The following is a 55954-nucleotide window of genomic DNA, read 5'->3' on the forward strand; positions in this document are numbered from 1 at the left end:
GATAGCGGACGTTTTCGTGCGCAGCGGAGAGATCGGCGACGAGCGCGGGTTCGCGCGCCCACAGCACCGAGTCGTGCCGCGCGGCAAGATGGCCGGCGAGGGCTGTGCCCCATGCACCGGCGCCGAGGACAGCGACCTTCATAGCCGGCACCGCGTACGTCGCGTTAATGCGTGACGCCGTTCTGCGCCGCGCCTTCCTGGCCGCCCATTTGCGTGAGACGTTGTTCGTACAGCGCCTGGAAGTTGATTTCGGCGAGGTGGATCGGCGGGAAACCGGCACGCGTGATCGCGTCGGCGATGTTCGAGCGCAGGTACGGGAACAGGATCGTCGGGCAGGCGATGCCGACCAGCGGATCGATCTGTTCAGCCGGAATGTTGCGGATGTCGAAAATGCCGGCTTGCTTGGCTTCGATCAGGAACGCGACCTTGTCCGACACCTTGGCCGTGACCGTGCCCGTGACGAGGATTTCGAACACGGTGTCGGCGAGGCGCTCAGCCTTCACGTCGACTTCCACTTCGACCGAAGGCATTTCCTGCTCGAGGAAGATGCCCGGCGAATTCGGCTGCTCGAGCGACATGTCCTTCAGGTAGATGCGCTGGATGTTGAAGAACGGCTGGTTATTCTCGTCGGACATGATTGAGTGATTCCCTGATAGGTAAGCATGGCGGCGGCCCATGACGTCACGGACCGCCAGATCGTTGCGGCGCCTCGCCCGCCTGAAAAAAAGCGGGAATGCGCCGGCTTGTATTTCATCCGCCCCATTCACGCGCCGCCCGGCGCGCGGATTCAGGCAGCTTCGAGCAGAGGCATCAAACCGCCCGCGCGATCGAGCGCGGACAGGTCGTCGTACCCGCCGACATGCGTCTCGCCGATGAACACTTGCGGCACCGTACGGCGACCGGTCCGGGTCATCATTTCGTCACGACGGGCCGGGTCTTTGTCGATCAGTACCTTTTCAACGTGCTCGACGCCGCGCGACTTTAAAAGACGTTCGGCCATCTGGCAATACGGGCACACCTGGGTGCTGTACATGATCACTTTGTTCACTTCGCTGCTCCTTGTTTCACAACCGGCATACCGGCCTTCTGCCAGGCGTCGACCCCGCCTTCGAGAACATGGACTTCGGCGAATCCGGCATCTTGCACGATACGCGCAGCCTTGTTCGACTGCTGGCCGGTCTGGCATACCAGCAGCACCGGGTTGTTCTTGTTCTTCACGAGTTGCGCGACTTTCGCCTGCAATTCTGCAAATTCAAGGTGCCGCGCCGCGGGCAAATGGCCCTTGGCAAAGTCGGCGGACGGACGCAGATCGATGACCGCCGCATTGCGCCGGTTGATCAGTTGGGTCGCCGCAGCGGCCGACAGGCCCCCGCGGCCACGCCGGCTGATCGTAGGCCACAGCAGCAACCCACCGGAAATGAGGACGATTGCGATCAGTACAAGGTTTGTGTAATCAGTGAAAAACTTCACGGAAAATCCGCCGAAAAAGAGAGAAATCGAAAAGGGCAATCCACCCATTATAAAATAACCGTCTGACGCGATGGCGACGCTCCTCCAGAGGACCCTCGCAACGCTTTACCGCTTCCTTACTACCGACCGGCAATCTCATGTACAAACTCGTTCTCATCCGCCACGGCGAATCGACGTGGAACAAGGAAAACCGCTTCACAGGCTGGGTCGACGTCGACCTGACCGAGCAGGGCAATCGTGAAGCGCAGCAGGCGGGCGTGCTGCTGAAGGAATCGGGCTACACGTTCGATATCGCCTACACGTCGGTGCTCAAGCGCGCGATCCGTACCTTGTGGCACGTGCAGGATCAGATGGATCTGATGTATCTGCCGGTGGTGCATTCGTGGCGCCTGAACGAACGCCATTACGGCGCGCTGTCGGGGCTGAACAAGGCGGAAACCGCCGCCAGGTTCGGCGACGAACAGGTTCTGGTCTGGCGCCGCAGCTACGACACGCCGCCGCCGGCGCTGGAGCCGACGGACGAGCGCGCGCCCTATGACGATCCGCGCTACGCCAAGGTGCCGCGCGAGCAATTGCCGCTCACCGAGTGCCTGAAAGACACCGTCGCGCGCGTTTTACCTTTGTGGAACGAGTCGATTGCGCCGGCCATCAAGTCGGGCCGCAAGGTCGTGATCGCCGCGCACGGCAACTCGATCCGCGCCATGGTGAAGTACCTCGACAATATATCGGACAACGACATCGTCGGCCTGAATATCCCGAACGGCGTGCCGCTCGTCTATGAGCTCGACGACAACCTGAAACCGGTCAAGCACTACTATCTGGGCGACCAGGACGCGATTGCGAAGGCGCAAGCCGCTGTCGCCAGGCAAGGCAAGGCGGGCTGATTCCGTCACCCGCCGCCGGTCACAGCCCGGCGGTGAAAAATGCAGCGGGGAGCGGCAAACGGGCGCGCTGACCGGCAAGACGTACCGGCCCTCGCCGCCCCCGCATCGCTTCATTCGGCTGCTCTCGTTCACATCCGCCTGTTACCGCACATTACTTCAGCACCGCGGCGCCGATCTCACGAACCAGGACCGGCCCGTGCTGTCGAATGACGATTGCCTGCGCCGCGCCCTGACTGGGCAGGTGTGCAGTTATACTTGTCCGTCCCCATCTCTATCGACGCTGCCACGCGCTTCCGACCGCAACAGACTCTATGCGAAAGAACCTGAAAAATATCGGCCTGATTGCCGCGGGCCTTGCTACCGGCGTATTTGCCACCCTGCAACTTTCCGCCTCGGCCCAGCAACCCGCCGGCGCCAGCTCAAGCACCGCTGCACCGCTGCCGCTGGACCAGCTCAGGCTCTTTGCCGAGGTCTTCGGGCAAATCAAGCATGAGTACGTCGAACCGGTCGACGACAAAAAGCTGCTTACCGCCGCGATCAAGGGCATGGTGTCGAGCCTCGACCCGCACTCGTCCTACCTCGACAAGACCGATTACGAAGAACTGCAGGAGCAGACCAAGGGTCGCTTCGCGGGTCTCGGCATCGAGATTTCGTCTGAAGACGGCCTGATCAAGGTGATCTCCCCGATCGAAGACACCCCGGCGTTCCGCGCCGGCATCCGTCCGGGCGACCTGATTACCCGCATCAACGACAAACCCGTGCGCGGCATGACGCTCGATCAAGCTGTCAAGCAGATGCGCGGCGAACCGGGCACCAAGGTCACGTTGACCATCTTCCGCAAGACCGACGACCGCACGTTCCCGCTCACGGTGACGCGCGCAATCATCAAGGTCCAGTCGGTCAAGATGAAGATCCTCGCGCCGGGTTACGCGTATGTCCGTATCACCAGCTTCCAGGAACGCACCACGCCTGATCTGGCCGCCAAGCTGCAAGACATCGCACGTCAGCAGCCGAATCTGAAGGGTCTCGTGCTCGACCTGCGCAATAACGGCGGCGGTCTGCTGCAAAGCGCGGTCGGCGTCGCGGGCGCGTTCCTGCCGCCGAACTCGGTAGTGGTGTCGACCAACGGTCAGATCCCGGATTCGAAGCAGGTCTACCGCGATACGTACGATAACTATCGCCTCCAATCCTTCGACAGCGATCCGCTGAAGGACGAAGCACCGATCTTCAAGACCGTGCCGATGATCGTGCTGACCAACGCCTACTCGGCTTCGGCTTCGGAAATCGTCGCGGGCGCGCTGCAGGATCAGCATCGTGCGCTGATCGTCGGCAAGACCACATTCGGCAAGGGCTCGGTGCAAACCGTCCGGCCAATGACGGCCGACACCGCACTGCGTCTGACCACGGCGTATTACTACACGCCGAGCGGCCGTTCGATCCAGAATAAGGGCATCCGTCCTGACATCGCGGTCGATCAATACGCGGAAGGCGATCCAGACGACGCACTCGTGACCCGCGAAGTCGACTACTCGAACCACCTTGCGAACACGCAGGATCCGAACGAGAAGAAGGAAGCGGAACAGCGCGAACAGGAGCGCATGGACCAATTGCGCCAGCTTGAAGAGCAGAACGACAAGAAAACGCCGGAACAGCGTCAGAAGGATCGTGAGCGCAAGCCGGTGGAATTCGGTTCGACCGACGACTACATGCTGCAACAGGCTTTGAACAAGCTGGAAGGTAAGCCGGTTCAGGAATCGAAGTCGCTGACCGAGCGGCGTCTGGCGCAGAACAAGCCGGCAACGTCGGCATCCGCGCCGGTCGCGGTGAAGCCGACGCAACCGGTACCGGGCGCGTCCGGGCCGGCTCCGGCCTCGGCACCCGCTCCGGCCAAGTAAGCAGCAAACCCGGCGTGTCTTCGCAGCAGTCTCGGGCTGCGAAGACACGTTGCAATACCCCGCATCCAGCACCCCGCAGCACACCCGCTACCCGCGCGATTAAAATAACCACAATGAACGCGCGCGTTGCAGGCCATCAGTCCTGCATCTCATTGCGCGACACTCCACGCGCCCCGCCATGAATGACGATCAACTCCTCCGCTATTCCCGCCACATCCTCGTCGACGAAATCGGCATCGAGGCGCAGCAGCGTTTTATCGACGCGCACGCGATCGTCGTCGGCGCGGGCGGCCTAGGTTCGCCTGCTGCGATGTATCTCGCTGCGGCAGGCGTGGGCCGCTTGACGCTAGTCGATGCCGATACGGTTGATCTGACCAATCTGCAGCGGCAGATTCTGCATGTGACTGCCTCGGTGGGTCGCAAGAAGGTGGAGTCCGGGCGCGACGCCATCGCCCGGATCAACCCCGAGGTAGTGGTCAACGCCGTGGCCGAACGCGTCGACGATGGGTGGCTCGATCGCGAGGTGCCGCACGCCACCGTCGTGCTTGATTGCACCGATAACTTCGCCACACGCCACGCGATCAACCGTGCCTGCGTGCAACATGGCGTGCCGCTAGTGTCGGGCGCGGCCTTGCGCTTCGACGGCCAGATCAGCACGTTCGATTTCCGCGACGAAGCGTCCCCCTGCTACGCCTGCGTGTTTCCGGAAGACCAGCCGTTCGAGGAAGTCGCGTGCTCCACGATGGGCGTGTTCGCGCCCACGGTCGGCATCATCGGTTCGATGCAGGCCGCCGAGGCGCTCAAAGTGATCGGGGAAATCGGCACGCCGCTGGTGGGCCGCCTGACCATGCTCGATTCGCTGCGGATGGAATGGAACACGATGCGCATTGCGCGTCAGCCGGATTGCCCGGTGTGCGGGCAACGGCATCGGGCCTGAACATACAGGACGCTGAATGAGAAACGCCGCACATGTGCGGCGTTTCTCATTCGAACCCCACTGCAGTTTCAATTTCAGGCCAACGCCACCCGCTTGAGCGCCGCCTGCACTTCTTCCGGCTCGAACGAAGCCAGCACATCGGCCACCGGCTTCTCGAGTGTCTTCAGATGCGAGCGCAGCACTTCCTGCTTGACCACCAGCAACTGGCTCGGATGCATCGAAAACTCAGTCAGCCCCATGCCGAGCAACAGACGCGTCAACGCCGGATCGCCAGCCATTTCACCGCACACCGACACCGGCACACCCGCGCGCTTCGCCTCGCGCAGCGTGAAAGCGATCAGATGCAGCACCGCCGGATGCAGCGGGTCGTACAGATGCGCGACCGCGTTATCCGCGCGATCGATAGCCAGCGTGTACTGAATCAGATCGTTGGTGCCGATCGACAGGAAATCGAGCCGCTTCAAAAACAATGGCAACGCGATCGCGGCGGCCGGAATCTCGATCATCGCGCCGACTTGTACGTTCAGATCGTAGGCGATACCGGCATCGTCCAGCTGGCGCTTGGCTTCGCGAATCAAATCCAGTGTCTGGTCGATTTCCTGCGCGTGCGCGAGCATCGGAATCAGAATCTTCACGGTGCCGAACGCCGATGCGCGCAGAATCGCCCGCAACTGCGTCAGGAACATCTGCGGCTCGGAGAGGCTCCAGCGAATCGCTCTGAGCCCCAAGGCGGGATTTGCGGCGGTTTCGTAACCGTCGCCCCCGCCCATCGAATCGAGCGGCTTGTCGGCGCCCACGTCGATCGTGCGGATCGTCACCGGCAAACCGTTCATCAACTCGACCGCACGACGGTAGGCCGCAAACTGCTCTTCCTCTTCCGGCAGGCGGTGCTTGTGATTCATGAACAGAAACTCGGTGCGAAACAGGCCCACGCCGGTTGCACCCGAATCGACCGCGCCGCGCGCGTCGTCCGGTAACTCGATGTTCGCCCACAGTTCAATGCGTGTGCCGCACAGCGTCTGCGTCGGCGAAAACTTCAGCCGCTGCAGCTTGCGCTGTTCCAGCGCCTTTTCGCTTTGACGGTATGAATACTCTTCCAGCACGATCGGCGCGGGATCGACGATCACAATGCCGTGATCGCCGTCGACAATGATCAGGTCGTCCTGCCGGATCAGCGCGCTCGCATGCTGCACGCCGACCGCGGCGGGAATACCAAGACTGCGCGCGACAATCGCCGTATGCGAAGTCCGGCCGCCGAGATCCGTGACGAAGCCCTGAAACGTTTGCGTTTTGAACTGCATCATGTCGGCCGGCGCGATATCGTGCGCAACCACGATCATTTCGTCGCAAGCGCCGTGCACGCCGCCCCCCAACGCCACCGAGGCGCCGGCAAGCGCCTTGAGCACGCGCTCCACCACCTGCTCGATGTCGGCTTTGCGCTCGCGCAAGTATTCGTCTTCGATGTCGTCGAAGTGGCGTGACAAGCGTTCGAGTTGTTCGGTCAGCGCCCACTCGACGTTGTAGCGGCGCGTGCGGATCAGGTCGATCGTTTCCTGCACGAGCATCGCGTCGTTCAGGATCATTGAATGAACATTGATGAACGCGCCCATTTCGCTGGGCGCGTCTGCCGCGAGATCGGCGCGCAACGCGTCGAGTTCATGATGCACACGTTGCTGGGCCGTGCGAAAACGCTCGATCTCGCTCTCGATCTGGGCGGGTTCGATCAGATAGTGGTCTACGTCAAGTGCAGCCGGGGCGATCAGATAAGCCCGCCCGATGGCGATACCGCGTGACACGGGAATTCCATGCAGCGTGAAGGACACGCGCACCTCCTCTAGTTGTGTGATGCCGCGGCAAACCGCTGCAATGCTCTCAGACTGTCATCGTCATTATAAATTCCGCGCCCTTTGCAGGTATGCCAAGGCTGTGTGCAGCGCAGCACGAATTACCGCAAGCGACCACGACACTGCACCTTCAATGAGCTTGCAGAGCCGTCCACGCACTGCCGGACCCGCCGGCTCCTGCCCTCTCCCCGCCGCTCATGCTCCAATTGTCACGCGCTAAAAAAATGCCGCGGACAGCCGCGGCATTGTGCTTCAAACAAAGTCAGCGCGCGACTTCATTGACCCTCGCCAAATTTATCGGCAATCAGTTTCAATAATGCGTCCATCGCTTCTTTTTCGTCCGCGCCTTCCGTTTCGATCAGCACCGTGCTGCCGATACCCGCGGCCAGCATCATCACCCCCATGATGCTCTTGGCATTGATACGGCGGCCGTTGCGGCTCATCCAGATTTCCGCCTGGTAGTTGCCCGCGAGTTGCGTCAACTTGGCCGACGCACGCGCGTGCAGCCCCAGCTTGTTCACGATAGTCGTTTCCTGTTGCAGCATGTGATGGTCCGAAGCGCGGGTAAGTGTTGTAGTGAAAGGTGAAACTGCAACCTGTGGCAAACCGGTTGCAACCGGTCAAAGCCGTTCGATCCGCTTACAGCCCGGTCGAGCCGGCTTTCTGAGTCAGGTCGGCCTCGGGCGGGAGGGCGGGCAAACAGTCGGCGGCAGCGGCAGCGGGCGGCAACGCCGGCAAACAGTCACCGGAATCCGCGGCGGGAGCGACCGGCGCCGGCGTGGCGGGCCCGATGGCGTGAACGCCCTTGGTGGCGCCCGCGAGCGCTTTGTCGACGAGCGTGTCGAGCGGCGTGGCACGGTAACAGACCGCGCGCACCAGCATTGGCAGATTGACGCCGCATAGCACGCGTACATTCGGCACCGAAGCGAGCCGCCCGGCGATATTCGCCGGCGTGGCGCCGAACATATCGGTGAGCACGAGTGCGCCGTTTTCTTCCTTGAGCCGCTCGATTTCCGAATGCGCGAAGGCGACCTGCTGCGCGGGATCGCAATCCGGCGATACGTCGATGACACCGATGCGAGCCGGCAAGCCACCGTAAATGTGCGAAATACAATCGCGCAACGCGGTGGCGAACGGAGCGTGCGCGATGATCAGAATGCCTGCCATATCAGCCTTACTGCAAAAGAACGGCCCCGAACCGTGAACCGGGACGAAGCCCGATTCGCAAGCGCCCCAGACCGGCCGTGGGTCATGAGGGCCGGAATGCACCATTTGACGAACGGCCCGCAGCGCCTGAAGCCGTTGCAGCACCGCCGGGAAATTGCCCGTTCACAGTCCGCAACCCTTGCCTGCGGCGTCCGGCAGACGCCATCGATTCGGCTTGGCGCGGGAGAGCGGGCATTGTATCAGGCCCATTTTCGCGCCAAAGCCGGTGTTTCGCTTGATGCGGATTTACTACACAGTTTGGGGGCCATGGCGGCCATTCAAGGGCGGCGCTTTTACGCTGCCGCGCGTTCGAGTGCGTCGATGAACATCGCTGCGACGTCGAAGCCCGTCTGATCCATGATCTCGCGGAAACACGTCGGGCTCGTCACATTGACTTCGGTGAGCCAATCGCCGATCGCGTCCAGGCCGACCAGCAGCAAGCCGCGCGCGGCGAGCACCGGCGCGAGCGTGTTGGCGATCTTGCGATCGTGGTCGGTAAGCGGGCGCGCCACGCCCAGACCGCCCGCCGCGAGATTGCCACGCACTTCATTGCCCTGGGGAATACGCGCGAGCGAAAACGGCACCGCCTGGCCGCCGATCAGCAGGATGCGCTTGTCGCCATCCTTGATGTCCGGGATGAATTTTTGCGCCATTACCGAACGCGCGCCGTCGTGGCTCAGCATCTCGATGATCGAGCCGAGATTCATGCCGTCGGCCTTCACGCGGAACACGCCCATGCCACCCATGCCGTCGAGCGGCTTCAGGATCACGTCGCCATGCTCTTCGTGGAAGGCGCGCAAGCGGGTAGCGTCGCGTGTGACCAGAGTCGGTGTAACGAACTGCGCGAATTCGCCGATCGCCAGCTTTTCCGAGTGATCGCGAATCGCCTGGGGCTTGTTGAAGATGCGCGCGCCGCCGCGTTCGGCCATTTCCAGCAGCCACGTCGACGTCACGTATTCCATATCGAACGGCGGGTCTTTACGCATCACGACCGCGTTGAAGCTTTTCAACGAACGCGGCGCGGCCGCCTCGGGTGCGTACCATGTGTCGCGATGCAGGTCCGTCACGTCGCCGACGATCGCAAAGCGCTGCACGTTCGCCTCGACGTCGCCGCCCGTCCACGCCAGATGCTTCGGCTCGCACGTGTAGAGCGTGTGACCGCGGCGCGCGGCTTCGGCCATCATCGCGTAGGTCGAGTCTTTGTAGATCTTGAACTGCGTAAGCGGATCGGCGATGAAAAGAATGTCCATGGGAATTCCGGTGCGCCCTTAGGGCTTGGCTTTGATCGTCAATATAGTCGCTGAAAATGACGATGGCGGCACGCATGCCGCCATCGTCCACCTCGCGTGGCTTAAACCTGAATCGCTTCCGGATCGGTCTTTTCCAGTTCGACCGATGCGGCCAGCAACCCGAGCCGCGCCACCACGCCGTACATATAGAAGCGATTCGGCACCGCCGCGCCGGGCTTGGCGTGCGCATCCGGCAGCGCCGTGTGCTCGAAGCCTAGCGGCACGAAGTGCATGCCGGGCGCGTTCAGATTCTGATCGCGCTCGCGGCTGCCGTGCACGCGATAGAAGCCGCCCACCACGTAACGGTCGATCATGTACACGACCGGCTCGGCGACTTCTTCGCCGATCCGCTCGAAGGTGTACACGCCTTCCTGCACGATCACGTCATGCACTTCGAGCCCATCTTTGGTGGCGGCCATCTTGGCGCGCTCGCGCTTGGTGAGCGCGGCCACCTCAGACGCATCGTGCACCGTCATCACGCCCATGCCATAAGTGCCCGCGTCCGACTTGATGACGACATACGGTTTCTCGGAGATACCGTACTCGCGATACTTCTTGGCGATCTTCTTCAGGACGCCGTCGATCGCATTCGTCAGCGCTTCCTCACCGGTGCGTTCCTGGAAATCGACGCCTTCGACGTGGGCGAAGTACGGATTGATCATCCATGGATCGATCTCGACCATCTTCGCGAACTTCTTCGCGACGTCGTCATAACAGGAGAAGTGCGTCGACTTGCGGCGAACGGCCCAGCCCGCATGCAACGGCGGCAGCAGATACTGCTCGTGCAGGTTTTCCAGCACGGGCGGAATACCGCCCGACAGGTCATTGTTCAGCAGAATCGAGCACGGATCGAAATTCTTCAGGCCGAGGCGCCGCTGCGAACGTTCGAGCGGTTCGAGCACCAGCTTCTGGCCGTCGGACAGTGCGATCGTGACCGGCCCGACGATGCTTTCGTCGAGCGTGCCGAAACGCACGTTCAGGCCTGCCTGGCGCATGATCGCGGCCAAACGGGCGACATTCTCGAGATAAAAGGCGTTGCGCGTATGGCGCTCGGGGATCACCAGCAGATTTTTCGCGTCCGGGCAGATCTTCTCGATCGACGCCATCGCAGCCTGCACGGCAAGCGGCAGTACTTCCAGCGGCAGATTGTTGAATGCGCCGGGGAACAGATTGGTGTCGACCGGCGCGAGCTTGAACCCCGCGTTACGCAGATCGACAGAACAGTAGAACGGCGGCGTGTGCTCCTGCCATTCGAGCCGGAACCAGCGTTCGATGGCGGGTGTAGCGTCGAGGATCTTCCGCTCGAGGTCGAGCAGCGGGCCGTTTAACGCCGTAACTAGGTGCGGAACCATTGATCACTCGCAGACTGGAGAAAAAAGATTGTAGAGCAAATGCTTTGTCCATTTGGGGACGGTTTCTCCATTCGCAAGCGCACGCGAATGCATTCTCGCTATCGCCATGATAGGCGGGGGAAACTGCTGATAACAAGATAGCCAGCAAGAAAAAAGCCCGCCATAAAGGCGGGCCGAAGTCGCTGCGCTTGCTTCTGATCCGTCAAGCCTTGGAACTCGACCTTGCGTAGAAAAATCCTTATTCGACGTGTTCGCCGTGCAGGCTCACGTCCAGGCCTTCGCGTTCCTCTTCTTCCGTCACGCGGATGCCCATCACCATGTCGATGGCCTTCAGCAAGATGTAGCTCACCACGCCGCTGTAGATCAGCGTCGTCAGCACGCCCTTGGCTTGCAGGATCACGCTGCCGTCCGCGCCGCCAATGTCCTTGACTGCGAACACACCGGTCAGGAGCGCACCCACGATACCGCCGACGCAGTGCACGCCGAACGCGTCGAGCGAGTCGTCGTAACCGAGCTTGTGCTTGAGCCACGTTGCCGACCAGAAGCAGACCACGCCGGCCACGATACCGATGACCAGCGCGCCGAGCGTACCGACGAAGCCCGAAGCCGGCGTAATCGCCACCAGACCTGCCACCGCGCCCGATACGATACCGAGCACCGACGGCTTACCCTTGGCGGCCCATTCAGCGAACATCCATGCGAGTGCTGCTGCTGCGGTTGCCACTTGCGTTGCGAACATCGCGAAACCGGCACGGCCGTCAGCCGCCACGGCCGAACCCGCGTTGAAGCCGAACCAGCCCACCCACAGCATGGCGCCGCCGATCAGCGTGAGCGTCAGGTTGTGCGGCGCCATGGCTTCCTTGCCGAAGCCGATACGCTTGCCGAGCACCAGCGCGCAGACCAGCGCCGCGATACCGGCGTTGATGTGCACCACCGTGCCGCCCGCGAAGTCGAGGATGCCCGCGCTAGCCAGCCAGCCGGTCGGTTCCCAGACCATGTGCGCGATCGGCGAGTAGACGATGATCGACCACAGCGTCATGAACACCAGCATCGCCGAGAACTTCATACGGTCGGCAAACGCGCCCGTGATCAGCGCCGGGGTAATTATCGCGAACGTCATCTGATAGACGCAGTAGACCGTTTCCGGGATCGTCGGCGCGAGGTGGCTGACGGTCAGCGTCGTCGCCTTGTCGCCCTTGATGTAGTTCATGCCCGCCATGAAGACGCGCGAGAAGCCGCCGATGAACGAGTTGCCCGGCGTGAAGGCGAGGCTGTAGCCCACCACGACCCAGACGATCGTCACGACGCAGGTGATCGCGAAGCTTTGCATCAGGATCGCGAGCACGTTCTTCTTGCGGACCATGCCGCCGTAGAACAGCGCGAGACCCGGAATCGTCATGAACAGCACGAGCGCGGTGGAGGTCAGCATCCAGGCGGTGTCGCCCGAATTGATCTTCGACGAATCGACCGAGAACGGCGCGGTCGGCGCTGCGGGCGCGGCGGCAGCGGATGCGGCCGATGCATCAGGGGCGGCTGCGGCGCTGGCAGCCGGTGCGGCGGACGCGTCGGCGGCCGGCGCCGAAGCCGCGGCGGCGGCAGGTGCGGCCGAAGCGTCCGGCGCCGGCGCACTCGCCGTCGTGTCGGAAGCAGCGGCCGAGGCGGCCGCGGGAGCGGAAGCGTCGTCCGCAAGGGCGGCGCCGATACCGCCCGCGAGCAGCGAACCGGCCATCAGCAAGGACATCAATAATTTGCGCATCTTCGTTTCCTCTTGTCGCTGTCTGTGTCGCTATCTTTTGGTATTACAGAGCGTCTGCGCCGGTCTCCCCGGTGCGAATCCGAATCACTTGTTCGATCGGGGTGACAAAAATCTTGCCGTCGCCGATCTTGCCGGTGCGCGCCGCGCGCTCGAGCGCCTCGATCGCCTGGTCGACGATGTCGTCCGAGACCGCTGCCTCGATCTTCACCTTGGGCAGGAAATCGACGACGTATTCGGCTCCTCGATACAGTTCCGTATGCCCCTTCTGACGGCCGAAACCTTTGACTTCGGTCACCGTAATGCCCGAGACGCCGATGGCCGACAAGGCTTCACGCGCCTCATCGAGCTTGAACGGCTTAATGATTGCGGTAATGAGTTTCATGACATCCCTCGCTTAGTTGCTTAACCCGTTGCGTAACCCGTTTGCGTACCTGCAATCCGTTCGCGTGGTCTCGTTTCGCCGCCGGCAAAAAGCACCCGACAGTGCGCGCGGGGCAGTAAAAGCAACTCGCATGCCATGTTGTGTCAGACTTCACCCACGGCCCACGGCCAAAGGGACGCAAGCGGCCCTGGCCGGATGGCCAACGTGGGTGGGGCATGGTGGCGCGGCGGATGGATCGTTGCTAGAGTGTTCGAAGGCATTTAACGTATGGGCGCGCACCAAAGGGGCTCACGCGGCAGCGGCAGGCAACAGGCCATGCACCAAGGCGGCCCATTCGCGGTGACGAAGCACAGACGTAACGAAACATGCACATTTTTTGTGCACCAAAGGGAACACCATGAAACAACCGAATGATGTCTTTAACGATTTTCAGGCGCGCATGAGCGAGCTGTTCAAGAACTCGCCGGCCAAGGATGTCGAACGCAACGTCAAAGCCATGCTGTCGCAGGGCTTTTCGAAGCTCGATCTGGTCACGCGTGAGGAATTCGATACGCAGACCCAGGTGCTGGTGCGCACTCGCGCACGGCTCGAAGAGTTGGAGCGCCGTGTCGCCGAACTCGAACAGAAGCTGCCGGTCACGACGCAAACGTCCTAAGATTTTGCTCGCAGCTCACTAGCTGCGCAGTGCTGCACATCACTGGCAAGCGAGCCGTGACGTCATCAGCGTTTTAGGGGACTCGCGCGCGCCCTAGGCGCGCCGTCCGACGGGAGAAAACATGTCGCTTGCCGTGGTGCGCAGTCGCGCGCCGGCCTCTGGCCGCGCGCCCGAAGTAACCGTCGAGGTCCACCTCGCGAACGGATTACCTTCTTTTTCGATTGTCGGCCTTCCAGACCTGGAAGTGCGCGAAAGCCGCGAGCGTGTCCGCGCGGCGCTGCAGAACTGCGGCTTCGATTTCCCCGTCCGGCGTATCACGGTCAATCTCGCCCCCGCCGATTTGCCGAAGGAATCTGGCCGCTTCGATCTGCCGATCGCTCTGGGCATTCTCGCGGCGAGCGGCCAGATTCCGGCGGAGTCCCTCCTGCATCGCGAATTCGCCGGTGAACTGTCGTTGACCGGCGCGCTGCGGCCGATGCGCGGCGCTTTCGCAATGGCTTGCGGCACGGCGCGCAGCGGTGTTTCTCATGGCAGCCTCGACGGCGCTTCCCGTTGTGCTTCCATTCGTGTTCCTTCGGGCGAAGAGGGGGCGTCCGAGATGCGCGTTCAATCAACCCCGCAACTCTACCTGCCTGCGGCCAGCGCGGCCGAAGCCGCGCTCGTGCCCGGTGTCGACGTCTACGGTGCGCCCGATCTGCCGTCGCTCTGTGCGCATCTAGCGGGAGCGCCCGATGCGCGGCTCTACCCTGTCGCCGCGCCGGATCTCAGCGAAAGCGCAACGGTCGCCGTCCCGGACATGACCGACGTGATCGGCCAACGCGGCGCGCGCCGCGCACTTGAGGTTGCCGCGGCCGGCGGCCATCACGTCCTGCTGATCGGGCCGCCAGGGGCGGGCAAATCGATGCTCGCCGCCCGCTTGCCGAGCCTGCTGCCGCCCATGACGGACGACGAAGCGCTCAGTTCAGCCGCATTACTGTCCGCCAGCCGGGCCGGATTTGCGCCCTCGCAATGGCGGCAACGGCCGTTTCGCGCGCCGCATCATTCGTCGAGCGCGGCAGCACTCGTCGGCGGCCGCAATCCGCCGCAGCCCGGCGAGATTACGCTGGCACATCTGGGCGTGCTGTTTCTGGATGAGCTGCCGGAATTCGACCGCCATGTGCTGGAAACCCTGCGGGAGCCGCTCGAAGCCGGCCGCATTACGATCTCGCGCGCCGCCTTGCAAGCGGATTTCCCGGCAGCCTGCCAGCTGATCGCAGCAATGAACCCCTGTCCATGCGGATGGCGCGGCGACCCCAACGGCCGTTGCCGCTGCACGCCCGAGATCGCAGCACGCTATCTGCGCAAACTGTCTGGACCCCTGCTCGACCGGATCGACATACAGCTCGAGATTCCGGCGCTCACGCCGGCAGAGCTGTCGGCACGCTCCACTGTCACCGGTGAAACAAGCGCGGCCATCGCGCAGCGGGTGAACGCCGCTCGTGAGCGGCAACTGGCCCGGCAGGGCAAAACCAACCGGGAACTGGGCGGACGCGAAGTCGACGAGGTCTGCCGACCCGACGCAGCCGGCGAAGCCCTGCTGCGCGAAGCCGGCGAGCGCTTCGGCTGGTCAGCGCGTGCGTACTACAGAGTCCTGAAGGTAGCGCGGACCATTGCCGACCTCGCCGGCGCAGCAATGCCGAGCGCCTCGCAGATCGGCGAGGCCATTCAATATCGCCGTGCTTTTGGGTCGCTATAAGGCGAAAAATCGGCTGTCAAGACTTGACTTATGCACAAGTGCGCGTTCCAGATAGATTTCGAAACATCTGAAAGGTACGCTGCGACGAAGATCTGAAGAGCATTGATTTAATTGGAATTTTTCGATTGTTCCAAGCGGGTTCAAACTGACAGAATGCCCACGGGATGGGCATCTGCGGCAAAAAATCTGGAGTTCTCAACAGAGTTATCCACAGCCGTTGTGAGTAACCGAAAAACTTCAACGTAAACCGGGAATTAGCGCGCGATCCTGCCAAGGAACTTTCACTCTGCATGACGATCCATCGTGCGCCGAATCGGCCAAAGCTACCGCTCTCAATACAGTTTGAACGACGAAAAAAACTGATCGATCTGCTCCTGCTGCAGCGGCTTGGACGCGATGATGGCCGCTTGATAAACATGCCTGCCTCGCGCCACCAGGCGCGCATAGACGGTGCGCGTTTCTTGTTGCGAACCGGCCTTGCCGCTCAGTTTCATTTCCAGGCCTGGCACCTGGCCGCCCGCGGCGAGCGGGATTTGCACGGCGTGCGCGTCCGGCGCGGCCCCCACGTTGCGAGCGAGGCCGGTGCGCAGGAATTCCATGGCCGCGTGCCGGGTCGCTTCGTTATCGTTCGGCAGCATCACGGTGCCGACCGCGAATACGGCGTCGCCGGCTTCGGCTGTCTGCATCGCCATCTGCATCGGCGTGCCGTCGATCTGGACCGTGCGCTGATCGTTGCCCGGCTTGGCCGGCAAGTCGACGGTGTAGCCGTTGTCATTGTTCATGATGGTGCGCCAGTCGAAGGTCGGCGAACACGCAGTCAGGGCGCCGCCCAGCGCCAGCGCGCAGGCCGCCGTCCCGAGTACTGCACGCGCCCGCTGCAAACGGGAAGCGGCGCCCGAGGGTGGGCCGTCGACCCGAAAATGATGCGGGGAACGACCAGCGACGGGACGGCCAGACGAGATTCGAGCGAGGAAACGAAACACGGTTCGGAGCATGGGGACAGAAGATCGGGCTGACGAGAATGTAAAACCCTATTATCCGCTGCCGGGCCACGCTCTGCCTTGCCGCCGGAATGGCGCTACAATAGCGACGCCAAGCAGTCCCGGGCTTAAAGCCCAAGCCGACGCACTGTTCCGCGCGTGCTGCGCGACTCTCGAGGTTCCGTTCATGAGTTCCACCCCATCCACCGCCGCTCGCCGCGCGAGTCCGATTCGCTACATCATTCTCGCCGCAGTGGCCGTCGCGATTGCGATTGCCGGCTATTTCGCGTTTGCCGGCCAAGAGCGCGTGCCTGATGCGACCTTCACGTTGCTGTCGGGCCAGAGAGTCTCGACTGCCGATTTGAAAGGCAAGGTCTATCTGGTCAACTTCTGGGCCACCAGTTGCGACACCTGCATGAAGGAAATGCCGCAGATGGTCCAGACCTATAACCGCTTCAAGGGCAAAGGGCTCGAATTTGTCGCCGTCGCGATGAACTACGACGCGCCGATGTACGTGGCCAACTACACGCAAACCCGCCAGTTGCCGTTCAAGGTTGCGATGGACGATGGCTCGGCTGCCAAGCAGTTCGGCAACGTTCAACTCACGCCGACCACGTTCCTGGTCGACAAAGACGGCAAGATTCTGAAGCGCTATGTCGGCGAGCCGCAATTCGCGGAACTCGACCAGTTGCTGGAAAAAGCGCTGAACGCGGCCTGATTGCCGCCTGATTGCCACGAAAAGCCTGAAGTAACGCGCCCTGATTCAAACATGCCGGCGTTGCACCTTGCCGCCGGCGCTTCAAATTCTCACCGCTCCCCCTCCCCTTTGGCCGCAAGACCATATCGCTTGATCTTCTCGTAGAGCGTCGCCTTTCCAAGCTGCAGCTTGTCTGCCGCGACCGCGACTACACCGCCGGCCTGCTCCAACGCCTCCGCGATCACCACCCGCTCGAATTGCTCGACCCGCTCCTTTAACGGTTGCGTTGCCGCGCCATCGTCGGCGAAAGACATGACCGGATCGTCAGCGACGCCTAGCACGAAGCGATCTGCGGCATTGCGCAGTTCGCGCACATTGCCAGGCCATTCGCGCTGCATCAGACTCGCACGCTGCCGGTCCGTGAGAATCGGCGCCGGGCGTTGATAACGCACCGCCGCATCCAGCAGAAAGTGCTCGAAGAGCGGCACGATGTCCTCGCGCCGCTCGCCCAAGGGCGGCAGCGCGATCGTCACCACGTTCAACCGGTACAGCAAATCGCGGCGGAACGATCCGTCCGCGACATGTTCAGCCATGTCACCCTTCGCGGCAGCGACTACACGGCAATTCACGCGAATCGGCTGATTCGAGCCCAATCGTTCCAGCACGCCGTCCTGCAGGACACGCAGCAGTTTGACCTGCAACGCGAGCGGCATGCTCTCGATTTCGTCGAGGAACAGCGTGCCGCCGGAAGCATGTTCGAGCTTGCCGATCCGGCGTTTTGCCGCGCCGGTGAATGCGCCCGGTTCGTAGCCGAACATTTCGGATTCGAACATCGGCTCCGGCAGCGCGCCGCAGTTCACCGCGATAAACGGCTTGTCACGCCGCGGCGACAGTTCATGCAGACTGCGGGCGATCAACTCCTTGCCCGCACCCGTGTCGCCATTGATCAGCACCGACGCGTCCGTCGGCGCGACATTCGCGATCAGCCGCCGCACCTGTTCGATCGCCGGACTACGGCCGATGATGCGCGGCGCCACCGTGTTCTGCCCGGCCAGTTCACGGCGCAGCGCGGAGTTCTCCAGCACCAGCGTGCGGCGCTCCAGCGCACGCCGCACGGTTTCGATCAAACGTTCGGAGGCAAACGGCTTTTCGATGAAGTCATAGGCGCCGTCACGCATCGCTTGCACGGCCATCGAAATATCGCCGTGTCCGGTGACCAGGATCACCGGCACGTCGGGCGCGCGCTCATGGCACTGCGCGAGCAGTTCGAGGCCGCTCGCGCCCGGCAAGCGGATATCGCTGACGATTACGCCGGAGAAGTCCGCGCTGATCATCCTGGCCGCGGACTCCGCCGACGCATGGCCGACCACGTCGAAGCCCGCCAGTTGCAAACTCTGCACGCTGGCGCGCCGCACCAGTTCGTCGTCTTCGATATACAGCACTTGCAAGCCGTGGTTCAGCATGTCGTTCTCATCTGATTCAGGAACCCGTGGTGAGCGGGTCCGATGTGTGACTCGTCTGCACGCGCGCGCGGCGCAGCGTCAACACGAATAATGCACCGCCGTCCGGTGCGTTGCGCGCCACCAGCGTGCCGCCGCAATCGCGCGCGATCGACGACGAAATCGCAAGGCCCAGCCCTAGCCCGTGACCCATTTCCTTCGTCGTGAAGAACGGTTCGAAGAGGCGCGGCAGCACGTCATCTGCGATGCCGGGGCCGTTGTCGCTCACGGCCAACGACAAGCTCGACTCAGCAACTTCGACCTCGATCGAAATGCGCGGCGAGTTCGTGCCCGCCGTTGCATCGAGCGCGTTGCCGAGCAGATTGATCAGCACCTGTTCGAGTCGAAGATCGTCGCAATGGACAATCAGTTCGGGATGATCGTCGGCGAGATGCAGAGGCGTGCGCACGCCCGTCACAGCATCGAGCAAAGCGAACTCGACTTCGACGCCCTGCAGGCGCTTTTGCAGCAGCGCAACCACATTGCGCAACGCCCGCATGATCGGCGCGCGCGCACTGCGAGGCCGCGCCCGTCCGACGAATAGTTTCAGCTGATTGGTGATCTTGCCCATGCGCTCGGTGAGCGCCGCGATCGCTTCGAGATTTTCGCGCGCCGAGGCTTGATCGCCACGTTCGAGCAACACGCGCGTGTTGTCCGAGAAGCCCCGAAGCGCCGCGAGTGGCTGATTCAATTCATGCGTGATGCCGGCCGCCATCTGACCGAGCGCGGCGAGCTTGCTGGCCTGAATCAGTTCATCGTGCGCGGCGCGCAGTTCCTGTTCGGCCCGCGTGCGCTCGGCCACTTCCTTCTGCAACTGTTCGTTCGCCTGCGACAGATCCGCGGTGCGCTCGGCCACTCGCTGGTTCAGTTCCGCGTAGGCTTTTTGCAGCAGCGCCCGGCTGCGCATCACCTCGCGCACCCGAGCGCGGCGCATTCTCCAGTAGAACGCCAGCAACACGAGCGATACATAGCCGAAACCGGTGACGATGGTCGCGTTGCGTGCGTCGGCATCGACCGGATCGACCGGCGACATCGTGATCAGATGCCAATCCGGCTCGCCCGTGCCGCGCCGCGACGCGAGATAGCGCGGCGCATAGCGGCCACCGCCGATGCGCACGATCTGCGCACCGCCTTCCAGCGTGCGTTGGATCGTTACCGGCAGCGGCGCAATCGGCTGCTGTGCGTATTGGCGAGCCTGGTAGATCGAATCCGCGACCTGGCCTGACAGCGGCCGGATCGTGTGATATTTCCACGCCGGTATCGACGAGAGAAAGATCACGCCGTGATCGTCGGTGACCACCAGCGGCTCGAACGCATCCGCGCCCTGAAACCATTCCAGATCGAGTTTGACCACCGCCACGCCGACGATCTTGCCGTCCCGTCGCACCGGTTGCGAAATGTAGTAGCCCGGCGCCTGCGAGATCGTGCCGATGCCGAAGAAGCGGCCCACGCCGCCCTTCACCGCATCGAGAAAATACGGCCGGAAATGATAGTCGGCGCCGATGAAGCTGCCCGGCCCGCGCCAGTTGCTCGCGGCGACGCAATAACCGTCGACAGGAATGATGTAAGTGACCGTCGCCCGCGCGTGGCGGTTGAGGTCCTCCAGATAGCGATTGGCTCGCTCGACGTTAGCTGGACTGGGATCGACCAGCACGTCTTGCACGATAGGATGTTCTGCGAGCAGATAAGGCAGCGACTCGTAGCGTTCGAGCGTGCTTTTCAGCGCGCGGGTCGTACGATCGACCCGCACGGCGGCGTTGCGCCGCAAATTGTCGATCCCGCTCTGCCACGCAACGCTGTAGGTGAGCCAGCACGCCGCCACGAGCCCGACGACGAGCGCGAAGAGGATCAACAGGCGGCGCGTCACGTTGGCAATTCCCGATCGGTGAGGATCGGATATTGTGGCATAAGGCGACGCGCCGTCGGCGCGAGCTTCGTCGGCCGACGGCGCGGGCTCCCGGCGCGCGGCCGCCGCTTTCATACGGGGGCGGCCGCGGCCGTGATAGGGATCGTGGCAGGCCCGGCTTAAACGCTGGCCGGTTCTTTGAGCGCCACTTCACCTCGCAACGCGGCGTTCAGCTTGTTGCGGTCCAGTTCCTTTTCCCACGCCGACACCACCACGGTCGCCACGCCGTTGCCGACAATGTTGGTCAGCGCACGGCATTCGCTCATGAAACGGTCGATGCCGAGAATCAGCACCATGCCCGACAGCGGAATGGTCGGCACCACGGCCAGCGTCGCGGCCAGCGTGATGAAGCCCGCGCCGGTCACACCGCTCGCGCCCTTCGAGGTCAGCATCGTCACCGCCAGCAGCGTCAACTGTTGCGTCCACGTGAGGTCGATGTTGGTCGCCTGAGCGATGAACAGCACGGCCATCGTCATGTAGATGTTGGTGCCGTCGAGATTGAACGAATAACCGGTCGGCACCACGAGGCCCACCACCGAACGCGAGCAGCCGAGCTTTTCGAGCTTCAGCATCAGTTGCGGCAGCGCGGCTTCCGACGAGCTCGTACCCAGCACGATCAGCATCTCTTCCTTGATGTACGCGACAAAGCGCAGGATGTTGAAACCCACCGCACGCGCGATGATGCCGAGTACGACCACCACGAACACGATCGAGGTGAGATAGAACGTGCCGATCAGCTTGAGCATCGGCAGCAGCGAGCCGATACCGTACTTGCCGATCGTGAACGCCATCGCGCCGAACGCGCCGATCGGCGCCAGCTTGGTGATGATGCGCACGATGCCGAACAGCACATGCGAGAGGCCGTCGATGAAGTTCGTCACGACCTTGCCCTTCTCACCGGCCGTGGCCAGCACCGCACCGAACAGCAGCGCGATCAACAGAATCTGCAGGATTTCGCCCTGTGCGAACGCGGACACGAGCGTGTCCGGAATGATGTGCATCAGGAAGTCGACCGTGCTCTGGCCGTGTGCCTTCGCGGCGTACGACGCGACAGCCTTGCCGTCGAGCGTAGCCGGATCGATGTTGAAGCCGACGCCCGGCTTCAGCACGTGCGTCGCGATCAGGCCAAGCACCAGTGCGAATGTCGAGACGATTTCGAAGTACAGCAGCGCCTTGCCGCCGACGCGCCCGACCTTCTTCATATCCTCCATCCCGGCGATACCCGTCACCACGGTACAGAAGATGATCGGCCCGATCACCATCTTGATCAGCTTGATGAAGCCGTCGCCGAGCGGCTTCATGTCGACGGCGAAGTCCGGGGAGTAATGACCGAGCGCGATGCCGATGATGATCGCCACGATCACCTGGACGTACAGCACTTTGTGGATAGGTTTCTTCACGATGTTTCCTGCGATATGGGTGAGCTCAAGGCCTGTCACGCTGCGCATCATGCGAACGAATAATCGTCACGCCTGTGCACGGCATTAGGCCGCGACAAGACGACGAATTCAGAAATACCGGGAAGGGAAATCAGACATCGTTGTCTCCTTGCTTTAGTTGTCGGACCGTTGCGGCCGCGCTCTCTATTTCGCAAGGTCGATGCCAGCTTGATGCCGGGAATAGTGCTTTGATTTTTATAGATTTTTTTCGCGCGCCACGGCACTCGCCGTCCGGGATTCCGGAAATCCGGACGAGGGGTGTCGGGGAATCCAGAATCCGTCGGCGCCGTGACCTCGGGAAAACCCCGAGGGTTTTTCAAGAACGCTTTCGCTCAAGAAAAGCGCCGTCTGAGCGCGTCTATGCTTATGCGCCGCCTTCTTCGAGCACCAGCAGGTTCTCGTGCGAGAAACCGAGCGACACAGGTTGGCCTCTCTCGGGCAAGCCGCGATTCGGGTCATTGAATACATCGAGCGAAATCACCGCGTCTTTTACGCGTGCTCGGATGCGCACCACCGCGCCGAGGAAGTTCACTTCTTCGACAGTGGCGTTCAGCGTATTGCGGCCGGGCGCAGCGGGCTCCAGCACGATGGCTTCAGGCCGCAGCGCGAGCATGCGCTTCTTGCCCGCGTCATCCGGCGGCAGTTCTTGCGTGGTGGTCAGCTCCTGGCCGTCGACGGCCATCTTGCCGGTCGCCGGATCGATCACGTGGCCGGCCAGAATATTCAGTGTGCCGACAAACGACGCGACAAAGCGCGTGCGCGGATAGTTGTAGATCTCCGAAGGCGAGCCGATCTGTTCGACGCGCCCCTCGTTCATGACGACGATGCGGTCGGAAATAGACAACGCCTCTTCCTGATCGTGCGTCACGAAAATCGACGTGATGCCCAGCTCACGCTGCAACGCGCGAATATCTTGTCGCAACGAGATGCGAATCTTCGCATCGAGCGCGGAGAGCGGCTCGTCGAGCAACAGCACCTGCGGCTTGCCGGCGAGCGCACGCGCCAACGCGACCCGCTGCTGCTGACCACCTGACAATTGCCAGGGATAACGCTCGCCGAGATGCGGCAGCTTGATGAGTTGCAGCATCTCCTCGACGCGCTTGCTGATCTCCGCTTGAGGACGGTGCGTGATCTTCAATCCGAAGCCGATGTTGTCGGCCACGGTCATATTCGGAAACAGCGCATACGACTGAAACACCATGCCGACTTTGCGCTGCCGCGTACGCAGATGCGTCACGTCTTTGTTATCCAGCCGGATGATGCCGCGCGTCGGCGTTTCGAAGCCGGCGATCATCCGCAACACCGTGGTCTTGCCGCAGCCGGACGGCCCAAGAAACGTGATGAATTCGCCGCGTTCGATCTGCATGTCGAAGTGATGCAGCGCCGTATTTGCCCCGAAGGACTTATGCAGATTTTCGATCTCAAGGAATGCCATGATTCGCTGCCTTAGTCCGTCAAATTTTCTGGCCGCTAAGCGCGCGGGCCGAGCCGAATACCTGAATCAAACCCATCGACGCCCACGTGATCACGAACGCGATGATCGCGAGCGCCGACGGCTCATACGCGCGGTTCGCCCCGATCAATTGCAGGTACGGTCCAAACGCGGGCCTATCGAGCAGACTTGCCAGCGTGAACTCGCCGATCACCACGGCAAAGGTGAGAAACGCGCCGGACAGAATGCCCGAGCGGATGTTCGGGAAGATCACCTTGAAGAGAATCGTCGGCCAGTTGGCGCCGAGACACTCGGCGGCTTCGGTCAGCGAGCGCACGTCGACCGCGCGCAAACCGGCATCGACCGCGCGATACATGTAAGGCAGCGAGAGCGTCACGTAGCCGAACACCAGCAGCACGTCGGTGGCGCGTTCGTTACCGGTGAGCGGCAGAATCGAACTGCTGTTATAGATGCGCAGATAGCCGAACACGATCACGATCGCCGGCACCACCAGCGGCAACAGTGTGATGAATTCGACCACGGGCCGCAGCCGCGGCAGCCGCAATTGCACCCAATACGCGGTCGGCACCACCAGCAACACGCCGACGATAATCGTCAGCACCGCCATCAGAATCGAATAGCCGAACGAAGCCTGAAAACGTGGATCGGCCAGCACGACGCTATAGGCTTCGAAGCTATAGACGCCGCGTTTCATGCGCAGGCTGAATTCGAATGTCGCGATCAACGGAATCAGGAAGTACAGCGAACCGACGATCATCGCGGTCCACGCACCCACACGCGATTGGCTTTTCATCGACGCCCCCTTTCAGCGCGTGAACGCAGCCAGATGTAGCCGCCATTCGACAACCCCGTCACCAGCACCATGCCGAGCGCGAGTGCGTAGCCGAGGTTCTGGTTGTGCATCACGTCGCCGCGAATCTGCGCATACAGCAGGATCGTGACGATGTTCAGCGAGCTGCCGGTCAGCGCGTAAGCCGTAGCCACCGCGCCGAACGAATTGGCGAACAGCAGCAGCGTCGCGCCGAGCACGCTCGGCCACAGCACCGGCAACGCTACGTGGCGCCAGTATTGAAAAGCCGTGCCGCCGAGGCAGTCGCAGGCTTCGCGCCATTCGCGCTTCAGGCCGTCGAGCGCGGGCGTGACGATCAGCACCATCAACGGAATCTGGAAGTACAGGTAGGTCAGCGTCAGCCCCGAGAAGCTCAGAACGCTGAAGCCGGTCGAGTACAGATTGAAGCCAAGGTATTTCTTCAGCAGCACGGTCACGAGACCCACGCGCCCAAGCGTACAGATGAAAGCGAATGCAAGCGGCACGCCGGCAAAGTTCGAGGCGACGCCGGAAAACGTCATCAGGGTCGGACGAATCCAGCCCGGCAGTTTGCCTTGCACCGCGGCCCACGCGAGCAGCGAGCCGATCAACGCGCCGCCGAGTGAGGACGCAGCGCTCACCTTGAAGCTGATCCAGTAGGCGTCGATCACCGTGGGCTGGAGCAGGTCACGGAAATTGGCGAGCGTGAAGTGGCCTTGCGAATCCTGGAATGCGCCGACCATCAGAAAGCCGGTCGGCAGAATCAGGAACAACAGCGCGAAGGTGAAAAACGGCACCACGCCGATCCAGGCGAGAAACTGCGACGCGCGGCCCGGACCGTCGACGCGAGGCGTTGGCGTGGGCACAGGCGGAACCAGCAATTCCGGCTGCACCGACCCTGCATCCGATGAAGCGCTCATAGCTCACCCTTGGGGCTTTCTGGCTAACGGCTGGCGCGCCGCTCGTGTCGAGCGGCGGGCGGCCCATAAAAACCGCACGTTGCGGTTAGAAGTCGCGGCGCATGCAGCGTGCGGTTGATCGCTGTTCCACTGCCGCCGCAACCGCTTGCGCCGCCAGGATTACTTGACGTTCGCGCCGACCGCTTCGTCCCAGTGCTTCGTGATGGTGTCCTTGTAGGCGTCCTGTTGGGACAGCGTCGGGAACACCACGTTCTTGTACGCCGACGGCGGCGGCAGCTTGTCGAGCAACGCTTGCGGGACCTTCTTCGCAGCGACCATTTCGTTGTAGCGCATCGGGTGGCAATAGCCGGTCAGCCAGCCGATCTGGCCTTCGTCCGAGTACAGATACTCCATCCACAGCTTGGCGGCATTCGGATGCGGTGCATAGGCGCTGATCGCCTGAACGTACACACCGGCGACCACGCCCGTTTTCGGAATCACCACCTGCACCTTCGGATTGCCCTTCAGCGTGTCGCGGTCGGCCAGCGCGTTGTAGTCCCAACGCACGACGATCGGCGTGGTGCCCTGCGCGAGCGATGCCGCCTTGCCGATCACCGGCACGAAGTTGCCGTTCTTGTTCAAGTCGGCGAAGAATTTGAGACCGGCTTTGTCGGCCTTGCTGACATCGCCCTTGCTTTGCGACAGACCTGCTGCGAACACGGCCTGGATCGCCTGGTTGGCCGAACGCGGGTCGCCTGCCAGCGAAACGGCGTTCTTATAGTCCGACTTGAGCAGATCGCTCCAGTCGGACGGCGCCTTGTCGATCATGTCGGCGTTCACTTCAAACGACAGCACGCCGTAGTAATCGCCATACCAATAGCCGTCGGCGTCTTTCGAGTCTTTGGGAATCGAGTTCCATGATGCAACCTTGTACGGCTGCAGCAAACCCTCGGCCTTCGCGGACGGACCGAACGACAAACCCACGTCGATCACGTCAGGCGCCTGCGGACCCTTGTTGCCCTTGTTCGCCTTGATGGCTTCGACTTCGTCGCCCGAACCCGCATCCGGATTCAGTTCGTTGATCTTGATGCCGTATTTTTTCTGGAAGCCGGCCACCAGTTGGCCGTAGTTGCACCAGTCGTGCGGCAAGGCGATCACGGTGAGTTGGCCTTCCTGCTTGGCGGCGGCGACCAATGCGTCGAGCGGCGCGGCCGAAGCGCTGCTTACGCCGGCTGCGGCGACACCCGCAGCGGCCGACATCGAAAGTATGCGAGCTAACGCGGTGCGGTTCATAGTCTTCCCCATCCTCTGCCGAAATTGCTACGTTTGGAAAATTTCTAGTTGCCAGCTCTATGAGCGCGCGCCTGTGCAAGCTCGCATTCGCGCGCCCGCGCCATGCTCAGGCCGGGTTCGCCGGCGCCGAAAACATGTCGTGTTCCAGTCTATCAATGAGATCGGTACAAATCATGTCGACGCCCCACTGCGCGAGCAGCCGCGCACGCCCCGGGTCGTTCACCGTGTAGGCGAGCACGCGCAATCCGGCCGCACGGATCTCCGCGACCAGCGGCTCGGTCAGATGCCGGTGGCTCGCGTGCAACGACACACAGTCCAGTTCACGCACAATGCGCAGCCAGTCCGCCGGCACCTCTTCGAACAGCATGCCGCGTTGCAACGAAGGCGCCGCATCGCGGGCGGCTGCGAGCGCCTCGAACGAAAACGACGAAAGCAGCGGCGGCCTCTGCCCTTGCCAAAGCGTCAGCGCACCGCTCGCGACCAGGCGCCCGGTGATCCCATCGCGGCCCGGACACGGTTTGATTTCGATGTTGGCGGCAATGCCGTCACGCGCACAACGCTCGGCGGCTTCGGCGAGCGTCGGCAGTCGTGTGCCGGCGAATTGCGGGCCGGCCCAGACGCCGGCGTCGAGCACGGCCAGTTGCGCCCACGCGTGTTCAGCGGCGGCGCCGTGACCGTTGGTGGTGCGTTCCAACGTGTCGTCGTGCAACAGAAAGAGGTGATTGTCGGCAGAAAGCTTGGCGTCGAACTCGACCATGCGGTAGCCATGGCGCACGCACGCGTCGAACCCGGCAAGCGTGTTCTCCGGCGCCAGCGTACCGCCGCAGCGATGCGCCACCAATCGCGGATACGGCCAGTCCGCGGATAAAGCGCGATCAATTCCCTTTCCCACATTCGCCACCTTTGCCACGTCTCGTTTCCTTTCAGATAGAGCGGATTAAAATTTGCTCTCGACACGTTCCCAGCTACGGCTGCCGCCATGATGCACGCTGTTCCACGCAGCCTTCCCGCGAGAGCCCCGCGTGTAGTATCGCGCTAACGGGCGACGCTGCGATAGCTGGCCGCATGGCCAAGGCTGCAAACCCCGCCGCTGCGCTGCAATGTCATTGTCAGGATGACGAACCGTACGGTATGCCAGCAACACCGCATACAGCGGCGAATTGTGCAGCCGGCAAACCCCACGATCCATTATGGCAACGGCATGGGTCAATCAAAATGCCAAAAAACGCCGCAAAATGCTCGAAATCGGACATTTCAATTCTTTTTCGAACATTTGATGTTCGAAATAGGCACAGCGCCTCGATCTGCGAAGGCTAAGTTGAAATACACAAAGTTGCAAGCTGCCAAAAAAATACAACACAATTCAGCTAAAGTAGTACGCTTGACATCGTCCGGACACACATCCGTGCCCACGATGTCACTATTAAAAACACGCTGTGTGAACGCGCGTTCGCATCCAAGGAAAAATGCATGTGGCAGGAAGACCGTCATCAGAGAATTCGTGCGTTGCTCTCTACGCTTCAGCGCGTGTCGACCGAACGGATCATGGCGGACCTGGGCGTGTCGCGCGAAACCGTGCGGCGCGATCTGCTCGATCTGGAAGCGCTCGGCGAACTACGCCGCGTGCATGGCGGCGCGATCAAACCCGCCGACGAGGCGCCGATCGCCGAGCGTGCCCACACGCGCGTCAAATCCAAAACAGCGATCGCCAAGGCGGCCACCGGGTTGATCGCGAGCGGCCAGACACTGTTCATCGATGCGGGCACGACCACTGCGGCGCTCGCTGAAGAGCTGGCGAAACTGGCGAACCTGACAATCGTCACCAATTCCATCGACGTCGCGCTGAAAATGCGCGGCGCCGTAGAACAAACGGAAGCGGCCAACGAAGTCATCTTGTTAGGCGGCTCAATCAGCGATCGCGCCATGGCGACCACCGGCGCCACCACCGTGCTCGACATCCAGCGCTATCGTGCGGATATGGCATTGCTCTCGCCGGTCGGCATCGATCACCGGCATGGCGCGACCAACTACGATCACGCCGAAACCGAAGTGGCGCGCGCCATGGTCGCAAATGCCGACCGCGTGGTGATCCTCGCCGACTACAGCAAGATCGGCCAGCGCAGCCGGATCTCGTACTGCCCGCTCGATCGGATCGATGTGCTCGTCACCAACAAAAAGGCGGCCGAAGCCGCCGACTTTGCAGCGCTGAAAAAGAAACTGGAAGAGATCGTTCTGGCTTAGGGCTTCGCCCTATTCCTTCGCATGCAGCGTATCGAGCACACGCTTACGCAAGCGCGTGTCGTGCAGCGCACCAGCTGCGTCGAGTACCGGATAGGCCGTCGAGCAAAACAGCGAATTGAGCCGCTTCATGTCGCTGATCAGATCCAGATGCAACGCGCTCGTCTCGATGCTGCGCAGACTTTGTCCCGCAAGCCGGTCCAGGTGCTTGTATGAATACGCGCGCTCCAGGTCGCGAAACCGCTCTTTCTCCGCCAGAAGACGCTCGGCGCAACGCAGATCGTTGTTAAGAAACACCGACAGCCCAAGCTGCAGATTGCTGACGAGCCGTGCCTGCAAGTCGTCCAGTTCGCCCAGCCCCTCCTCCGAAAACGACAGCCGGTGCGCGATTTTCTTTTCCTCGATATCGCCAACGATCCGCTCGATGATATCGCCCGCGTGCTCCAGGTTGATTGTCAACGAGATGATGTCGGTCCAGCGGCGGCTGTCGGCTTCGTCGAGTTGCTCGCGGGAGATCAGCGTCAGATAGTTTTTGACCGCGGCGTAGAGTTCGTCCACGTCGTCGTCCATACGGACCGTTTCGCGCGCCTTCTCGAGGCTGTTGTGATGGATCAGATCCGCGACGTTGTCGAGCATGGTGCGCACGATGTCGCCGATGCGCAGCACCTCACGTGCGGCATGCGCGAGCGCGAGTGTGGGCGTGGGAAGCGCGGCGGCATCCAGATGCAGCGGCCGCAACTCGCCGTTCGGCAGCGGCCGGTCCGGCAAGACCCGCGTGCAGATGCGCGCCACCGGATCGATCAGCGACAGGCACGCGCAGCAACGCAGCGTGTTGTAGATCACATGAAAGCCGACCACCGCCTCGCGTGGATTCGCAATCAGCACCGGCAACCCGCGTGCAAGCAGGGGTGCGAACGGCAGGATCAGCAGCGCGCCGGTCAGCTTGAACGCCAGACTGCCCAACGCCAGACGCTGCGCCGCCGTGTTCTGCGCGAGCGTACCCATCAGCGCCAGCAAGCCGCTGCCGAGATTCGCGCCGATCACGAGACACAGCGCCACCTTCAACGAGATCACGCCGGACGAGGCGAGCGTCGCGGTCAGCAAAACCGCCGCGAGACTCGAATAGGAGAGTATTGCAAACGCCGCGCCGACCAGCGCGTCGAGCATGGTGTCGCCGGTCAGGGCGCCGAACATCACGCGCACGCCGGCAGCTTGCATCATCGGCTGGGCGGCTTCGACGATCAGGTGCAGCGCCAGCAGGATCAAACCGAGGCCGATCAGTGTACGGCCAACCTGGCCGAGGCGGGTCTGCTTGCGCGACAGGAAGAGCGGCACGCCGAACAGAATCAGGATCGGCGACAGCCATGACAGATCGAGTGTCAGTACTCGCGCCATCAACGCGGTGCCGACGTCGGCGCCCAGCATGATCGCGAGGCCGCTGGTGAGCGGCAATAGTCCTTGGGCCGCGAACGAGGTGACGATCACCGCGGTGGCATTGCTGCTCTGCACGAGACTCGTGACGCCGACGCCCGCGAGGAAGGCCCGCCAGCGGCTGCTGGTGCTGCGCCCGAGCACGCTGCGCAGATCCACGCCGAGGACCCGCAGGATGCCGGTACGTACGATGTGCGACCCCCACACGAGGAGCGCGACACCGGCCAGAAGGTTAAGGAGAATCAACATAAAGCACTGCGTATCCGTTCCTGCTGCCATGACCGAACCGCATGCCGCGCGAACCGGCACGGGGGCGTATATGACAGTAGTGTTGCACATTTTTGCCATATTGTAATTTTGTGCTTTTAAATATACGCTCGTGCAAAGCTGTGGATTGTTGTGTGCCGGCTCATAGCCCGCCACGCCATTCGCTCGACCACTTAGTTCGCCACCTGATCACGAGGACGCTGGATGAGCCGCAACCTTGCGCTGTTCGACCTGGACCACACGCTGCTGCCGCTCGACAGCGATCAGGCGTGGGCCCACTTCATCGCCGGATTGGGTATAGAAGGCGCTGCGCGGCACGCGGAAGAAATCGACGATTACTACCGGCGGTATGTCGCCGGCACGCTCGACATGGCCGCCTATCTGAACTACACATTGGCGCCCCTCGCCCGCCATTCGCGCGCGCAACTCGACGCGTGGCACGCGCAGTTCATGCAGGATGTGATTACGCCGGCCATCCTGCCGGCGGCGCGCGAACTCGTGCAACGTCATCTCGAAGCGGGTGACTTGTGCTGCATCGTCACCGCCACCAATGTGTTCATTACGAAGCCGATCGGCAAGGCGCTCGGCTTCGAACATCTGCTGGGGATCGATCTGGGCACGGAAGGCGGCGATCCTCTGGCGCGCTTTACCGGAAGCGCAGTCGGCGTGCCTACCTTCCGGGAAGGCAAGATCACGCGCACCGAGAGCTGGCTGGCCTCCCTCGGCCATCGCCTGCAAGATTTTCCGCGGAGCTACTTCTATAGCGATTCGATCAACGACGTGCCCTTGCTGGAGCACGTCACGCATCCGGTCGCGACCAATCCCGACCCGCGTCTGCGTGTCATCGCGGCGGATCGCGGCTGGCCAGTGATCGAGTTGTTTGCTTGAGGGTCAACGGCGGTTTGCGCGCGCGTGGCGGCAGTCCGCTTGCCGCTTGTACCACCTGGGCCGTAACAGCTACACGCGGCCTTTCCACGGCACCAGCCGCCGTTCCAGCGTACGCATGCCGAGATCGAACAGCCACGCAATCAGCCCGATCAGCACAATGCCCATCACCACCACGTCGGTACGCAGAAAGCTCGACGCGTTGAGCACCATCTGACCGAGGCCGGCCGTGGCCGCGACCATTTCGGCGGCAACCAGGGTCGTCCAGCCGAAGCCGATCGCGATACGCAGGCCGGTCAGAATCTCCGGCAACGCGGCCGGCAAGACCACATATCGCACGATCTGCGCAAATCGGCCGCCCAGCGAATACGCTGCATGAATCTGCTCGATGGTCGCGCTGCGCACACCGGCGCGCGCTGCCATCGCAATCGGCGCGAAACAGGCGAGGTAGATCACGACGAGCTTCGCCGTCTCGTCGATGCCGAACCAGATCACCACCAGCGGCAGATACGCAAGCGGCGGTAACGGCCGGTAGAACTCCAGCGGGGGATCGAGCAAGCCGCGTGCGACCCGGCTCACGCCCATCAATATCCCGACCGGCACCGCCGTTACCGCGGCCAGCGCGAACGCGCCGAACACGCGCAGCGCGCTCCATGCGAGATGCTCGGAGAGCGGCAAGCCGCCTTGAATACGTCCGTGCCATGCGTCCAGAAACGCGGCCCAAACGGCCTCGGGTGTTGGCAGGAACAACGGCGGCAGCCAATGCAGATGAGTCGCCAGCCACCACAGCGCCGCAAGCGTTGTTACCGAGACCGCGCTGAGTGCCGCGGTCGGTCCTTCGCCCGGCAAGCGCCAGCCGCGTACCGGCCGCGCTATACGTCGACGCGGCTCGCTTGCCTGGGTCAGAGGCACATTGCCCAAGGATTCACGCGAAGCCGTCACGACACCCCCTCTTCCTGATTCCGTTCACTCCGTTCGTGCAAGCGGCACACCAACCGCTCGCGCCATTCGATGAAATCCGGCGACGACTTCACCGCGCGTGCGTCGCGTGTCCCGAGAAAACGTCGCGCGAACGGCAGGTCGTAGCTCTCGGCGATACGGCCCGGCCCCGGCGTCATCACGACGAGACGGGTCGCCAGAAACAGGGCTTCCTCGACGCTGTGCGTAATGAAGAACACCGTCTTGCGCGTGCGGCCCCAAACGTCGAGCACGAGTTCCTGCATCGACTCGCGCGTCATCGCATCGAGCGCCCCCATCGGTTCGTCCATCAGCAAGACTTGCGGATCGCTTGCCAGCGCACGTGCAATGCCCACGCGCTGCTGCATGCCGCCCGACAGCGCATAAACCCGCGAACGGGCCTGCTTCTCGAGCCCGACCCACGCCAGCATCTCCAGCGCGATGCGCTCGCGCTGTGCCTTCGGCACGTGCTTAAAGCGCAAGCCGAGCGCGACATTCTGGAGCACGTTGAGCCAGGGCATCAGCGCGTATTTCTGGAACACGACACCACGATCCGCGCCAGGCCCGAGCACGGGTTCACCGTTCAGACGCACCTCACCTCGGGTGGGCTGAATGAAGCCGGCGATGCAGTTCAGCAAGGTTGTCTTGCCGCAGCCCGACGCGCCTAGCGCGACGACAAACTCACCCGGCTCGATGTGCAGATCGACATCAGCGAGCGCGACGTGCGGCGTCGCATCACGTGCGCCGTCGTAGGCGACGTGCAGTTGCCGGATATCAAGTCCGCTCATCGCCAGGCCTCATGATGCTGATGGAGAACCATGTTCAAAGCTCAATGCGCGACGCGCTGCACGAACTGGGGATCGACGCCGGTCGAGTAATCGGCCAGTACGTTCTGAATCGTGCCTTGCGTCTTCAGAAACGCTGCGGTTGCGGCCAGCGATTTCGCCGCACCCGATTGCGCGCCGCCACCAAGCCATGCATTCGACGCCTGCTGTGCCGGCGTCGGGAACGCGTACAACGCGAGGCTCGCCGGCACGTCCTGTGCGGTGGCGCCGGACTCCTTCGCAACGGCCTCGACCTGCGGCGAGGTCGCGCTCCATGCCGACGTGTGATCGCGATAGCTCGCATCGGTCTCGGCCAGCACCTTCACGAAACGCGCGACGAACTCGGCGTTCTGGCTAGCGAACTTGCGATCGACAACGAAGCCGTCGAAAGTCGCCTTACCGGTTTGCTGAGCAACCTGTCCCGATGTGATCAGCACCTTGCCGTTTTTCTTCACCTTCGCCAGAACAGGGTCCCAGATGTAAGTCGCGTCAATGTCGCCGCGCTCCCATGCCGCCGCAACTTCGGGCGGCCGCAGATTGACGATCTTTACCTGCGACGGATTCACACCGGCGTTCTGCAGCGCGACCAGCGTATGAAAGTGCGTGGTCGACACGAACGGCACGCCGATCTTCTTGCCCTTCAGGCCTGCGACGCTGTTGACGTTGGAACCGTCGCGCGCTACCAGCGCTTCGGCGTCGTTGATGTTGTCGAGGATCCAGAACAACGATATATCGACGCCTTGCGACAGTCCTGCGGCGATCGGACTCGACCCCGCTTCGCCGAGTTGCACCGAACCCGAGGCCAGCGCGCGAATCACGTCGGCGCCGCTGCCGAGTTTGCGATAGGTGACCTGATAGCCAGTGGCTTTCTCGACCTCGCCGGTGGCCTGCGCGTAGCGCCACGGCACGACCATGTCCTGATACGCGATCACGACTTCTTTGGTGCCGGCCTGCGCGACAGAGGCAAACGGCGCGGACAGTGCGAGCATCGTGGCGAAAGCGGTGAGCGGACGGAGGAAGCGATTCATCGGGAAACCCCTTTAGCGTGTGTCGTGTGGGAGGCTTTCGACTATAGGGAGTTTGTCAGCGGGTGGCTCCAATTAATCCGCAATTGCTAATTACGCTGTTCGAGCATTGCTTTGCACGTTGAGTTGGATAGCTGCGACAGTTGCGATGCTGCGGGTCGGTTCAAGCGCATGATGGCGGACCGGGATGCCTCGGCGCAAGCTGGCCATTCGGCAGATTGACCGCGCGTTGGGCGCAGCGGGATGATCCTCGCATTGCCCACACTTCGCATTCCTATGATCGTCCTCCTTAGCCGTTTGAGCTGGTTGTTCTTTAACGTCGGTGTACCAGTGTTCGCGCCGATTGCCCTGCTGCCCTTGTTGAGCTTCTCGCGTTTCTTTCGGCACGCGTCGAAAGGCATCGCGACGAGAGCCATTCAGGACGGACAGCTACTGTGGGTTGTCATTTCGATGTGCGCCAGCGCGTGCTATGAGATCGGCTGCGCGTTGGGCGAAGCGTCCACGAATAGCACGCTCGCTTTCATGCTTGCGGGACTGCTCTGGCACGTGCTCTTTATCGTCGTGGCGTCCATACTCGTGTCGTTCGCCGCGGCCGATTCGGTATCCCGACCGGCATATGGCGGCAGCGAGAAAACGCGTGACCGACGGCTGATGTGGCTTTCACTGTTGATGACGACAATCGTCGCCGCCTCTTTCTCCATATCTCATTATTCGTTAACCTAACTAAACTGGACTCGTTGGGCTATACTTTGTCACCACGCCTCACAGGGAGAACTCGCATGCCCAATCTGATCGACTACATCATCGAGAACCGTGCGTTTCGCGATCGCTTTATCGACCTCATGTACCCCTTCACGATCATCGGCGGAACGCTGGCCTCGATCTCAATGCTGCTCGCGCGATACTACCGGTAGCTCACGCGAGCAGACCGCCAAGGCCTGACTCTAGCGTCAAAAGCCAGCCTGCCAAAAACCACAAAGCCCGCAACACGTGCGGGCTTTGCTTTTTTCAAACAGACAACAAGTCAAACCGTTCAGACCACGCCGGCTCCATGCGCCTGCAAATCGGCATGATAGCTCGAGCGAACCATGGCACCTACCGCTGCGTGCGTGAAGCCCATCTTGTACGCCTCTTCCTCGTACATCTTGAACGTGTCCGGATGCACATACGAGCGCACCGGCAAATGATGCTCCGACGGTTGCAGATACTGGCCGATCGTCAGCATGTCCACATCGTGTTCGCGCAGATCGCGCATCACTTGCAGGATTTCTTCTTCGGTTTCGCCGAGGCCGACCATCAAGCCGGACTTGGTGGCGACGTCCGGATGCAGTGCCTTGAAATCCTTGAGCAGCTTCAGCGAATGCGCGTAATCCGAACCCGGGCGCGCTTCCTTGTACAAACGCGGTACCGTTTCAAGGTTGTGGTTCATCACATCGGGCGGTGCGGCGTTCAGAATGCCGATCGCGCGATCCAGACGACCACGGAAGTCCGGTGTCAGAATTTCGATGCGGGTTTCCGGCGAGAGCTCACGCGTCTGACGGATACATTCCACGAAGTGAGCCGCGCCACCGTCGCGCAAATCGTCGCGATCGACGCTCGTGATCACCACGTATTTCAGCTTCAGCGCGGCGATGGTGCGAGCCAGGTTGCCCGGCTCATCCGCATCGAGCGGATCGGGACGGCCATGGCCGACGTCGCAGAACGGGCAGCGGCGCGTGCACTTGTCGCCCATGATCATGAACGTCGCGGTGCCCTTGCCGAAGCATTCGCCGATGTTCGGGCAGCTCGCTTCTTCGCATACCGTGTGCAGGTTGTGCTCACGCAGAATCTGCTTGATTTCGTAGAAACGCGAATTGCCGGTGGCCGCTTTGACGCGGATCCAATCCGGCTTCTTGAGCTTTTCGATCGGGACGATCTTGATGGGAATACGAGCGGTTTTGGCTTGCGCCTTCTGCTTCGCAGTGGCGTCGTACGCCGGGGCTGCGGCGGTAGCCGACGCGGTATCAGGAGCGGCAGAGCCTGCGAGGTTCGCGGTAACGTCAGTCATTCGTTCGGTCCAGTCAGGCGGTGAGAGCACCGGCCTGCGGTTGGGCGACGGCCGCGGGACTGCCGTCGAGGTTTGCGGTGAGGCGTGCTGCAAAGGTACGGGCCACGTCGTCCCAGCCGGCGGCAACGCCCAGCGTGGCCATATCGACTGTTTCGAGCCCCGCGTAGCCACATGGGTTGATGGCCAGAAACGGCCGCAAGTCCATGTTCACATTCAGGCTCACGCCGTGATAGCTGCAGCCGTTGCGTATTTTCAGACCCAGCGCGGCGATCTTGGCGCCAGCGTGCAAGCCGGCGTCCGGCCCGGGCGCCACGTAGATACCAGGGGCGCCCGCCTTGCGTTCTCCGGCGAGATTATACGCCGCGAGGGTGTCGATCACAGCCTGCTCGATCCGCGTGACCATCTCGCGCACCATCAGCTTGCGTCGGCGCAGGTCGAGCAGGAGGTAGGCCACCACCTGCCCGGGCCCGTGATAGGTGATCTGCCCGCCGCGGTCGACTTTGACCAGCGGAATGCCGCTGTCGGCGGCCAGCAGATGCGCCGGGTCGCCGGCCTGGCCGAGCGTGAAGACGGGTGGGTGTTCGACCAGCCAGATTTCATCGGGTGTGCCGGCAGTGCGCTCGTCGGTGAACGCGCGCATCGCTTCGAAACTGGCTTCGTAAGGTTCGCTGCCTAGCCAGCGCAGCATAAGCGGCGCCGTAACGGGCAATGGAGACGAGGAAACCGGGGTGGCGCACATAATCCCGACAGTTTACCGAAATCTGGGAATCCCCGCCGGAAGTGGCTTCGTCAGGGCGCACCATCGTCTTTGCGGATTCAAGCCGGAGCATAGTGTTTTGCTGCAGCGTCGCTCCGGCCGGGGCGTCTTTTTTTCGCCGCCGCGCTGTTCCGGCCGGAGCGCCCTTCAGCTGCGGCGCCCTCCAACTGCGGCGCCGTTCGGCTGCTGCAGCGCCGGTCCGCCGTGGCGTCCCGGCACCGCCCAGGTTCACACGGTGCGCCAACCGCCGCGCATCCGTGCCGCCAGCCGCTCCCCGACCCGAGCGAACCAGTTCAGCGCGCGCTCGTCGCAGCGCGTCGGCACCGAAAACGCCACCGTCGCCTGCGTGCTGCCTTCGGCGCTCAGCCACAAGCGTTCGCCGCGCCGCAATCGCAGCGTGTGGCCGGGCTGCAGCCAGTAGTCTTCGGTGTCGTCGCTGCGCGTGACCCACACCGCGCCGCCGTGCACGACCAGCTTGGTGCTGCGTGCTACCTTCATGGGAATGGTTTCGCCGCTACGGATTTCAAACGCGGTACTAGAGGAAATTTCTCGCATTATGCCCTCGCCAAAAATCGTTTCATGGCTACAATCCTAGGCGTAGCAAGGGTTTACGCAAAACGATCTATTTTCACCTCTATGTGAGAAATATTGCGATGGACCTTCGGCAATTACCCCCGTTAAACGCTGTCAAGGCGTTCGAAGCCGCCGCCCGCCACGAAAGCTTCTCGCGCGCGGCAGACGAACTGTTCGTCACACACGGCGCCGTGAGTCACCAGATTCGCGCGCTGGAGGCGGAGCTGGGCGTCACGCTGTTCGCCCGCGACGGCAAGCGCGTGCGGCTCACGGACACGGGCCGCCGCTATGCCACCCGCGTGCGCACCGCGCTGACGGCGCTCGCCGACGCCACCCGAGAAGTCCGAGCCGGTGACCGCGAGCGGCGTCTTGTCGTGTCGATGCTGTCGTCGTTTGCAGCACGCTGGGTAACGCCGCGTATCGGCAGTTTTATCGAGGCGCATCCACAGTGGGACCTCGAACTGTTGTCCACCAACGCGCTAACGGACTTCGCACGCGACGACGTCGACGTGGCGATTCGCTTCGGCTACGGCAAATATTCAGGGCTGCACGCGGAGTTGCTGCTGGAGGAGATCTTCTTTCCGGCTTGTGCGCCGAATTTCAATGGCGGCAAGCTGCCGCAAACGCCTGCCGATCTGGCCACAGTCCCGCTGCTGCGTTCAGACGACGAGCTTTGGCGCCCGTGGTTCGACTCCGCCGGGCTCACCGACTGGCAGGAGCCCAAGCGTGGCGTGCTGTATCAGGATTCGTCGAATCTGCTGCAAGCGGCTATCGACGGCCAAGGCGTCGCGCTCACGCGCCGTTCGCTGGCGATGCACGAGATCGCAGCGGGCCGTCTCGTGCGGCTATTCAATGTGGATGGCCCAAGCCCGTGGCAGTATTACTTCATTTGCCCGCCGCAGATGCTCGAAACCGCCCGGGTCAAGGCGTTTCGCGATTGGGTATTCGAAGAGGTGGGGCGGTTCAAACAGCTTTTCGACCGCGCCTGCGAGGCTAGACCCGCAGCAAGGGCCGATCTGTCGGCGGACGCATTGCGCGTCACGCCGTATCGTGAGGCATAACGCCAGCCTTCAAAGCACCACCTTCACCATGGGATGCCCGGTGAGCGCGCGATAGATATCGTCGAGTTGCGCACGGCTCGTGGCACGCACCGTGACCGTCAAACCGGTGTAATTGCCGCCGCTGGACGGCCGCGTTTCGACACGGGTGGCGTCGACTTCGTTATCGAACTGCCGGACCACCGTGACAATCGTCTCGGCGAACTCCGGATGCGATTTACCCATGATCTTGATTGGGAAATCGCACGGAAACTCAAACAGTGATTCGTTCTCGGGACTCATTCTCTACTCCTTGCTGCGCCTCTTGCGCTTCCTTCGCTTTGGCCTGCTGATAGGCCGCATACAGCGCCGCAAACACAGCGCCCGGCTTGCCGTCGCCGACCGGCTGGCCATCGAGTTGCGTGACCGGCAGCACTTCCTTGGTCGCTGAGCTAACCAGAATCTCGTCGGCTGCACGCAGCTCGGCTTCAGCGATCTCGCGCGCCTCGAAGCGGATGCCGCACTCACTCGTCAGCTCTTCGATCAGACCGTAGCGAATGCCTTCGAGAATCTTGTGACTACGCGGCGGCGCGGACAACACGCCCTCCTTCACCATCCACACATTGGACGACGAACCTTCGGTCAGCATGCCGTCGCGAAACTGGATCGTCTCGAAGGCGTCGTTTTCAGCCGCGTATTGCGCCATCAGCACGTTGCCGAGCAGCGACACCGATTTGATATCGCAATTGAGCCAGCGACGGTCTTCGGCGGTAACGCAACGCACGCCTTGCGCGCGCTGTGCTGCGTCCGGCAGGCTCAGCGGCGTAACCATCACGAATACGGTCGGCTGGATGCCGGCCGGGAACGCGTGAGCTCGCTTCGCAACGCCACGGGTGATCTGAACATAGGCAATCGCGTCCTGATCGGCACGCAAGCCCGCGTCCGCTTCGTTCGCCGCGACCACGCGCCCGATCAGCGCGCGCCAGCCGGCAGAGTCGAACGGATTGACGATGCCGACCTTGTCGAGCGAACGCGCGAGGCGCGCCAGATGGTGCCTGAAGCGAAACGGCGTACGGCCGCTTGCGTGCGCATACAGCGGCGCGACTTCGTAAATGCCGTCGCCGAAAATAAAGCCGCGGTCGAGAACCGGCACGCGCGCTTCGGACAACGGCACCAGTTCACCGTTCAGATAGACGATCGGGTCGAGCGAAACATCGGAAACAGCAGTCATCGCAATCGGCTCTTATTTCTTCTTGTTGAACATCAGCATCAGCGAATCCCACACGCGACCCACCACGCCGGCTTGCGGCACGGCCTGCAACGCGACCACCGGGAATTGCGCCAGCACCTTGCCGTCGGCCACGAGCTTCGCGGTGCCGACCTGCTGACCGTTCGCGATCGGTGCGATCAACGGATCGATCTGCTCGATCTGCGGCTTCACCTTGTCGCCCATGCCCTTCGGCACGGTGATGTATTGATCGCTCTTCACGCCGATCTGCACCCTGTCCTGCGCACCCTTGTAGACGCGTGGCGTGCCCACCACCTGATTCGCCTTGTACAGACGCACCGTGTCATACGCGGTGTAGCCGTAGTTGAGCATTTTCAGGCTGTCCTGCACGCGGTCGTGTTCCTTGGTCTCGCCCATCATCACCGAAACGAGACGGCGCGACGCGTCCGTGGTACCCGGCAGCGAACGCTTCGCGCTCGCGATCAGGCAGTAACCGGCGGCCTGCGTATGGCCGGTTTTAAGGCCGTCCACCGTCGGGTCGATCCACAGCAGACGATTGCGGTTCGGCTGCTTGATCTTGTTGTACGTGAATTCCTTGACCGAAAAGATGTTGTAGTAGTCGGGGAAGTCACGAATCAGGCGCGCCGACAACACCGCGAGGTCGCCTGCGGTGGTGTAGTGCTGCGGGTCGGGCATGCCGTTCACATCGGCGAAATGCGTGTGCTTCATGCCAAGGCGCTGCGCTTCGGTGTTCATCATGTTGACGAACTGCGCCTCGCTGCCGCCCACCAGTTCGGCCAGCGCGATCGCCGCGTCGTTACCCGACTGGACGATCATGCCGTAGACCAGATCGTGCACGGTCACCGGCTTGTTCGCTTCGATGAACATGCGCGATTCGTCGGTTTTCACACGGCGCACCGCTTCGCTCGGCATCACCGTCTGGTCCATCGTGATCTTCTTCGTCTGCAGTGCTTCGAAGACGAGGTACGCGGTCATCAGCTTGGTCAGCGAGGCCGGTTCGACGCGTTCGTCGGCATTGCCGGATGCGAGCACCTGATTGCTGGTCGCATCGACGAGCACCCACGAGCGCGCATTCACCGCCGGCGGGGGTACCTGCGCGAACGCCGCGCTGGCAACGAGCGTTGCCGGCAACACGATGCCGAGGGTCACGGCACGGCTAAGCGTAGGGGGAATGAAAGAAGAAACTGACGGGAATGACGTGCGGCCGGTGGTGGAGAAACGCATAGGGTCGATTCGTGCGGAAAAATACATCGCGCGCAGGGCGCATTGTTTGGAGGAGCCGGTCGGCGAGCGTCAGGCCGTAAAAACGGCACGGCGCCCATTGGACTTCCGGCCACGCGATCGGTTCGCGCAGCACGCCTCGCATCCGGCACCGCTGCGCGCGAAAAAAGCTACGCGTCGCGCGAACTGCCGGGTGGGCGATGCTGCGCCCAAAAAAGAGCGCTCATTATACGCGCGCTATCCTGGTAACCTTGCGCAACAGGCGGCGATTAATTTGCATTTGCGCGTACCTGTACCCCCGAAAACACGCGCCGCACGCCGGTCAACGCCACGCGTCGACGATGATCCGCTTCAGGATATGCAGCTTGCGATGCAGAAAATGCTCCGCCCCCGGTATCACGACCACCGGCAATTCCTGTGGCCGCGCCCAGTCGTAAACCGATTGAATAGGAACGGTGTCGTCGGTTTCACCGTGAATCACGAGCGTGTTTTCCGGTACGGGCGCCACGTCCCAACGGCTCGCCGCGGTGCCGACGAACACCATCCGCTCGATCTCCTGACCTTCTTCACGCAGTTTCGCGGCCACGTGGGAGAGCACAAAGGTGCCAAACGAAAAACCCGCCAGCACGAGGGGCAGTTCACGCTGCCCTGCTTCAGACCGCATGTGATCCAGAACGGCGCGCAGGTCGTCGCGCTCGCCGATGCCGGCGTCATGCTCGCCTTGTGTCTCGCCCACACCGCGAAAATTCGTGCGATACGTCACGTAGTTCAATTGCACGAGCGTGCGCGCGAGCGTCTGCGCGACCTTGTTGTCCATCGTGCCGCCGAACAGCGGGTGCGGGTGTGCGACGAGCGCGATGCCGCGCGGCGCGGCACCGTTCTCGCGCACTTCGTCGGGCAGATCCAGCGCGACCTCGATCTTGCCCACCGGGCCGTCGATCAGATATTTCTTCGTGTGTACGTTCATGGCGCGGCTTACTGATCGATCTTCAGACGCTCGACAATCTTGCCGTTCACAAGATGCGAATCGACGATTTCATCGATATCGCTCTCGTCGACATAGGTGTACCAGATGCCTTCCGGATACACGACCACCGTCGGGCCGAGTTCGCAGCGATCCAGGCAACCGGCCTTGTTGATGCGCACCTGGCCGGGGCCGGCAAGGCCCAGTTTCTTCACGCGCTTTTTCGCGTGCTCCTGCATCGCCTGCGCGTTGCAATTCGCACAGCTAGGGCGCTCCGCGCCAGGTTCACGCTGATTGAGACAGAAGAAGACGTGATACTTGTAGAAGGAGTCCATGATGTCCGGGGGCCAAGCTGTAAGAGTGGGAATGGCACTGGAAGCGCTGCGGTGCGCCTGTGTCGTGCGGACGATTATAGCGAGCGAGGCTTGCGGTCGCTGCGCGGCCGCCTGACGCGAACGTCGCCCGTGCTTCACGCGTGATTCGCGCGCCGCTTGAGCCACACATGTTCGACGACATAGGCGAGCCACACCAGCGCCGCGTACGGCCAGATCCACGCGAGCCAGTGCGCGAGGCCATTGAAGTGCAGATAACGCCCTTGCCGCCAGTCGGCCAGCACGACGTCGAAATACGGATTCACCGGCAGCAGATTGACGAACACCAGCGCGACCGTCAGCGCGCAGGCCGCGAGCGCCGCGCGCGACCTGCGCCGCAACCGCAGCGCCAGGAGCGCGGCAATGGTGCCGCCGACAAGCCCCACCAGCGCGCCGGGCGTCGCCCAGTCGAACGCAAGGCCGGATTGCGACTGCAGGAAAGTCGCGCCCACTTTCACGCACAAGGTCGTGACGATAAACGCGAGCAACAGACGCACCCGCGGAGCATGACGGCGGATCGGCAACGACGCCAGCGCGAGCGCGGCGAACAGATTGAGCGTGGTGATGACGGCTTCCCAGGCGTCGTCGGGCAGCCAGGCGGCGGCCAGCACGGGCCACGTGCCGACGTGCCAGCCCGGCGGTGTCCACGCGAGCAACGCATCTTGCGTCGTCGAATCGAAACGCAGCCACAGCGCGCGCGGCCAGTTGCCGAGACCGAACAGACGCGGCGCCGGGTACATCGTCGCGAACGGCCATAAGGCGACGAGGCAGCCAAGCGCCGCCCTGTCCCGCTCGAACCACAGGAGCCGCAAACGCCGCAGCAAGCCGCGATCGAGCAGCGCACCGGTGGCGGGCGACATGATCGCCGCACCGAGCAGCGCGCCGAGTACATTGGCAGCCAGATCGAGGTTGGAGGCGACGCGGGTCGGCAGATAGGTCTGCACCGCTTCCATCGCACCCGACAGCAAGCCGCCGAGTACGAAGGCCAACGCGACCGCCGGCGTGCCGCGCCAGCGCGGATAGACCGCGAGCACCACCAACGCGCCGAACGGCATGTAGCCGAGCACGTTGGTGACGACGTCGAACGCCGTGAGGTACTGCGGCATGGGATCGAACAGATACGCGAACGGAGCGAGGCCGAGCGAACGCCAGCCGGAAAACGGATACCACGAACCGTAGACGATCAGCGCGGCATACAACCCCAGCGCCTGGCGGGCGAACGCAGAGGGACGGCGCAGCCAGGGTTTTTCGCTCATGCAGCGCTCCGTTGCGCGCGCTGCAAGCCCGTCATTGCGCGGCGACCAGCGCCTGCACGCCGAGCCACGCGCCGATCTGGGCAACGAGATCGTCGCTGGCCGCGGCGAGCGCCTGCGCGCCGCCGGCGGCGTCCGCCGAACTGGCCGGCGCGCGCGCAATAAACGTGCGCTGGCCGATCACCTTGCCGTTTTGCGTCAGCGTGGCGCGCGCGGTGACCGCGGCGTGGCTTTCCGACTGGCTGTCGAAGACCTGTTCGAACTGGCTCAGATCGACCTTCAGCACCGGGGCGCGCACGCCGTCGGCACCGGTCAGCACCGTGCCACGCGAACTGAGCGCGCCGCGCAGACGCTGAGTCAGCAGTTGCGACGGCGCCATGGTCCAGTGACTATTGGCGTACGACGCGGTCTGCTGCGCATCGGCGTAGCTGAGCCGGTAAATCAGCTTGTCGGACTCGAGGGTGTCGGGCGCACTGACATCGAGCACCTTCACCGCCGGCAGCGGACCGGCCGAGGCCGCCGGATTCGGCGGCCCGAAGTCGTAGCGGATATCCGAGAGCGCCGCGGGCGTACCGGCGCATCCCGCAGCCAACACGCTGAACGCGAGGCATACCGCAAGCGCGGCGCTCGAGGACAACAATCGGTAAGTCGAGCGTGACATGAGAATCTTCCTTTCTTCTAACCTTCAAATCATTTAGCAGCGCGCGCGGCGGGCCACGTAAAGCCGGCTTCGCCTGGTCCCGGCGCCGCACCCGGCGCGCCGAACAGCACGCTGCGCGGATTGGTGCTGAACGTGTCGGCGGCACGGTCCACCGAGCGGGCCGCCGAGCGCACGTCTTCGGCGAGCGAATTGACGCGCGGCAGCGTGTCGTAACCCACCCGCGACGACAGGTCCTGCAACGAGCCGTCCATCGACGCCAGCGCGTCGCCCGCCTGCTGCGCCGCCGTGCCGACCTTGTTCAGGTTGGACTCGAACGGGCCGTCCGGGCGATTCAGACTGGTGATCAACTGATTAGTCGACGCCAGCGTGCGGTCCAGTCCATTGAGCGTGGCGGGCAGCTTCCCGGCTGCCGGCGCCATCTGCTGGGTCAGCGTGGCGACACCGTCGGCAGCTTTCTGGATGCTTGCCGCCGTGCCGTGCAACTGGCTGACCATTTCCGGCGACAACAGATTGTCGACGTCGTCTGCGACTTTTTCCAGTTTGCGCAGCAAAACGTCGCCGCGCTGCTGCAACTGATCGAGCAAGCCAGGATGCATCGGCAATTGCGCCACCTGCCTGGTCGACGACACCAGCGGCGAAGGATCGCGCCCATTGTCGTCCAGCTGGATGAAGGCGATACCCGTCACGCCCTGAAAACCCAGGCTGCCGAAAGTCGAGTGCGTAATCGGCGCGTGCGTGTCGACGAGGATGCGGATCACAATCTGTCCCGGATGATCCGGATCGAATTTGATCGACTGCACCTTGCCGACATCGAGCCCGCGGTAGCGCACCGCCGCATCGGTATAGAGCCCCGTGACGTTGGTGCGCGCGATCAGATCGTACGGCACCCGCACCGACCGGTCGACGTTGAACAAAAAAGCCGCTACTGCGATTGCAGCCAGCAAGGCCACTGTGAAGATCCCTGCCCAGAAGGCATGTGATTTGTTTTCCATTGTCAGGTTCCCTGGTTCACAGCGGCAATTCGGACGATGCCGATTCGAGCGCCGCACGCGGCAATTTCGCGCGGCGTTCCGGCGGCAGCGCCTGCAATGCACGACGCCCGCGCAGGCCGAGGAAATATTCGCGGATGAAAGGATGATCGACCCCCGCCGCCTCTTCGACCGGCGCGGCGACCAGCACCTTGCGATCCGCCAGCACGGCGACGCGGGTGGAGAGCGCGATCATCGTGTCGAGATCGTGCGTGACCATCACCACCGTAAGGCCAAGCGCGCGATGCAGCGCGGAAATCAGTTCGACGAATTCATCGGAGGCCTGCGGATCCAGACCGGCGGTCGGCTCGTCGAGAAACAGCAGTTCGGGTTCGAGCGCGATGGCGCGGGCAATGCCCACGCGCTTGACCATCCCGCCGGAAAGCGCCGACGGCATTTTCGACGCATGCTTGCACGGCAAGCCGACCATCTCCAGCTTGAGCATCACAATGTCGCGCAACAGGTCTTCGGGCACCTTGCCGAGTTCGCGCAAGGGCTGCGCGATGTTGTCGAACACCGAGAGCGACGAGAACAGCGCGCCGCGCTGAAACAGCATCCCGGAGCGGCTGCGCATCAGCAGCGCGGTTTCCGGCGAAATGGTCGCCAGGTTCTCGCCGAACAGCTTGATGGTTCCGGACGACGGCCGCTCCAGACCGAGAATCTGCCGCACCAGCGTAGTCTTGCCCGAGCCTGAACCGCCGACGATCGAGACGATCTCGCCGCGCCGTACATCGAAATTCAGGTGCTGGTGCACGATGTTGCGGCCATAGCGCTTGGTGATGTCGATCACCTCGATCACCGGCTCGGCGATCTCGGGCATCGGTTGGCCGCGTACGGTCTGGGTGAGTGGCGCGATCATCCGAGCCCCACGTTCTGAAAGAGGATCGCGAACACCGCGTCCGCGAGAATCACGATGGTGATCGAGGTCACCACCGAGGTCGTCGTGCCTTCGCCGAGACTTTGCGAATTGGCCTTGATACGGAAGCCGAAGTGACAGCCGACGATCGCGATCAGCATGCCGAACGCGACGCCTTTGCCGAGGCCGATCCACAGATTCGCGATCGGCACGACACCGGGCAATGCGCGCGCGAAGTAGCTCATGTCGATGCCGAGCACGATCTTCGCGGCGAGCGCGCCGCCCGTCAGCGCGATGATGTTGGTCCACATGACCAGCAGCGGCATGGCCACGCCGAGCGCGACCACGCGCGGCAGGATCAGCCGCAGCCCGTGCGGGATGCCCATCACGCGCATGGCATCAAGTTCCTCGGTGACGCGCATCACACCGATCTGCGCGGTGATCGCCGACCCCGAGCGGCCCGCCACCAGAATCGCCGACAGCACCGGTCCCAGCTCGCGAATCACCGACAGCCCAAGAATATTGACGATGTACTGGTTCGCGCCAAACAGCCGCAGCTGTTGCGCGGACAGATAACTGAGCACGATGCCGATCAGGAAAGCGACCAGCGCGGTGATCGGCAACGCCTTGGTGCCGGCGTTATAGATGTTCGCGGAGATTTCCGTCCAGGGCGTGATTTTCGGTTTGCGCAGGATCGCGAGGAGATCGATCACGACCTGCCCGAGCATGCCGAATCCACCGTACAGGTGCTCGAAGAACGAAAAGATCGCGAGGCCCAGCCGTGTGAACGGGTCGAACCTGATTACCGGCTCGGCCTTTTCACGCACCGTATCGAGCAGCGCGATGCGCTCGAAAATGTCGCGTTGCGTATCCGTGAGGGTGGTGTCCGGAGGCATCTTGTGGCCCCACACGCGCCACAACGCCTGGCCGCCGACGTGGTCCATCCGGTCGATGCGCGACAGATCCCATTGACGGATGCCTTCGGCGCCGACCAGCGAGCGCAACAGCGGGATCACGTGGCCGGTGGCCTTATCGCGTGCGAGCGCGAGCGCCGTCCACTGGCCCGAGAGCCGGACGATCTTGCCTTGGCTGCCTGCCGCGACTTCGAGGCCGGGCGGAGTGTCGTAGTTCAAGGATCGCTGGAATCTGGTGATCGGATTAGGGGTCATTGTAACGAAGGCGCGGCGGATGAACCGTGCTCGCGGGCTCGCAGCGTTCGCTGTCGCTACAATATGAGACATGAACGCTTCCAAGACCCCGCCCCAAGCCGCCGCGGCTTCCGACTGGCGTATCGATCGCGAGCGCGCCGTCGCGCTATTCGGTCCGCACGCGCATGACTGGCCGATCGAGATCGTCGAGGAAACCGGCTCGACCAACGCCGACCTGATGACGCGCGTCAAAGCATTGCCGCGCAAAGCCGGTGCACTGCCGCGGCCGATCGTGCGGGTCGCGTATCTGCAAACTGCTGGCCGTGGCCGCCGTGGCCGTCCCTGGTATGCGGAGCCGGGTAATGCGCTGCTGTTTTCGGTGGCGTGCGTGCTGCCGCGTCCGCTCGAAGGGCTGGCGGGCTTGAGCCTCGCGGTGGGCGTGGCGCTGGTGGACGGGCTGCGCTCGCTGCCGGTTGCCGGGCCTGGACAGATCGCGCTGAAGTGGCCCAACGATGTGCTGCTCGAAGGCGACAAGCTCGCCGGCATCCTGATCGAAACCGCGTGGAGCACCACCAACGCGAGCGCCGTGGTGATCGGCATCGGCACCAATGTGAAGGGTGCGGACGAACTCGCCGCCAAAGTCGGCGCGCTGAACGCCGACGTACCGCCGCACGCGCGCGGCACCGTACCGACCGCGTTGCAACGTGCGCTGCCCAACGCGAATCTCACGGATACGCTGGCTGCCGAGTTGAACGCGCTCGAACCGGCATTGCAGCGTTTTGGCGCGGAGGGCTTCGCGCCGTTCCAGGCGCGCTGGAACGCAGTGCATGCTTACGCAGGCCGCGAAGTCGTCCTGCTGGAACAAGGCGAGGAGTTGGCGCGCGGCGTGGCGGCAGGCGTCGACGAGCGCGGGCAACTGCTGCTCGACACCGCGTCGGGCCGTCAGACCGTCGCGACCGGCGACGTCTCGCTGCGCCTGGCCTACGGTGCTGCATGACCAGCGGCGCGCCTTATCTTTTGATCGACGCGGGCAATAGCCGCATCAAGTGGGCGCTGATGCAGCCGGACGGCTTGCCAATCGCAGCCGGCGCGCTAGCGCACGGCGGCGCGGACCAACCTGACTGGCCGAATTTGCCGGCGCCGGGCGGCGCATGGATATCGAACGTCGCGGGCGAAGGTGTCGCTGCGCGGATTGCCGCACTACTCGACGTTCACTGGCCGCAACTGCCGCGCACGACGATCCGCGCATGCGCACGGCAATGCGGCGTGACCAATAGCTACACGACGCCGCATGCACTCGGCAGCGACCGCTGGGCCGGCCTGATTGGCGCGCACGCGGCGTTTCCCGGCGAGGATTTGCTGATTGCGACGTTCGGCACGGCGACCACGCTTGAAGCGTTGCGTGCGGACGGCAGCTTTGTCGGCGGCCTGATTGCACCAGGCTGGACCTTGATGATGCGATCACTGGGCGAGCACACGGCGCAACTGCCGACGCTCGACGCCAACGCGGCCCGCGGTCTGCTCGACGCGGGCAGCACGCCTCGCGCAGAGCGTCGAGGCCCCTTCTTCGCCACCGATACGCCGCGCTCGTTGTCGGCCGGTTGCACGTTGGCACAAGCCGGTTTGATCGAGCGGATGTGGCGGGACGTGCAGGATGAATGGCAGGTGCCGGTGCGCCTGGTGGCGAGTGGCGGCGCGGCGGACGAAGTGACAAGCGCGCTGAAAGTACCGCATACTCGCCACGATTCGCTGGTGCTGTCGGGGCTCGCGCTGATTGCCGCCGAGCACGCGACTGAACGCGACACCTGAATCGCGGCCATGGAAATAACGGCGGCACAACTTCTGGACGGGGGAATATTAACGATGCTGCGCTGGCTGATCGCCATATTGTTTCTTGCCAATATGCTGGCATTCGTCGCGATGCGCGGCGTATTCGGCCCGACGCCCACAGCCGGCGGCCGCGAGCCGAACCACCTGAACCGTCAGGTCCATCCGGAGTGGGTGAAGGTGCGCCCCGTCACAGCAGCCGAAGCCGCCGACCAGGCGGTAGTAGGCGGCCCCGCGCCGGCGGCGCCGATAGCGGCATCGGCTTTGCCGCATTAAAGAAGCGGCGGAGGGTGCGAGAAGTACCGCTGGGTGCCGGCATCCGGCCTGGCATCGGCGGACAGAACAACGTGCCGCCCACGCAAAAACATCACCCTTGCGCTCGAACTTTGTTCAACAACGCCGTGGTCGAGCGCTCATGCTCGAAGGGAATCGCCAAAGCCTTGCCACCCCAACCCCGCACGATCGCCGACTCCGGCAAAACATCCATATCGTAGTCACCGCCTTTAACGAGCACATCCGGACGCAGCACCGAAATCAACTCGACAGGCGTCTTCTCGCCGAAGCAGACAACATAATCGACGCTCTCCAGAGCCGCCAACAAAGCCATCCGATCGGCCTCGTTATTGATAGGGCGGTCATCGCCCTTGCCTAGCATGCGCACTGAAGCATCACTATTGACGCCGACAATCAGGCAAGCGCCCAAAGCCTTGGCATCGGCAAGATAAGTCACATGCCCGCGATGCAGGATATCGAACACCCCGTTGGTAAACACGACCGGCGCGGGCATCGAAGCGCGAAGCTTCACCAACGCGTCGCGCGTAAAAATCTTGCGTTCAAAAGTGGCAGCCATGACGAAGTCGGAAAGAAAAAAGAAGTGCCGCCACGATACACGCCGCACGGCATGAAGCAAAACGGCCCAGCAAGCTCATGCCTGCCGGGCCGTTCTTAAAACTTTAGAAGCAGTCTTTGGTGCGAGCGCCGAATCTAACCCGAATCTAACCTCAACCCGCTGACTTCAACCCATCAAGCCGGCTGTTCAGCCGATTTCTGATCGGCCTGCAAGCGCGCGACCACTTCCTTGCGGTAGCGGTTCAATTCCTGCGCCGTATTGAACGTGCGCTCGAACAGAATCGACAGGTTGTGCAGAATCCGCTCGACCACCTTCTTTTCCCAGCCGTCGTCGAAACGGATCTGGTCGTCGAGCCAGCGTTCGAGCCATTCCGGATCCGGCAGACGCGATTGGATCGTGTCGCGCGGGAACAGCGCCTGGTTGACGTGCAGGTTGGTCGGATGCAACGGCTTTTCCGTACGGCGCGCCGATGCCATCAGGACGCCGATCTTGGCGAACGCAGCACGCGCGATGTCGCCGGTTTGCGCCATTGCTTTCTTCATGTAGCGCAGATACGCGCCGCCATGACGCGCTTCGTCGCGCGAAATGGTTTCGTAGATGTGCTTGATGACCGGCTCGGTGTGCCATTCGGCCGCACGGCGGTACCAGTGATTCAGGCGGATTTCGCCGCAGAAGTGCAGCATGAGCGTTTCGAGCGGCGGCGCCGGATCGAATTCGAAGCGCACCGCGTGCAGTTCTTCTTCGGTCGGGCACATTTCCGGCTTGAAACGGCGCAGATATTCCATCAGCACCAGCGAATGCTTCTGTTCTTCGAAGAACCACACGCTCATGAACGCAGAGAAATCGCTATCGTGATGGTTGTCACGCAGAAACATTTCCGTAGCGGGCAATGCTGACCATTCGGTGATCGCGTTCATCTTGATCGTCGCGGCCTGCTCGTCGGTCAATAGCGATGCATCGAACTTGTCCCAGGGAATGTCTTTCTCCATGTCCCATCGAACGGATTCGAGCGATTTATAAAGTTCCGGATAAAGCATGGTGTTCATAGTCCCCCCCCTGTTCTGCGCATACTGTCTGTGTCTGTCACTACTACGTGTAGCACTCTTGCTGATGACGAACGAAACGCACCATGTGTGCACCGTTGGTCGGCCAAGCATTCAATTTTACGCGGTAATCGACCGCCTAGATGCACCTGGCGGCAAAGAAGTCCAGGCGATTGCGCAGCGCTGCCAACCAGAAGTTACGCGCTGCGCGGCCAACCGTGGGTGAGGGATACCCTATGCCTGAGGTCGAGCCAGTTTGCGATGAAGACCGCACCGTCCAGCCCTGCGCCGGTAGTACCGGCAGAGAATCGAGCAAGGGCGGCTGGATTGGTTGTTTTCAGCGCACGCCCAAAAGCCAAATGAAGCTTACACAATGATAGCACGCTGACTTTACGGACCCTGTGCTGTCAGAGACGCAATTCCAGTGCCCGGTTGACCTCTCTCAATAAATCAGGCGATCCGGAGAGTGTGGCAAACCATCGGGGTCAAAACCATGACAGGCGGCGAATTCACCTTCGTGTGCGCCGCCGGCCCAAGGATTTGCGCAGCAGCGCGTGAGGCGCGCTGCCTCGCTTCGTCCCTGCCGCTAGCTGGACTTTTTCGTCGCTCGCGGACTGGCGCTCGAACTGCCCGTACGCTTCGTGGACGTCGATGCCCGCTTCGCCGCCGACCGTTTGGTCTCGGATCCCGCGTCGTCGGCGGTTCCCTTCGGCGCGGCAGCCGGCTTCCCTGCCGGTGCCGATGCGCGCGCGGCGCCTTCCGGCGAGTCCGTCGCCGAACCGCCTGATGCGGCCGCGGCGCCCGCTGTGGGCTGCGTCATCGCAAACTGGGCGATCTGATTGAACTGCGATTGCAGTAGATTCCACCACGCAGAGGCGTCGAATGGGGGCGTCGCGGCGGCATCGCCTTCGTCGGTTGCCGACTCGGCGGCGGCCGATGAGCTCGCACTGCTCGAACTCGAAGCGGCTTCCGGATGCGGCCAGCCGGTCGTCGGCGAGGGGCTCGGCGAATCCGCCGCGGAAGCGGGCTGCGCCATCGACGACTGCGCGAACGCGCCGAACGCGCGCAGCGTCGCGAGCGTTGCGCGCTGCACTTCGAGCGCCTGAATGGCGGACTGCAGCATGCTCAGATTCAGTTTGAGCCATTGCTCGACGGCGCGCATATCGGTGATGCGCTTGTCGAGTTCTTCGACGTTGGTGAGCGGCGCCATCATGTCGGACATCATCGACAACGAGGGCGCCAGGCCCCCGCCGGCCTGCGCGCCCGAAAGCGCGGAACTGAACGGCGAGAGGCGCATCATGCCCCACATGCGTTCGAGCATTTCGGCGGGCGGAAAACCAGGAAAGCCGGGAAACGGCGGCGTGTTGCCAGGTGTATCGGTCATGCTTGTCGCCTCGCTGCATAAAGGGAAGGAATGAGCGCCATCCCGCGCGCGTCTGATTCGATCATACCGCGCGTGGCGGGCCGCTCCAGGGGTCGGTGCCGTCAAAATCCGGCGCGCGCCGCTCGCGCAGCGAGTTCACACCTTCGCGCACATCCGGCCCGGCAAAACCCATGAATTCGAGCGCCAGCGACGTATCGAACGTCGGTCCGGCCGAGCGCAGCCAGTTGTTCAACGCGTACTTGGTCCAGCGAATCGCCGTTTGCGAGCCTTTGGCCAGTTTCTGCGCGACGTCGAATGCTTTGGGCAGCAGATCGTTTTCGTCGACAGCGAGCGACACGAGGCCGATCCGCTCCGCCTCTTCGCCGCTCACCGGCTCGCACAGGAGCAGGTAGTACTTGGCCTTCGCCATGCCGCACAACAGCGGCCAGACGATCGCCGCATGATCGCCGGCGGCGACGCCCAGCCGCGTATGACCGTCGATGATGCGCGCCGACTTCGTCGCGATCGAGATATCGGCGAGCAAGCCGGCCACGAGGCCCGCGCCGACCGCCGGACCATGCATCGCCGAGACGATCGGCTTGCTGCAATTGATCACGTTGTAGACCAGATCGCGCGCCTCGCGCCACACGCGCGCGCGGACGTCGAAATCGGTCGCCATGTCTTCGACCAGTTGCAGGTCGCCGCCGGCGGAAAAGCCCTTGCCTTCGCCGCGAATGATCGCGACACGCGTTTCGGGATCCCGATCGATATCGCGCCAGATTTCGGCGAGTTCGAAATGCATCCGCGCGTTGGCGGTGGCGAGCCCGCTCTTGTTCGCGCCCTCGCCGCTCATCACGACTTCGAGCACACCGTGCGGATGACGGTGCAATTGCAGCGACTGGTAGTGCGCGTAAAACGCGTCGTTACTGTGTGGTGCGTGGGACATGGTGAGCAATCCGTCTATCGGTATGTCTGTTGAAACCGTGCGCCGTCAGGCGAAATGAGCGCATTAAGCCCTCATTCACTGCGGCTGATAAATCCACTTAGCATTCTTGATTTCGACCATCACACGCGCCCGTTGATCGAGCCCGAGGTGATCCGTGGCGCTCATGTTGACCACGCCGTTGGTATCCGCAAGACCGTGCGTCGCTTCGAGCGCATCGCGCAATGCGCGACGAAATTCCGGCGTGCCGGGCGAGGCCGCTTTAAGCGCGATCGGTATCGCATTGCCGAGCAGCATGCCGGCGTCCCACGTGTACGAGCCGAACGCCGACACACTGCCCGGCCCGCGCAGCGCCTCGAAGCGCGCGATGTAGTCGAGCGCGAGGCGCTTGGCCGGATGATCCGCCGGCAATTGCGCGGCGACCAGCACGGGGCTCGCGGGCAGGAACGTGCCGTTGCAATCGGCGCCGCATACGCGCAGGAAGTCGTTATTGCCGACCCCATGGTTGTGATAGATCAGCCCTTTGTAGCCGCGTTCCCTGAGCGTCTTCGGCGGCAACGCGGCGGGCGTGCCGGCCGCGCCGACCACCACTGCATCGGGATGGGTCGCGAGGATCTTGAGGACCTGGCCGGTCACGCTCGGATCGGTGCGATTGAAGCGCTCGCTCGCCACCACGTTGATGTGATGCAGCTGCGCGAACTTCGCGACCTCGGTGTAGAAGGTTTCGCCGAGTGCGTCGGCCTGGCCGATGAACGCGATCGTTTTGACGCCGTGCGCACTGGCGTGTGCGGCGATCGCCGAAGCCATCATCGCGTCGGTCTGTGGCGTCTTGAACACCCAGTGGCGTTTCGCATCCACGGGTTCGATGATTTTCGCCGACGAGGCCAGCGAAATCATCGGCGTTTCGCCGTCGGCGACCACGTCGATCATCGAGAGCGAATTCGGCGTGATCGACGAACCGATGATCGCGTCGACGTGATTCTCGGAGATCAGCTTCTTGGTGTCCTGCACGGCCTGCGTGGTGTCGGAGGCGTCGTCGAGCATGATGTACTCGACGCTTTGGCCGCCGATCTGTTTAGGCAGCAAAGTGGCGGTGTCGCGTGCGGGAATGCCGAGCGATGCTGCCGGCCCGGTCAGCGACAGGACGAGGCCGATCTTCACCTGAGCGAGGGCGACGGCGGGCAACGCGGCACACAGCGCGGCGGCAAGACCGGCGAGTCTATGCCGCAATGGTGTTGCGCGCACGCTCGACACGCGAGCGCGCCGGGTTCCTGGTTCAGGGGATTCAAATCGCGGCATGCTGTCTCCTCACGTCGGTTTTTCGTTTTGATGTACTGCCGATGTGCTGCTTGTGTCCTGCTTATATCCTGCACATGCACTGCTTCGCGTCGGTCGCGCAGTCAACCGGCGGCCACTAGCCGGGCCGCAGCCGCGCCAGTCAGTGTAACGGCGCGCTGTGGCCCCGGCATCGGGCGAAACCCTTTCGTATGCGGAGAAGCCTGCGCGGACCCGGGCCCGATGCCACGTGCCGCACAAAAGCAGCGCTTCAATCCAGCGGTGCGATGCCCTGATCGATCGAACCGAAAATCGACTTGCCCGCTTCGTCGAACATTTCGATCTTCACGGTATCGCCGTACTTCATGAACTCGGTCTGCGGCGCGCCGTGCTCGATGGTCTCGAGGCAACGCTTTTCGGCGATACAGCAATAGCCGCGCTTCGCATCCTTGTTCGACACCGTGCCCGAGCCGACAATCGCGCCGGCGCGCAAGTTGCGCGTTTTCGCCGCGTGCGCGATCAACTGGCCGAAGTGAAACACCATGTCGGTACCGGCGTCCGGCTGACCGACCTTCTTGTTGTTCCAGTGGACGATCATCGGCCGGTGCACGCGGCCTTCGCGCCAGTGTTCACCGAGTTCGTCCGGCGTCACGGCGACCGGCGCGAACGAGGTTGCCGGCTTGCTCTGGAAAAAGCCGAAGCCTTTCGCCAGTTCGGCAGGAATCAGATTGCGCAGCGAGACGTCGTTGACGAGCGTCACCAGACGCACGCTCCTGAGCGCCTGGTCGGGCGTGGCGCCCATCGGCACGTCGGTGGTGATCACGGCGACTTCCGCTTCGAAGTCGATGCCGAATTCTTCAGACGCGCACTGAACATCGTCTTTCGGGCCAATGAAGTCGTCGCTGCCGCCTTGGTACATCAGCGGATCGGTCCAGAATTCCGGCGGCATTTCCGCGCCACGCGCGCGGCGCACCAGTTCGACGTGATTCACGTACGACGACCCGTCGGCCCACTGGAACGCGCGCGGCAGCGGCGCCATGCATTCCTTGGCGTCGAACGGGAAAGTATGGCGCGCGCGGCCCTGATTGAGCGCGTCGTACAGGTCCTGCAGTTGCGGCGCATAGAAGACCCAGTCGTCGAGCACGCGCTGCAAGGTGGGCGCGATCGCGTCGGCGACGGCCGCGGTGTGCAGGTCGCGGGACACGACGATCAGCTGGCCGTCGCGCGTGCCGTCCTTCAGCGTGGCAAGTTTCATAGAGGAGTGAACCGTTAGTGACGATAGAGGGAATCTATTCTACGATGGTGAATCGGCGCGGCCCAAGTATCGTGACCTGGCAGCCGCTTTTGGGCCGCGGTGCTTAGGCTGTCGGGTGCGGTTGTCAGGCTGGGTTGCGGGCTCGGGTCTAGGGCTCGGGTCACGGGCTCGATTGTCAAGCCCGGTTGCCGGACCGGTTGCCGGGCCCAAGTGCTCTTGCCGGGCTC

General features: G+C 62.8%; 57 protein-coding genes (1 of these 57 running past the window's edge). 14 read left to right on the forward strand and 43 right to left on the reverse strand.

The genetic code is table 11. The features are described from left to right. The 4 genes from ACAX43_RS12835 to ACAX43_RS12850 all read right to left on the reverse strand — a co-directional run. A protein-coding gene (locus ACAX43_RS12835; protein WP_370708766.1) for an NAD(P)H-dependent glycerol-3-phosphate dehydrogenase crosses the window boundary here: on the reverse strand, positions 1-142 show its 5' portion. Its footprint begins 857 nt before the window's first position; only the first 142 of its 999 coding nucleotides appear in the window; the start codon lies at positions 140-142; the stop codon falls past the left edge of the window. Between the two features lie 22 nt (positions 143-164). Then, on the reverse strand, positions 165-635 hold the full coding sequence (gene secB, locus ACAX43_RS12840) for a protein-export chaperone SecB (protein ID WP_370708767.1): 471 nt from the start codon (positions 633-635) through the stop codon (positions 165-167). 152 nt (positions 636-787) lie between these two features. Further along, positions 788-1048 carry a glutaredoxin 3 gene (gene grxC / locus ACAX43_RS12845; protein WP_167048431.1) on the reverse strand — a complete coding sequence of 87 codons (261 nt, stop codon included), beginning with the start codon at positions 1046-1048 and terminating at the stop codon, positions 788-790. Further along, on the reverse strand, positions 1045-1470 hold the full coding sequence (locus ACAX43_RS12850; protein ID WP_370708768.1) for a rhodanese-like domain-containing protein: 426 nt from the start codon (positions 1468-1470) through the stop codon (positions 1045-1047). Before ACAX43_RS12850 ends, grxC begins: the two co-directional genes overlap by 4 nt. Before the next feature lie 137 nt (positions 1471-1607). On the opposite strand from ACAX43_RS12850, the gene gpmA reads away from it, so the two are divergent. From gpmA to ACAX43_RS12865, 3 genes are all read left to right on the forward strand, one after another. Continuing rightward, complete coding sequence (gene gpmA / locus ACAX43_RS12855; RefSeq protein WP_370708769.1) at positions 1608-2354, forward strand: 2,3-diphosphoglycerate-dependent phosphoglycerate mutase; 747 nt, start codon at positions 1608-1610, stop codon at positions 2352-2354. A 311-nt stretch (positions 2355-2665) separates the two neighbouring features. Then, positions 2666-4249, forward strand: a complete 1584-nt coding sequence (locus ACAX43_RS12860) for a S41 family peptidase (RefSeq protein WP_370708770.1) — start codon at positions 2666-2668, stop codon at positions 4247-4249. A 178-nt stretch (positions 4250-4427) separates the two neighbouring features. Then, positions 4428-5186, forward strand: a complete 759-nt coding sequence (locus ACAX43_RS12865; protein WP_370708771.1) for a ThiF family adenylyltransferase — start codon at positions 4428-4430, stop codon at positions 5184-5186. Between the two features lie 74 nt (positions 5187-5260). Here the strand turns inward: ACAX43_RS12865 and ptsP are convergent, their stop codons facing one another. From ptsP to ACAX43_RS12900, 7 genes are all read right to left on the reverse strand, one after another. Further along, positions 5261-7009, reverse strand: a complete 1749-nt coding sequence (gene ptsP, locus ACAX43_RS12870) for a phosphoenolpyruvate--protein phosphotransferase (protein WP_370708772.1) — start codon at positions 7007-7009, stop codon at positions 5261-5263. Between the two features lie 296 nt (positions 7010-7305). After that, on the reverse strand, positions 7306-7575 hold the full coding sequence (locus tag ACAX43_RS12875) for an HPr family phosphocarrier protein (protein WP_007179472.1): 270 nt from the start codon (positions 7573-7575) through the stop codon (positions 7306-7308). 94 nt (positions 7576-7669) lie between these two features. Beyond that, the gene (locus tag ACAX43_RS12880; protein ID WP_370708773.1) at positions 7670-8197 is read right to left on the reverse strand and encodes a PTS sugar transporter subunit IIA; all 528 of its coding nucleotides are present in this window, start codon (positions 8195-8197) and stop codon (positions 7670-7672) included. A 332-nt stretch (positions 8198-8529) separates the two neighbouring features. Continuing rightward, complete coding sequence (gene gshB, locus ACAX43_RS12885) at positions 8530-9486, reverse strand: glutathione synthase (RefSeq protein ID WP_370708774.1); 957 nt, start codon at positions 9484-9486, stop codon at positions 8530-8532. Between the two features lie 101 nt (positions 9487-9587). Beyond that, positions 9588-10877 carry a glutamate--cysteine ligase gene (gene gshA / locus ACAX43_RS12890; RefSeq protein ID WP_370708775.1) on the reverse strand — a complete coding sequence of 430 codons (1290 nt, stop codon included), beginning with the start codon at positions 10875-10877 and terminating at the stop codon, positions 9588-9590. A gap of 238 nt (positions 10878-11115) precedes the next feature. Beyond that, on the reverse strand, positions 11116-12633 hold the full coding sequence (locus ACAX43_RS12895; protein ID WP_370708776.1) for an ammonium transporter: 1518 nt from the start codon (positions 12631-12633) through the stop codon (positions 11116-11118). A gap of 43 nt (positions 12634-12676) precedes the next feature. Beyond that, entirely contained in the window at positions 12677-13015 is a 339-nt protein-coding gene (locus ACAX43_RS12900; RefSeq protein ID WP_006048089.1) for a P-II family nitrogen regulator, read from the reverse strand. Positions 13016-13412: 397 nt separating this feature from the next. Here ACAX43_RS12900 and ACAX43_RS12905 point away from each other — a divergent pair, with 397 nt between their 5' ends. Both ACAX43_RS12905 and ACAX43_RS12910 read left to right on the forward strand, forming a co-directional pair. Then, entirely contained in the window at positions 13413-13670 is a 258-nt protein-coding gene (locus tag ACAX43_RS12905) for an accessory factor UbiK family protein (protein WP_074285568.1), read from the forward strand. 121 nt (positions 13671-13791) lie between these two features. After that, a complete protein-coding gene (locus ACAX43_RS12910) occupies positions 13792-15405 on the forward strand; it encodes a YifB family Mg chelatase-like AAA ATPase (RefSeq protein WP_370708777.1) in 1614 nt (537 codons plus the stop codon). A gap of 332 nt (positions 15406-15737) precedes the next feature. Here ACAX43_RS12910 and ACAX43_RS12915 read toward each other — a convergent pair whose 3' ends face one another. Continuing rightward, positions 15738-16400 (reverse strand): hypothetical protein, encoded by a 663-nt coding sequence (locus ACAX43_RS12915; RefSeq protein WP_370708778.1) that lies wholly within the window; start codon positions 16398-16400, stop codon positions 15738-15740. Between the two features lie 172 nt (positions 16401-16572). Between ACAX43_RS12915 and ACAX43_RS12920 the strand changes: the two genes are divergently transcribed. Then, positions 16573-17103 (forward strand): TlpA disulfide reductase family protein, encoded by a 531-nt coding sequence (locus ACAX43_RS12920; protein ID WP_370708779.1) that lies wholly within the window; start codon positions 16573-16575, stop codon positions 17101-17103. An 89-nt stretch (positions 17104-17192) separates the two neighbouring features. Here ACAX43_RS12920 and ACAX43_RS12925 read toward each other — a convergent pair whose 3' ends face one another. The 8 genes from ACAX43_RS12925 to ugpQ all read right to left on the reverse strand — a co-directional run bounded on the left by ACAX43_RS12925 (position 17193) and on the right by ugpQ (position 27271). Next, positions 17193-18545: a sigma-54-dependent transcriptional regulator gene (locus tag ACAX43_RS12925; protein ID WP_370708780.1), complete on the reverse strand. Its 1353-nt coding sequence runs from the start codon at positions 18543-18545 to the stop codon at positions 17193-17195. A 16-nt stretch (positions 18546-18561) separates the two neighbouring features. Beyond that, entirely contained in the window at positions 18562-20562 is a 2001-nt protein-coding gene (locus ACAX43_RS12930) for an ATP-binding protein (protein ID WP_370708781.1), read from the reverse strand. A gap of 44 nt (positions 20563-20606) precedes the next feature. Continuing rightward, positions 20607-21887, reverse strand: coding sequence for a dicarboxylate/amino acid:cation symporter (locus ACAX43_RS12935; RefSeq protein ID WP_370708782.1), 1281 nt, complete (start codon positions 21885-21887; stop codon positions 20607-20609). A 403-nt stretch (positions 21888-22290) separates the two neighbouring features. Beyond that, positions 22291-23361, reverse strand: coding sequence for an ABC transporter ATP-binding protein (locus ACAX43_RS12940; RefSeq protein ID WP_370708783.1), 1071 nt, complete (start codon positions 23359-23361; stop codon positions 22291-22293). Between the two features lie 19 nt (positions 23362-23380). Then, positions 23381-24172: an ABC transporter permease gene (locus ACAX43_RS12945; protein WP_370708784.1), complete on the reverse strand. Its 792-nt coding sequence runs from the start codon at positions 24170-24172 to the stop codon at positions 23381-23383. Continuing rightward, positions 24169-25107: an ABC transporter permease gene (locus tag ACAX43_RS12950; RefSeq protein ID WP_370708785.1), complete on the reverse strand. Its 939-nt coding sequence runs from the start codon at positions 25105-25107 to the stop codon at positions 24169-24171. Before ACAX43_RS12950 ends, ACAX43_RS12945 begins: the two co-directional genes overlap by 4 nt. Before the next feature lie 159 nt (positions 25108-25266). Beyond that, positions 25267-26379, reverse strand: a complete 1113-nt coding sequence (locus ACAX43_RS12955) for an ABC transporter substrate-binding protein (RefSeq protein WP_370708786.1) — start codon at positions 26377-26379, stop codon at positions 25267-25269. 106 nt (positions 26380-26485) lie between these two features. Further along, complete coding sequence (ugpQ, locus tag ACAX43_RS12960; RefSeq protein ID WP_370708787.1) at positions 26486-27271, reverse strand: glycerophosphodiester phosphodiesterase; 786 nt, start codon at positions 27269-27271, stop codon at positions 26486-26488. A 578-nt stretch (positions 27272-27849) separates the two neighbouring features. Here ugpQ and ACAX43_RS12965 point away from each other — a divergent pair. Next, a complete protein-coding gene (locus ACAX43_RS12965) occupies positions 27850-28620 on the forward strand; it encodes a DeoR/GlpR family DNA-binding transcription regulator (protein WP_370708788.1) in 771 nt (256 codons plus the stop codon). Positions 28621-28629: 9 nt separating this feature from the next. On the opposite strand, the gene ACAX43_RS12970 is transcribed toward ACAX43_RS12965, so the two are convergent. Next, complete coding sequence (locus ACAX43_RS12970; RefSeq protein WP_370708789.1) at positions 28630-30297, reverse strand: Na/Pi cotransporter family protein; 1668 nt, start codon at positions 30295-30297, stop codon at positions 28630-28632. Between the two features lie 222 nt (positions 30298-30519). Between ACAX43_RS12970 and ACAX43_RS12975 the strand changes: the two genes are divergently transcribed. Beyond that, positions 30520-31203, forward strand: coding sequence for an HAD family hydrolase (locus ACAX43_RS12975; protein ID WP_370708790.1), 684 nt, complete (start codon positions 30520-30522; stop codon positions 31201-31203). Positions 31204-31272: 69 nt separating this feature from the next. Here ACAX43_RS12975 and ACAX43_RS12980 read toward each other — a convergent pair whose 3' ends face one another. From ACAX43_RS12980 to tauA, 3 genes are read right to left on the reverse strand one after another with little or no spacing between them, the layout of a single operon-like run. After that, positions 31273-32142 (reverse strand): ABC transporter permease subunit, encoded by an 870-nt coding sequence (locus ACAX43_RS12980; RefSeq protein WP_370708791.1) that lies wholly within the window; start codon positions 32140-32142, stop codon positions 31273-31275. Then, complete coding sequence (locus ACAX43_RS12985) at positions 32139-32945, reverse strand: taurine ABC transporter ATP-binding protein (RefSeq protein WP_370708792.1); 807 nt, start codon at positions 32943-32945, stop codon at positions 32139-32141. The genes ACAX43_RS12980 and ACAX43_RS12985 overlap by 4 nt, the downstream gene beginning before the upstream one ends. Positions 32946-32986: 41 nt before the next feature. Then, on the reverse strand, positions 32987-34009 hold the full coding sequence (gene tauA, locus ACAX43_RS12990; RefSeq protein ID WP_370708793.1) for a taurine ABC transporter substrate-binding protein: 1023 nt from the start codon (positions 34007-34009) through the stop codon (positions 32987-32989). Positions 34010-34249: 240 nt separating this feature from the next. On the opposite strand from tauA, the gene ACAX43_RS12995 reads away from it, so the two are divergent. Further along, on the forward strand, positions 34250-34729 hold the full coding sequence (locus tag ACAX43_RS12995; protein ID WP_370708794.1) for a hypothetical protein: 480 nt from the start codon (positions 34250-34252) through the stop codon (positions 34727-34729). A gap of 56 nt (positions 34730-34785) precedes the next feature. Beyond that, positions 34786-34920, forward strand: a complete 135-nt coding sequence (locus tag ACAX43_RS13000) for a hypothetical protein (RefSeq protein WP_370708795.1) — start codon at positions 34786-34788, stop codon at positions 34918-34920. Between the two features lie 119 nt (positions 34921-35039). On the opposite strand, the gene lipA is transcribed toward ACAX43_RS13000, so the two are convergent. From lipA to ACAX43_RS13015, 3 genes are all read right to left on the reverse strand, one after another. Beyond that, on the reverse strand, positions 35040-36053 hold the full coding sequence (gene lipA, locus ACAX43_RS13005; protein ID WP_370708796.1) for a lipoyl synthase: 1014 nt from the start codon (positions 36051-36053) through the stop codon (positions 35040-35042). Between the two features lie 13 nt (positions 36054-36066). Beyond that, complete coding sequence (gene lipB, locus ACAX43_RS13010; protein ID WP_370708797.1) at positions 36067-36792, reverse strand: lipoyl(octanoyl) transferase LipB; 726 nt, start codon at positions 36790-36792, stop codon at positions 36067-36069. Between the two features lie 246 nt (positions 36793-37038). After that, a complete protein-coding gene (locus ACAX43_RS13015; protein WP_370708798.1) occupies positions 37039-37365 on the reverse strand; it encodes a DUF2917 domain-containing protein in 327 nt (108 codons plus the stop codon). 98 nt (positions 37366-37463) lie between these two features. Here ACAX43_RS13015 and ACAX43_RS13020 point away from each other — a divergent pair, with 98 nt between their 5' ends. Beyond that, positions 37464-38444, forward strand: coding sequence for a transcriptional regulator GcvA (locus tag ACAX43_RS13020; protein WP_370708799.1), 981 nt, complete (start codon positions 37464-37466; stop codon positions 38442-38444). A 9-nt stretch (positions 38445-38453) separates the two neighbouring features. Here the strand turns inward: ACAX43_RS13020 and ACAX43_RS13025 are convergent, their stop codons facing one another. From ACAX43_RS13025 to ACAX43_RS13070, 10 genes are all read right to left on the reverse strand, one after another. Then, a complete protein-coding gene (locus tag ACAX43_RS13025; protein WP_370708800.1) occupies positions 38454-38723 on the reverse strand; it encodes a DUF493 family protein in 270 nt (89 codons plus the stop codon). Then, positions 38695-39651, reverse strand: coding sequence for a D-amino acid aminotransferase (locus tag ACAX43_RS13030; protein ID WP_370708801.1), 957 nt, complete (start codon positions 39649-39651; stop codon positions 38695-38697). Before ACAX43_RS13030 ends, ACAX43_RS13025 begins: the two co-directional genes overlap by 29 nt. A 12-nt stretch (positions 39652-39663) precedes the next feature. Further along, positions 39664-40893, reverse strand: a complete 1230-nt coding sequence (locus ACAX43_RS13035) for a D-alanyl-D-alanine carboxypeptidase family protein (protein WP_370708802.1) — start codon at positions 40891-40893, stop codon at positions 39664-39666. A gap of 319 nt (positions 40894-41212) precedes the next feature. Further along, entirely contained in the window at positions 41213-41857 is a 645-nt protein-coding gene (locus ACAX43_RS13040; protein WP_370708803.1) for an alpha/beta hydrolase, read from the reverse strand. Between the two features lie 8 nt (positions 41858-41865). Continuing rightward, complete coding sequence (locus ACAX43_RS13045; protein ID WP_370708804.1) at positions 41866-42189, reverse strand: ferredoxin; 324 nt, start codon at positions 42187-42189, stop codon at positions 41866-41868. Positions 42190-42323: 134 nt separating this feature from the next. Continuing rightward, the gene (locus tag ACAX43_RS13050) at positions 42324-43481 is read right to left on the reverse strand and encodes a VanZ family protein (RefSeq protein ID WP_370708805.1); all 1158 of its coding nucleotides are present in this window, start codon (positions 43479-43481) and stop codon (positions 42324-42326) included. Between the two features lie 31 nt (positions 43482-43512). Beyond that, positions 43513-44139, reverse strand: a complete 627-nt coding sequence (locus tag ACAX43_RS13055; RefSeq protein WP_370708806.1) for an ABC-type transport auxiliary lipoprotein family protein — start codon at positions 44137-44139, stop codon at positions 43513-43515. Positions 44140-44168: 29 nt separating this feature from the next. Beyond that, positions 44169-45131, reverse strand: coding sequence for an MlaD family protein (locus ACAX43_RS13060; protein WP_370708807.1), 963 nt, complete (start codon positions 45129-45131; stop codon positions 44169-44171). A gap of 16 nt (positions 45132-45147) precedes the next feature. After that, positions 45148-46026, reverse strand: a complete 879-nt coding sequence (locus ACAX43_RS13065) for an ABC transporter ATP-binding protein (RefSeq protein WP_370708808.1) — start codon at positions 46024-46026, stop codon at positions 45148-45150. Then, positions 46023-47156, reverse strand: coding sequence for an MlaE family ABC transporter permease (locus ACAX43_RS13070; RefSeq protein ID WP_370708809.1), 1134 nt, complete (start codon positions 47154-47156; stop codon positions 46023-46025). Before ACAX43_RS13070 ends, ACAX43_RS13065 begins: the two co-directional genes overlap by 4 nt. 106 nt (positions 47157-47262) lie before the next feature. Between ACAX43_RS13070 and ACAX43_RS13075 the strand changes: the two genes are divergently transcribed. The 3 genes from ACAX43_RS13075 to ACAX43_RS13085 are packed head-to-tail and all read left to right on the forward strand — an operon-like array spanning position 47263 to position 49274. After that, positions 47263-48168 (forward strand): biotin--[acetyl-CoA-carboxylase] ligase, encoded by a 906-nt coding sequence (locus ACAX43_RS13075; RefSeq protein ID WP_370708810.1) that lies wholly within the window; start codon positions 47263-47265, stop codon positions 48166-48168. After that, on the forward strand, positions 48165-48980 hold the full coding sequence (locus ACAX43_RS13080) for a type III pantothenate kinase (protein ID WP_370708811.1): 816 nt from the start codon (positions 48165-48167) through the stop codon (positions 48978-48980). The genes ACAX43_RS13075 and ACAX43_RS13080 overlap by 4 nt, the downstream gene beginning before the upstream one ends. A 54-nt stretch (positions 48981-49034) precedes the next feature. After that, entirely contained in the window at positions 49035-49274 is a 240-nt protein-coding gene (locus tag ACAX43_RS13085) for a hypothetical protein (RefSeq protein ID WP_370708812.1), read from the forward strand. A gap of 91 nt (positions 49275-49365) precedes the next feature. On the opposite strand, the gene rfaE2 is transcribed toward ACAX43_RS13085, so the two are convergent. From rfaE2 to ACAX43_RS13115, 6 genes are all read right to left on the reverse strand, one after another. Then, positions 49366-49848, reverse strand: a complete 483-nt coding sequence (gene rfaE2, locus ACAX43_RS13090; protein ID WP_370708813.1) for a D-glycero-beta-D-manno-heptose 1-phosphate adenylyltransferase — start codon at positions 49846-49848, stop codon at positions 49366-49368. Positions 49849-50021: 173 nt separating this feature from the next. Further along, a complete protein-coding gene (locus ACAX43_RS13095) occupies positions 50022-50894 on the reverse strand; it encodes a ferritin-like domain-containing protein (protein ID WP_370708814.1) in 873 nt (290 codons plus the stop codon). Between the two features lie 583 nt (positions 50895-51477). Further along, positions 51478-52275, reverse strand: coding sequence for a PhaM family polyhydroxyalkanoate granule multifunctional regulatory protein (locus ACAX43_RS13100; RefSeq protein ID WP_370708815.1), 798 nt, complete (start codon positions 52273-52275; stop codon positions 51478-51480). Between the two features lie 61 nt (positions 52276-52336). Beyond that, entirely contained in the window at positions 52337-53200 is an 864-nt protein-coding gene (locus ACAX43_RS13105) for an enoyl-CoA hydratase/isomerase family protein (protein WP_370708816.1), read from the reverse strand. A gap of 75 nt (positions 53201-53275) precedes the next feature. Next, positions 53276-54496 (reverse strand): ABC transporter substrate-binding protein, encoded by a 1221-nt coding sequence (locus ACAX43_RS13110; RefSeq protein WP_370708817.1) that lies wholly within the window; start codon positions 54494-54496, stop codon positions 53276-53278. A gap of 247 nt (positions 54497-54743) precedes the next feature. After that, complete coding sequence (locus tag ACAX43_RS13115; RefSeq protein WP_370708818.1) at positions 54744-55727, reverse strand: fumarylacetoacetate hydrolase family protein; 984 nt, start codon at positions 55725-55727, stop codon at positions 54744-54746. Between the last annotated feature and the right edge of the window lie 227 nt (positions 55728-55954).

Origin of the sequence: Paraburkholderia sp. IW21 (genome assembly GCF_041321145.1) — a bacterium.
Classification (GTDB): Bacteria; Pseudomonadota; Gammaproteobacteria; order Burkholderiales; family Burkholderiaceae; genus Paraburkholderia.

Excerpts from the sequence above, each read along its gene's own strand:
- ACAX43_RS12945 (WP_370708784.1), bottom strand. The coding sequence starts at position 24,172 with ATGAAAAGCCAATCGCGTGTGGGTGCGTGGACCGCGATGATCGTCGGT.
- ACAX43_RS13035 (WP_370708802.1), bottom strand. The coding sequence starts at position 40,893 with ATGCGTTTCTCCACCACCGGCCGCACGTCATTCCCGTCAGTTTCTTCT.
- ACAX43_RS12880 (WP_370708773.1), bottom strand. The coding sequence starts at position 8,197 with ATGGCAGGCATTCTGATCATCGCGCACGCTCCGTTCGCCACCGCGTTG.
- secB (WP_370708767.1), bottom strand. The coding sequence starts at position 635 with ATGTCCGACGAGAATAACCAGCCGTTCTTCAACATCCAGCGCATCTAC.
- ACAX43_RS13030 (WP_370708801.1), bottom strand. The coding sequence starts at position 39,651 with ATGACTGCTGTTTCCGATGTTTCGCTCGACCCGATCGTCTATCTGAAC.
- gshB (WP_370708774.1), bottom strand. The coding sequence starts at position 9,486 with ATGGACATTCTTTTCATCGCCGATCCGCTTACGCAGTTCAAGATCTAC.
- ACAX43_RS13000 (WP_370708795.1), top strand. The coding sequence starts at position 34,786 with ATGCCCAATCTGATCGACTACATCATCGAGAACCGTGCGTTTCGCGAT.
- ACAX43_RS13025 (WP_370708800.1), bottom strand. The coding sequence starts at position 38,723 with ATGAGTCCCGAGAACGAATCACTGTTTGAGTTTCCGTGCGATTTCCCA.
- ACAX43_RS13095 (WP_370708814.1), bottom strand. The coding sequence starts at position 50,894 with ATGAACACCATGCTTTATCCGGAACTTTATAAATCGCTCGAATCCGTT.
- ACAX43_RS13015 (WP_370708798.1), bottom strand. The coding sequence starts at position 37,365 with ATGCGAGAAATTTCCTCTAGTACCGCGTTTGAAATCCGTAGCGGCGAA.
- ACAX43_RS12995 (WP_370708794.1), top strand. The coding sequence starts at position 34,250 with ATGATCCTCGCATTGCCCACACTTCGCATTCCTATGATCGTCCTCCTT.
- ACAX43_RS13080 (WP_370708811.1), top strand. The coding sequence starts at position 48,165 with ATGACCAGCGGCGCGCCTTATCTTTTGATCGACGCGGGCAATAGCCGC.
- tauA (WP_370708793.1), bottom strand. The coding sequence starts at position 34,009 with ATGAATCGCTTCCTCCGTCCGCTCACCGCTTTCGCCACGATGCTCGCA.
- ACAX43_RS12915 (WP_370708778.1), bottom strand. The coding sequence starts at position 16,400 with ATGCTCCGAACCGTGTTTCGTTTCCTCGCTCGAATCTCGTCTGGCCGT.
- ACAX43_RS12950 (WP_370708785.1), bottom strand. The coding sequence starts at position 25,107 with ATGAGCGCTTCATCGGATGCAGGGTCGGTGCAGCCGGAATTGCTGGTT.
- ACAX43_RS12865 (WP_370708771.1), top strand. The coding sequence starts at position 4,428 with ATGAATGACGATCAACTCCTCCGCTATTCCCGCCACATCCTCGTCGAC.
- ACAX43_RS12970 (WP_370708789.1), bottom strand. The coding sequence starts at position 30,297 with ATGTTGATTCTCCTTAACCTTCTGGCCGGTGTCGCGCTCCTCGTGTGG.
- ACAX43_RS12905 (WP_074285568.1), top strand. The coding sequence starts at position 13,413 with ATGAAACAACCGAATGATGTCTTTAACGATTTTCAGGCGCGCATGAGC.
- ACAX43_RS12910 (WP_370708777.1), top strand. The coding sequence starts at position 13,792 with ATGTCGCTTGCCGTGGTGCGCAGTCGCGCGCCGGCCTCTGGCCGCGCG.
- ACAX43_RS12900 (WP_006048089.1), bottom strand. The coding sequence starts at position 13,015 with ATGAAACTCATTACCGCAATCATTAAGCCGTTCAAGCTCGATGAGGCG.
- ACAX43_RS13110 (WP_370708817.1), bottom strand. The coding sequence starts at position 54,496 with ATGCCGCGATTTGAATCCCCTGAACCAGGAACCCGGCGCGCTCGCGTG.
- ACAX43_RS13065 (WP_370708808.1), bottom strand. The coding sequence starts at position 46,026 with ATGATCGCGCCACTCACCCAGACCGTACGCGGCCAACCGATGCCCGAG.
- ACAX43_RS12895 (WP_370708776.1), bottom strand. The coding sequence starts at position 12,633 with ATGCGCAAATTATTGATGTCCTTGCTGATGGCCGGTTCGCTGCTCGCG.
- ACAX43_RS13060 (WP_370708807.1), bottom strand. The coding sequence starts at position 45,131 with ATGGAAAACAAATCACATGCCTTCTGGGCAGGGATCTTCACAGTGGCC.
- ACAX43_RS13105 (WP_370708816.1), bottom strand. The coding sequence starts at position 53,200 with ATGTCCCACGCACCACACAGTAACGACGCGTTTTACGCGCACTACCAG.
- ACAX43_RS13055 (WP_370708806.1), bottom strand. The coding sequence starts at position 44,139 with ATGTCACGCTCGACTTACCGATTGTTGTCCTCGAGCGCCGCGCTTGCG.
- ACAX43_RS12875 (WP_007179472.1), bottom strand. The coding sequence starts at position 7,575 with ATGCTGCAACAGGAAACGACTATCGTGAACAAGCTGGGGCTGCACGCG.
- ACAX43_RS12955 (WP_370708786.1), bottom strand. The coding sequence starts at position 26,379 with ATGAACCGCACCGCGTTAGCTCGCATACTTTCGATGTCGGCCGCTGCG.
- lipB (WP_370708797.1), bottom strand. The coding sequence starts at position 36,792 with ATGTGCGCCACCCCGGTTTCCTCGTCTCCATTGCCCGTTACGGCGCCG.
- ACAX43_RS13085 (WP_370708812.1), top strand. The coding sequence starts at position 49,035 with ATGCTGCGCTGGCTGATCGCCATATTGTTTCTTGCCAATATGCTGGCA.
- ACAX43_RS12940 (WP_370708783.1), bottom strand. The coding sequence starts at position 23,361 with ATGGCATTCCTTGAGATCGAAAATCTGCATAAGTCCTTCGGGGCAAAT.
- ACAX43_RS12925 (WP_370708780.1), bottom strand. The coding sequence starts at position 18,545 with ATGCTGAACCACGGCTTGCAAGTGCTGTATATCGAAGACGACGAACTG.
- ACAX43_RS12920 (WP_370708779.1), top strand. The coding sequence starts at position 16,573 with ATGAGTTCCACCCCATCCACCGCCGCTCGCCGCGCGAGTCCGATTCGC.
- ACAX43_RS13045 (WP_370708804.1), bottom strand. The coding sequence starts at position 42,189 with ATGGACTCCTTCTACAAGTATCACGTCTTCTTCTGTCTCAATCAGCGT.
- gshA (WP_370708775.1), bottom strand. The coding sequence starts at position 10,877 with ATGGTTCCGCACCTAGTTACGGCGTTAAACGGCCCGCTGCTCGACCTC.
- ACAX43_RS12975 (WP_370708790.1), top strand. The coding sequence starts at position 30,520 with ATGAGCCGCAACCTTGCGCTGTTCGACCTGGACCACACGCTGCTGCCG.
- ACAX43_RS13020 (WP_370708799.1), top strand. The coding sequence starts at position 37,464 with ATGGACCTTCGGCAATTACCCCCGTTAAACGCTGTCAAGGCGTTCGAA.
- ACAX43_RS12985 (WP_370708792.1), bottom strand. The coding sequence starts at position 32,945 with ATGAGCGGACTTGATATCCGGCAACTGCACGTCGCCTACGACGGCGCA.
- ACAX43_RS13040 (WP_370708803.1), bottom strand. The coding sequence starts at position 41,857 with ATGAACGTACACACGAAGAAATATCTGATCGACGGCCCGGTGGGCAAG.
- gpmA (WP_370708769.1), top strand. The coding sequence starts at position 1,608 with ATGTACAAACTCGTTCTCATCCGCCACGGCGAATCGACGTGGAACAAG.
- ACAX43_RS13075 (WP_370708810.1), top strand. The coding sequence starts at position 47,263 with ATGAACGCTTCCAAGACCCCGCCCCAAGCCGCCGCGGCTTCCGACTGG.
- rfaE2 (WP_370708813.1), bottom strand. The coding sequence starts at position 49,848 with ATGGCTGCCACTTTTGAACGCAAGATTTTTACGCGCGACGCGTTGGTG.
- ACAX43_RS12860 (WP_370708770.1), top strand. The coding sequence starts at position 2,666 with ATGCGAAAGAACCTGAAAAATATCGGCCTGATTGCCGCGGGCCTTGCT.
- ACAX43_RS13100 (WP_370708815.1), bottom strand. The coding sequence starts at position 52,275 with ATGACCGATACACCTGGCAACACGCCGCCGTTTCCCGGCTTTCCTGGT.
- ACAX43_RS13050 (WP_370708805.1), bottom strand. The coding sequence starts at position 43,481 with ATGAGCGAAAAACCCTGGCTGCGCCGTCCCTCTGCGTTCGCCCGCCAG.
- ACAX43_RS12965 (WP_370708788.1), top strand. The coding sequence starts at position 27,850 with ATGTGGCAGGAAGACCGTCATCAGAGAATTCGTGCGTTGCTCTCTACG.
- ACAX43_RS13115 (WP_370708818.1), bottom strand. The coding sequence starts at position 55,727 with ATGAAACTTGCCACGCTGAAGGACGGCACGCGCGACGGCCAGCTGATC.
- ACAX43_RS12930 (WP_370708781.1), bottom strand. The coding sequence starts at position 20,562 with ATGAAAGCGGCGGCCGCGCGCCGGGAGCCCGCGCCGTCGGCCGACGAA.
- lipA (WP_370708796.1), bottom strand. The coding sequence starts at position 36,053 with ATGACTGACGTTACCGCGAACCTCGCAGGCTCTGCCGCTCCTGATACC.